General features: G+C 34.8%; 59 protein-coding genes, 5 pseudogenes and 1 riboswitch (2 of these 65 only partly in view). Of the genes and pseudogenes, 15 read left to right on the top strand and 49 right to left on the bottom strand.

Going from position 1 to position 57,671, the window contains the following annotated elements; all coding sequences use genetic code 11:
• The 5 genes from JFT89_RS04485 to JFT89_RS04465 form a co-directional block, all read right to left on the bottom strand.
• A protein-coding gene (locus tag JFT89_RS04485; protein ID WP_078184920.1) for a serine hydrolase domain-containing protein crosses the window boundary here: on the bottom strand, positions 1-548 show its beginning. 619 nt of this gene lie to the left of the window's left edge; only the first 548 of its 1,167 coding nucleotides appear in the window; it begins with the start codon at positions 546-548; its stop codon lies off the left edge, out of view.
• A gap of 451 nt (positions 549-999) precedes the next feature.
• Complete coding sequence (locus JFT89_RS04480) at positions 1,000-1,506, bottom strand: DUF3902 family protein (RefSeq protein ID WP_002066049.1); 507 nt, start codon at positions 1,504-1,506, stop codon at positions 1,000-1,002.
• A 305-nt stretch (positions 1,507-1,811) separates the two neighbouring features.
• A complete protein-coding gene (locus tag JFT89_RS04475; RefSeq protein ID WP_000583822.1) occupies positions 1,812-2,105 on the bottom strand; it encodes a putative quinol monooxygenase in 294 nt (97 codons plus the stop codon).
• A gap of 45 nt (positions 2,106-2,150) precedes the next feature.
• On the bottom strand, positions 2,151-2,789 hold the full coding sequence (locus JFT89_RS04470) for a nitroreductase family protein (protein ID WP_201039515.1): 639 nt from the start codon (positions 2,787-2,789) through the stop codon (positions 2,151-2,153).
• A gap of 18 nt (positions 2,790-2,807) precedes the next feature.
• Positions 2,808-3,236 (bottom strand): MarR family winged helix-turn-helix transcriptional regulator, encoded by a 429-nt coding sequence (locus tag JFT89_RS04465; RefSeq protein ID WP_201039514.1) that lies wholly within the window; start codon positions 3,234-3,236, stop codon positions 2,808-2,810.
• Between the two features lie 264 nt (positions 3,237-3,500).
• Between JFT89_RS04465 and JFT89_RS04460 the strand changes: the two genes are divergently transcribed.
• Complete coding sequence (locus JFT89_RS04460; protein ID WP_201039513.1) at positions 3,501-5,444, top strand: elongation factor G; 1,944 nt, start codon at positions 3,501-3,503, stop codon at positions 5,442-5,444.
• A 51-nt stretch (positions 5,445-5,495) separates the two neighbouring features.
• On the opposite strand, the gene JFT89_RS04455 is transcribed toward JFT89_RS04460, so the two are convergent.
• Both JFT89_RS04455 and JFT89_RS04450 read right to left on the bottom strand, forming a co-directional pair.
• Positions 5,496-6,140, bottom strand: coding sequence for a hypothetical protein (locus JFT89_RS04455; RefSeq protein WP_002066046.1), 645 nt, complete (start codon positions 6,138-6,140; stop codon positions 5,496-5,498).
• Between the two features lie 21 nt (positions 6,141-6,161).
• Positions 6,162-6,629 (bottom strand): NUDIX hydrolase, encoded by a 468-nt coding sequence (locus JFT89_RS04450; RefSeq protein WP_016095716.1) that lies wholly within the window; start codon positions 6,627-6,629, stop codon positions 6,162-6,164.
• Between the two features lie 206 nt (positions 6,630-6,835).
• On the opposite strand from JFT89_RS04450, the gene JFT89_RS04445 reads away from it, so the two are divergent.
• Positions 6,836-7,627, top strand: a complete 792-nt coding sequence (locus JFT89_RS04445; RefSeq protein ID WP_016095717.1) for a DUF4240 domain-containing protein — start codon at positions 6,836-6,838, stop codon at positions 7,625-7,627.
• Between the two features lie 243 nt (positions 7,628-7,870).
• On the opposite strand, the gene JFT89_RS04440 is transcribed toward JFT89_RS04445, so the two are convergent.
• The 5 genes and pseudogenes from JFT89_RS04440 to JFT89_RS04420 all read right to left on the bottom strand — a co-directional run.
• Complete coding sequence (locus JFT89_RS04440; RefSeq protein WP_016095718.1) at positions 7,871-8,542, bottom strand: ABC transporter ATP-binding protein; 672 nt, start codon at positions 8,540-8,542, stop codon at positions 7,871-7,873.
• Positions 8,542-9,807 (bottom strand): ABC transporter permease, encoded by a 1,266-nt coding sequence (locus JFT89_RS04435; RefSeq protein ID WP_201039512.1) that lies wholly within the window; start codon positions 9,805-9,807, stop codon positions 8,542-8,544. Before JFT89_RS04435 ends, JFT89_RS04440 begins: the two co-directional genes overlap by 1 nt.
• Positions 9,808-9,809: 2 nt before the next feature.
• Positions 9,810-10,894, bottom strand: a pseudogene (locus JFT89_RS04430) (FtsX-like permease family protein).
• Positions 10,895-10,959: 65 nt separating this feature from the next.
• A complete protein-coding gene (locus tag JFT89_RS04425) occupies positions 10,960-11,328 on the bottom strand; it encodes a hypothetical protein (protein ID WP_201039511.1) in 369 nt (122 codons plus the stop codon).
• A gap of 208 nt (positions 11,329-11,536) precedes the next feature.
• Positions 11,537-11,799 (bottom strand): annotated as a pseudogene (locus JFT89_RS04420) (serine hydrolase domain-containing protein); the annotation flags it as partial.
• On the opposite strand from JFT89_RS04420, the pseudogene JFT89_RS30875 reads away from it, so the two are divergent.
• Positions 11,781-11,870: pseudogene (locus JFT89_RS30875) on the top strand (DUF4240 domain-containing protein); the annotation flags it as partial. The pseudogenes JFT89_RS04420 and JFT89_RS30875 sit on opposite strands and share 19 nt — an antisense overlap.
• Before the next feature lie 154 nt (positions 11,871-12,024).
• Here JFT89_RS30875 and JFT89_RS04415 read toward each other — a convergent pair.
• From JFT89_RS04415 to JFT89_RS04390, 6 genes are all read right to left on the bottom strand, one after another.
• Positions 12,025-13,050 carry an SDR family oxidoreductase gene (locus JFT89_RS04415; protein WP_016095722.1) on the bottom strand — a complete coding sequence of 342 codons (1,026 nt, stop codon included), beginning with the start codon at positions 13,048-13,050 and terminating at the stop codon, positions 12,025-12,027.
• 293 nt (positions 13,051-13,343) lie between these two features.
• A complete protein-coding gene (locus JFT89_RS04410) occupies positions 13,344-13,643 on the bottom strand; it encodes a hypothetical protein (protein ID WP_000361375.1) in 300 nt (99 codons plus the stop codon).
• Positions 13,644-13,732: 89 nt separating this feature from the next.
• Positions 13,733-14,683 carry a serine hydrolase domain-containing protein gene (locus tag JFT89_RS04405; RefSeq protein WP_201039510.1) on the bottom strand — a complete coding sequence of 317 codons (951 nt, stop codon included), beginning with the start codon at positions 14,681-14,683 and terminating at the stop codon, positions 13,733-13,735.
• A gap of 23 nt (positions 14,684-14,706) precedes the next feature.
• Positions 14,707-15,597 carry an AraC family transcriptional regulator gene (locus tag JFT89_RS04400; protein ID WP_201039509.1) on the bottom strand — a complete coding sequence of 297 codons (891 nt, stop codon included), beginning with the start codon at positions 15,595-15,597 and terminating at the stop codon, positions 14,707-14,709.
• 47 nt (positions 15,598-15,644) lie between these two features.
• A complete protein-coding gene (locus tag JFT89_RS04395) occupies positions 15,645-16,115 on the bottom strand; it encodes a GNAT family N-acetyltransferase (RefSeq protein WP_201039508.1) in 471 nt (156 codons plus the stop codon).
• Between the two features lie 17 nt (positions 16,116-16,132).
• Positions 16,133-16,534, bottom strand: coding sequence for a DUF3980 domain-containing protein (locus JFT89_RS04390; RefSeq protein WP_201039507.1), 402 nt, complete (start codon positions 16,532-16,534; stop codon positions 16,133-16,135).
• Positions 16,535-16,630: 96 nt separating this feature from the next.
• Here JFT89_RS04390 and JFT89_RS04385 point away from each other — a divergent pair, with 96 nt between their 5' ends.
• Complete coding sequence (locus tag JFT89_RS04385) at positions 16,631-17,098, top strand: NUDIX hydrolase (protein WP_201039506.1); 468 nt, start codon at positions 16,631-16,633, stop codon at positions 17,096-17,098.
• Positions 17,099-17,116: 18 nt separating this feature from the next.
• Here JFT89_RS04385 and JFT89_RS04380 read toward each other — a convergent pair whose 3' ends face one another.
• On the bottom strand, positions 17,117-18,028 hold the full coding sequence (locus JFT89_RS04380) for a DMT family transporter (RefSeq protein ID WP_201039505.1): 912 nt from the start codon (positions 18,026-18,028) through the stop codon (positions 17,117-17,119).
• A gap of 124 nt (positions 18,029-18,152) precedes the next feature.
• Between JFT89_RS04380 and pdxR the strand changes: the two genes are divergently transcribed.
• Both pdxR and JFT89_RS04370 read left to right on the top strand, forming a co-directional pair.
• The gene (pdxR, locus tag JFT89_RS04375) at positions 18,153-19,595 is read left to right on the top strand and encodes a MocR-like pyridoxine biosynthesis transcription factor PdxR (protein WP_201039504.1); all 1,443 of its coding nucleotides are present in this window, start codon (positions 18,153-18,155) and stop codon (positions 19,593-19,595) included.
• Between the two features lie 80 nt (positions 19,596-19,675).
• Entirely contained in the window at positions 19,676-20,116 is a 441-nt protein-coding gene (locus JFT89_RS04370) for a YaiI/YqxD family protein (RefSeq protein WP_201039503.1), read from the top strand.
• An 86-nt stretch (positions 20,117-20,202) separates the two neighbouring features.
• Here JFT89_RS04370 and JFT89_RS04365 read toward each other — a convergent pair whose 3' ends face one another.
• Complete coding sequence (locus JFT89_RS04365) at positions 20,203-20,517, bottom strand: DUF3892 domain-containing protein (RefSeq protein ID WP_201039502.1); 315 nt, start codon at positions 20,515-20,517, stop codon at positions 20,203-20,205.
• Between the two features lie 244 nt (positions 20,518-20,761).
• Here JFT89_RS04365 and JFT89_RS04360 point away from each other — a divergent pair, with 244 nt between their 5' ends.
• Positions 20,762-21,634 carry a hypothetical protein gene (locus JFT89_RS04360; protein WP_201039501.1) on the top strand — a complete coding sequence of 291 codons (873 nt, stop codon included), beginning with the start codon at positions 20,762-20,764 and terminating at the stop codon, positions 21,632-21,634.
• Positions 21,635-21,792: 158 nt separating this feature from the next.
• Here JFT89_RS04360 and JFT89_RS04355 read toward each other — a convergent pair whose 3' ends face one another.
• The 6 genes from JFT89_RS04355 to JFT89_RS04330 all read right to left on the bottom strand — a co-directional run bounded on the left by JFT89_RS04355 (position 21,793) and on the right by JFT89_RS04330 (position 26,799).
• Positions 21,793-22,617, bottom strand: coding sequence for a DUF2785 domain-containing protein (locus JFT89_RS04355; RefSeq protein WP_201039500.1), 825 nt, complete (start codon positions 22,615-22,617; stop codon positions 21,793-21,795).
• Between the two features lie 275 nt (positions 22,618-22,892).
• On the bottom strand, positions 22,893-23,435 hold the full coding sequence (locus tag JFT89_RS04350; RefSeq protein ID WP_002066066.1) for a GrpB family protein: 543 nt from the start codon (positions 23,433-23,435) through the stop codon (positions 22,893-22,895).
• Between the two features lie 49 nt (positions 23,436-23,484).
• On the bottom strand, positions 23,485-24,147 hold the full coding sequence (locus tag JFT89_RS04345) for a nucleoside/nucleotide kinase family protein (protein WP_033706943.1): 663 nt from the start codon (positions 24,145-24,147) through the stop codon (positions 23,485-23,487).
• A gap of 144 nt (positions 24,148-24,291) precedes the next feature.
• Entirely contained in the window at positions 24,292-25,035 is a 744-nt protein-coding gene (locus JFT89_RS04340) for a metallophosphoesterase family protein (RefSeq protein ID WP_002013591.1), read from the bottom strand.
• Between the two features lie 13 nt (positions 25,036-25,048).
• Positions 25,049-25,987, bottom strand: a complete 939-nt coding sequence (locus JFT89_RS04335; protein ID WP_002066063.1) for an aminoglycoside phosphotransferase family protein — start codon at positions 25,985-25,987, stop codon at positions 25,049-25,051.
• A gap of 14 nt (positions 25,988-26,001) precedes the next feature.
• Positions 26,002-26,799, bottom strand: coding sequence for a VOC family protein (locus JFT89_RS04330; protein WP_033706941.1), 798 nt, complete (start codon positions 26,797-26,799; stop codon positions 26,002-26,004).
• Positions 26,800-26,898: 99 nt separating this feature from the next.
• On the opposite strand from JFT89_RS04330, the gene JFT89_RS04325 reads away from it, so the two are divergent.
• Complete coding sequence (locus JFT89_RS04325) at positions 26,899-27,909, top strand: sulfite exporter TauE/SafE family protein (RefSeq protein WP_016095730.1); 1,011 nt, start codon at positions 26,899-26,901, stop codon at positions 27,907-27,909.
• 40 nt (positions 27,910-27,949) lie between these two features.
• On the opposite strand, the gene JFT89_RS04320 is transcribed toward JFT89_RS04325, so the two are convergent.
• Positions 27,950-28,399, bottom strand: coding sequence for a GNAT family N-acetyltransferase (locus JFT89_RS04320; RefSeq protein ID WP_016095731.1), 450 nt, complete (start codon positions 28,397-28,399; stop codon positions 27,950-27,952).
• A 384-nt stretch (positions 28,400-28,783) separates the two neighbouring features.
• Positions 28,784-28,976: riboswitch (Lysine riboswitch) on the top strand.
• 112 nt (positions 28,977-29,088) lie between these two features.
• Here JFT89_RS04320 and JFT89_RS04315 point away from each other — a divergent pair.
• The 3 genes and pseudogenes from JFT89_RS04315 to JFT89_RS04305 all read left to right on the top strand — a co-directional run bounded on the left by JFT89_RS04315 (position 29,089) and on the right by JFT89_RS04305 (position 31,778).
• The gene (locus JFT89_RS04315) at positions 29,089-30,555 is read left to right on the top strand and encodes an amino acid permease (RefSeq protein ID WP_201039499.1); all 1,467 of its coding nucleotides are present in this window, start codon (positions 29,089-29,091) and stop codon (positions 30,553-30,555) included.
• A gap of 114 nt (positions 30,556-30,669) precedes the next feature.
• Positions 30,670-30,975 carry an iron-sulfur cluster biosynthesis family protein gene (locus JFT89_RS04310; RefSeq protein WP_002066055.1) on the top strand — a complete coding sequence of 102 codons (306 nt, stop codon included), beginning with the start codon at positions 30,670-30,672 and terminating at the stop codon, positions 30,973-30,975.
• 33 nt (positions 30,976-31,008) lie between these two features.
• Positions 31,009-31,778: pseudogene (locus JFT89_RS04305) on the top strand (DNA alkylation repair protein).
• Between the two features lie 110 nt (positions 31,779-31,888).
• On the opposite strand, the gene JFT89_RS04300 reads toward JFT89_RS04305, so the two are convergent.
• Entirely contained in the window at positions 31,889-32,884 is a 996-nt protein-coding gene (locus tag JFT89_RS04300) for a hypothetical protein (RefSeq protein ID WP_201039498.1), read from the bottom strand.
• Positions 32,885-33,370: 486 nt separating this feature from the next.
• Here JFT89_RS04300 and JFT89_RS04295 point away from each other — a divergent pair, with 486 nt between their 5' ends.
• Complete coding sequence (locus tag JFT89_RS04295; protein WP_201039497.1) at positions 33,371-34,135, top strand: class I SAM-dependent methyltransferase; 765 nt, start codon at positions 33,371-33,373, stop codon at positions 34,133-34,135.
• Positions 34,136-34,217: 82 nt separating this feature from the next.
• Here the strand turns inward: JFT89_RS04295 and JFT89_RS04290 are convergent, their stop codons facing one another.
• From JFT89_RS04290 to JFT89_RS04275, 4 genes are all read right to left on the bottom strand, one after another.
• A complete protein-coding gene (locus JFT89_RS04290) occupies positions 34,218-34,742 on the bottom strand; it encodes an NUDIX hydrolase (RefSeq protein WP_016095735.1) in 525 nt (174 codons plus the stop codon).
• Between the two features lie 131 nt (positions 34,743-34,873).
• The gene (gene lepB / locus JFT89_RS04285) at positions 34,874-35,395 is read right to left on the bottom strand and encodes a signal peptidase I (RefSeq protein ID WP_002137074.1); all 522 of its coding nucleotides are present in this window, start codon (positions 35,393-35,395) and stop codon (positions 34,874-34,876) included.
• Between the two features lie 111 nt (positions 35,396-35,506).
• Complete coding sequence (locus tag JFT89_RS04280; protein WP_201039496.1) at positions 35,507-37,663, bottom strand: peptidoglycan D,D-transpeptidase FtsI family protein; 2,157 nt, start codon at positions 37,661-37,663, stop codon at positions 35,507-35,509.
• 225 nt (positions 37,664-37,888) lie between these two features.
• Positions 37,889-38,617 (bottom strand): NAD-dependent protein deacylase, encoded by a 729-nt coding sequence (locus tag JFT89_RS04275; RefSeq protein WP_002066300.1) that lies wholly within the window; start codon positions 38,615-38,617, stop codon positions 37,889-37,891.
• 259 nt (positions 38,618-38,876) lie between these two features.
• Here JFT89_RS04275 and JFT89_RS04270 point away from each other — a divergent pair, with 259 nt between their 5' ends.
• Both JFT89_RS04270 and JFT89_RS04265 read left to right on the top strand, forming a co-directional pair.
• Positions 38,877-39,560: a DNA cytosine methyltransferase gene (locus JFT89_RS04270; protein WP_201039495.1), complete on the top strand. Its 684-nt coding sequence runs from the start codon at positions 38,877-38,879 to the stop codon at positions 39,558-39,560.
• Positions 39,561-39,678: 118 nt separating this feature from the next.
• A complete protein-coding gene (locus JFT89_RS04265; protein ID WP_201039494.1) occupies positions 39,679-41,178 on the top strand; it encodes a peptide MFS transporter in 1,500 nt (499 codons plus the stop codon).
• Positions 41,179-41,913: 735 nt separating this feature from the next.
• Here JFT89_RS04265 and pcp read toward each other — a convergent pair.
• From pcp to JFT89_RS04200, 13 genes and pseudogenes are all read right to left on the bottom strand, one after another.
• Entirely contained in the window at positions 41,914-42,561 is a 648-nt protein-coding gene (gene pcp, locus JFT89_RS04260) for a pyroglutamyl-peptidase I (protein WP_002066297.1), read from the bottom strand.
• A 16-nt stretch (positions 42,562-42,577) separates the two neighbouring features.
• Positions 42,578-43,540: a DUF979 domain-containing protein gene (locus JFT89_RS04255; protein WP_033707001.1), complete on the bottom strand. Its 963-nt coding sequence runs from the start codon at positions 43,538-43,540 to the stop codon at positions 42,578-42,580.
• Between the two features lies 1 nt (position 43,541).
• Positions 43,542-44,237, bottom strand: a complete 696-nt coding sequence (locus JFT89_RS04250; protein ID WP_033707000.1) for a DUF969 domain-containing protein — start codon at positions 44,235-44,237, stop codon at positions 43,542-43,544.
• Between the two features lie 34 nt (positions 44,238-44,271).
• On the bottom strand, positions 44,272-45,045 hold the full coding sequence (pxpA, locus tag JFT89_RS04245) for a 5-oxoprolinase subunit PxpA (protein WP_002066294.1): 774 nt from the start codon (positions 45,043-45,045) through the stop codon (positions 44,272-44,274).
• Between the two features lie 18 nt (positions 45,046-45,063).
• Positions 45,064-46,053, bottom strand: coding sequence for a 5-oxoprolinase subunit C family protein (locus JFT89_RS04240; protein ID WP_201039493.1), 990 nt, complete (start codon positions 46,051-46,053; stop codon positions 45,064-45,066).
• Complete coding sequence (pxpB, locus tag JFT89_RS04235; protein ID WP_201039492.1) at positions 46,044-46,757, bottom strand: 5-oxoprolinase subunit PxpB; 714 nt, start codon at positions 46,755-46,757, stop codon at positions 46,044-46,046. Before pxpB ends, JFT89_RS04240 begins: the two co-directional genes overlap by 10 nt.
• A gap of 14 nt (positions 46,758-46,771) precedes the next feature.
• The gene (locus tag JFT89_RS04230) at positions 46,772-47,524 is read right to left on the bottom strand and encodes an IclR family transcriptional regulator (RefSeq protein WP_016095742.1); all 753 of its coding nucleotides are present in this window, start codon (positions 47,522-47,524) and stop codon (positions 46,772-46,774) included.
• A 157-nt stretch (positions 47,525-47,681) separates the two neighbouring features.
• Complete coding sequence (gene lepB, locus JFT89_RS04225; RefSeq protein WP_002013664.1) at positions 47,682-48,233, bottom strand: signal peptidase I; 552 nt, start codon at positions 48,231-48,233, stop codon at positions 47,682-47,684.
• 23 nt (positions 48,234-48,256) lie between these two features.
• Complete coding sequence (locus JFT89_RS04220; RefSeq protein WP_201039491.1) at positions 48,257-48,934, bottom strand: copper homeostasis protein CutC; 678 nt, start codon at positions 48,932-48,934, stop codon at positions 48,257-48,259.
• Between the two features lie 878 nt (positions 48,935-49,812).
• The gene (locus tag JFT89_RS04215) at positions 49,813-50,961 is read right to left on the bottom strand and encodes an acyl-CoA dehydrogenase family protein (protein ID WP_002033014.1); all 1,149 of its coding nucleotides are present in this window, start codon (positions 50,959-50,961) and stop codon (positions 49,813-49,815) included.
• A gap of 305 nt (positions 50,962-51,266) precedes the next feature.
• Positions 51,267-51,899, bottom strand: a complete 633-nt coding sequence (locus tag JFT89_RS04210) for a YdcF family protein (protein WP_002033016.1) — start codon at positions 51,897-51,899, stop codon at positions 51,267-51,269.
• A gap of 322 nt (positions 51,900-52,221) precedes the next feature.
• The gene (locus JFT89_RS04205) at positions 52,222-52,809 is read right to left on the bottom strand and encodes a GNAT family N-acetyltransferase (protein ID WP_016095746.1); all 588 of its coding nucleotides are present in this window, start codon (positions 52,807-52,809) and stop codon (positions 52,222-52,224) included.
• Between the two features lie 160 nt (positions 52,810-52,969).
• Positions 52,970-53,191, bottom strand: a pseudogene (locus JFT89_RS04200) (VOC family protein); the annotation flags it as partial.
• A gap of 238 nt (positions 53,192-53,429) precedes the next feature.
• Between JFT89_RS04200 and JFT89_RS04195 the strand changes: the two are divergent.
• Positions 53,430-55,238, top strand: a complete 1,809-nt coding sequence (locus tag JFT89_RS04195) for an S-layer homology domain-containing protein (protein ID WP_201039490.1) — start codon at positions 53,430-53,432, stop codon at positions 55,236-55,238.
• Between the two features lie 46 nt (positions 55,239-55,284).
• Here the strand turns inward: JFT89_RS04195 and JFT89_RS04190 are convergent, their stop codons facing one another.
• The 4 genes from JFT89_RS04190 to JFT89_RS04175 all read right to left on the bottom strand — a co-directional run.
• A complete protein-coding gene (locus tag JFT89_RS04190; RefSeq protein ID WP_201039489.1) occupies positions 55,285-56,163 on the bottom strand; it encodes an aminoglycoside phosphotransferase family protein in 879 nt (292 codons plus the stop codon).
• Positions 56,164-56,679: a GNAT family N-acetyltransferase gene (locus JFT89_RS04185; protein ID WP_201039488.1), complete on the bottom strand. Its 516-nt coding sequence runs from the start codon at positions 56,677-56,679 to the stop codon at positions 56,164-56,166.
• A 24-nt stretch (positions 56,680-56,703) separates the two neighbouring features.
• Positions 56,704-57,168 (bottom strand): DUF2691 family protein, encoded by a 465-nt coding sequence (locus JFT89_RS04180; RefSeq protein WP_078181185.1) that lies wholly within the window; start codon positions 57,166-57,168, stop codon positions 56,704-56,706.
• Positions 57,169-57,394: 226 nt separating this feature from the next.
• A protein-coding gene (locus JFT89_RS04175; protein WP_016095753.1) for a ferritin-like domain-containing protein crosses the window boundary here: on the bottom strand, positions 57,395-57,671 show its 3' portion. The gene runs 158 nt beyond the window's last position; 277 of the gene's 435 nt are visible here — the last part of the coding sequence; its start codon lies beyond the right edge, outside the window; the stop codon is at positions 57,395-57,397.

Raw genomic sequence — 57,671 nt, 5'->3', positions numbered from 1 at the left:
ATTTTCACTATTTCTTCTGCTGTATACGTTTTTTTCGAATTCATAATATCAGCGTCTTTTGACTTTAAGTATTCAGCTATACCACTCGTATGATTCAAAAGTTGACGTATCGTAATTTGATTGCCATCATACCCATTACCTTGAATGAGGCCCGGTAGCCACTTTTCAATTGGATCGTCAAGTTGTATGCGATTTTCTCCTACTAATTGAAGAACAGTCGTGGCAGTAAAAGTCTTCGTCACACTACCAATCCGAAAGCGATATTCCGATTTTATCGATTTCTTTGTACTTAAATCCGCCACGCCAGCTGTATAACTACTAGTTTTTCCGTTGTTAGACGTCTTCGCTAATATTCCTGGGGTTCCAAGCTGAACTGTTTCCTGCATTACTTGTTTCCAACCATTTCGGTTCTTTTGATCATGTGCTTCTGACGGACTAGAAATATTTTGAGCTGACTCTGCTTTCACAGTAAAACCTGGTGTGAATAGAGTAGTACCCGCTAATAAAACTGCTAAACTTGCTAACTTAATTGAATTACATTTTTTCATAAGGCTCCCTCTTCTCTATTAATATCGGATTAATTCAAGTTATACTTTAATCCTATATGATAAAACTCTCTTTTTTCTTATCCATTCCTTACGAAATACTTACGTTCAAATTTTGATACGATAAACTGAGAAAGAGCTATGCATGAAAATAAAAAGGGCATATAAAATAAGGACAGCCACTTAACTGCCCTTATTTTCATTTCACCTCGTCTTTATTATTTTTAAGATGATTCATTAATTGTGTTCGTTTCAAAGGTACATATATGTTTGTTCCAGTAACATATCTTTTTCCCAATCGAATTATCTTATAAATTTAAGGAGTTCATATTAAGATTAACAATAAAAAAGAACGTGTTTTCAATTTATCAAAACACGTTCTCTTACATACTTAAAACCCTATATCAACTTTTTATTTCATTCACTTCTTTAAACTACTAATCTTTATTCACTTTTACCATCCTGCACTAGCATTCATACCATTTCCAAGAATAGTAAGAAATAGTGGCCACAATACTGGTCCTAACGTAAGAAGTAAATTTAGAAGTATAAGTAATCTATATACCCCGGGGAAATTTTGATCTTTACGATTTACAAATACTAAAATAACTAATAATATTATGGTCGTTAAAAATAAAAGTAGAATTAGCAGCCAATACCAAACCATTAAACTGAGACTCCATGGTGTTAATAGCTCGTGTATTATACCAAATATGATTCCTAATACTCCAAAACTAAAGGTAGTAACTGTTGATTTTATAAGCACTATATTTAATGTTTTTTCATATGTATTTTTACAATATAAATCTATTAAAGTGTATAAAGAGAAATATGCCATTAATACACCTATCCAAGACAATAACCAGTCTCCGCCTCCTCTAAATAACATGAACAGCAACCAACACATCCCTACTGCAGAAAAAGCAAAGGAAATAAGTATGCTTTTCAATACCGGTTTCATTATATTTTCACACCCTTAAAAATAAATTATAAGTTTTTACTAAACTCATGTAATTTTTTATTAACATGCTACCCATTAATCGTTTAGCTCTAACGCATCCTTTTTTCATTCTATATTAATAAAACAAAGATACACTCATGAACAATTAAAGAAGCAATACTCTACAAAGAGTTCCATATAGCTTGTATATTCTTTTTCCATTGGTAGAGATATTAAAAAATTAAGTATACATTAACATGCAATTAAATATAAGTAAATAAAAAAGATGACCTCAGCATACGCCAAAGTCATCTTCTATAACCATATTATTTTACTAGTTCACCGCTATAAACCTTTATATCAAGCGGAGCAGTTAAAAACTGTGATGCTTTACTAACGAAAGATGTGAAGTGTTCACTCGTATTATGACTCGCAACTGCTGCTTCATCTTTCCATACTTCTACCATCGTATAAACACTTTCTTTTTCAGTATCTTTATATAAATCGTAAGATACATTTCCACTTTCTTCTCTTGAACCATGAAGTAATGGCTGAATTTCTTCTAAAAATGATTGTTGTTTTGCTGGATCTACTTGAAATATTGCGTGAATAATAATCATGGTGTGTCCCCTCTCATATCTCACTTATTTCTGTTTTTTATAAAATTACTTCCACTCAGCAACTTTTTCAATTGGAAGACGTACTGATGGATAACCACTGTCAGCAGCTTTTCCGATTGAAATTAACATAACTGGTACGTGACGCTCTTTGTCTAATCCGAAAGCTTCTGCGATTTGGTCTTTTTCAAATCCACCAATTGGGCAAGTATCATAGCCGTGAGCACGAGCTGCTAACATAAATTGCATCGCTACAAGACCACCGTCAATTAGTACTGTATCTTTCATTACTTCTGGCGTAACCATTGAGAAGTAGCCTGAAAGTTTTTGCATTTGATCTTCTTTTACTTCAGCTGGCATTAAACCGCGCTCAACTGCTGTACCGTAAATTTCTTCTGCGTTATCAAAGTTGTTTAAGTCACCAAATACAGCAATCATCGCTGAAGATGTTTCTACTTGAGATTGATTGAATTTTGCAAGTGGAGCCAGTGTTGCTTTTGCTTCGTCACTTTCAATAACAAGGAATCTCCATGGTTGCATGTTTACTGAAGATGGTGCAAGTGTTGCTTCTGTAAGAATTTCAGTCATTTCTTCTTTGCTAATTTTCACTGAAGGATCGTACTTACGGATTGAACGGCGTCCTGCTAAAATTTCATTAAAGTCATTTGTTTTTAGTAAGTTTGTCATAGTTGTATTCTCCCTTTTTTATAATTCTTTTATGTTTTCTTGAATGCGGTCTAACATCGTTAAAAGATTGTCGCGTTCTTCTTCACTTAATCCTTTAAATGCTGAAGTAGCGAAACGCTCTTTTTCCTCTTGATACACTTGAATTTTATTTCGCCCCTCTTCTGTAAGAGAAACTAACGTAATTCTGTTATCATTTGGATTTTTACGTCTTGTAATCATTCCGTTTGCTTCCAGCTGTTTTAAATGCCTTGTAATCGCGGCATTATCAATATTCACTTCTTGCTGAAGTGCTTTTTGACTAATTTCATCTACTTCATATAACTGAAGTATGAGCTCTAATCTAGACTGACTCATACCCGTACACCCTTCAAACTTCGAACTTACTTCTTTATTGAGGAAGTGTAATTTATATAAAATTATTGCTTCTTTTGAGCATGAACTTGTCAAATTATCCCTCCTTTACATCCAAAGCAAAAACGTTTGATGCATCAATAGTTGATATGTCAATTAATATAATCTATATCGATTTAGAATGCAAGCATTTTGTTTTCATTTTATTTTTTCCAAATTAAGGCGCTTTGTAGCGTTACAAAAAATGTAAATTACATTATAATAGTAATAATTTAAATGACTGGAGAGTGATTGTAATGCGGCAATACACAAATAGAAATGAGGAAATGAAAATGGAAAATGAAATGAGGATATTTATATATGACAACAATAAATATAGGGATTGTCGCGCACGTAGACGCTGGCAAGACGAGTTTGACTGAGCGTATTCTTTATGAAACGAATGTGATTAAAGAAGTTGGCCGAGTAGATAGTGGTAATACGCAAACTGACTCAATGGAATTAGAAAGACAACGCGGAATTACAATTAAAACATCTGTCGTTTCTTTCTTTATTGATGATTTAAAAGTAAATGTTATTGATACACCCGGACACGCTGATTTTATCGCTGAAGTGGAGCGATCATTTCGCGTACTAGACGGTGCAATTTTAGTTATTTCTGCCGTTGAAGGCGTGCAGGCACAGACAAAGATTTTAATGCGGACATTACAGAAACTACACATACCGACTGTTTTATTTGTAAATAAAATAGACCGCAGTGGCGCAAATACTGAAAAAGTTGTAAAGCAAATAAAAGAGATTCTTTCAAATGAAGTATTTCCCTTCTACTCTGCCCAAAACGAAGGTACAAAGGACGCTCGTATTATTGAATATAAATCATATGACGATTGTATTGAACTGTTAGCACCATATAACGAGTCCTTGCTTGCATCATATGTAAATAACAAAATAATTTCAGATGAGCTATTAAGAAAAGAACTAGAAAAACAAATACAGCAAGCAAATGTGTATCCAATCTTTTTCGGCTCAGCAATGACAGGTATGGGCGTAACTGAGCTACTTGAAAATATTTCAGCCCTAATTCCAGCTAATAAATCGGCACAAAATGAAACATTGTCTGGTGTTGTGTTTAAAATAGAACGTGAATATTCTGGGGAAAAGATTGCTTATGTAAGAGTTTTTTCTGGTAGTTTACACGTTAGAAAATATGTTGACATTCAGCGCGATGAGTCTCCGTCACGTAAAGAAAAGATTAAAAAAATGTGCATGTTTCATAATGGAAATGCGGTTCAAGCTTCTACTGTTCATAGTGGAGAGTTTTGCAAAGTGTGGGGACTTACGAATGTTAAAATTGGTGATATTATCGGTGAACGGACAGATTATATAAAGGATATTCACTTTGCCGAACCGCAAATGGAGGCTGCAATTGATGCCTTACCTAAAGAGCGAATTCATGATTTATACGCTGCTCTTATGGAACTATGTGAAGAAGATCCTCTCATTAAAGTGTGGAAAGACGATGTGCATAATGAACTATATATTCGCCTTTTCGGTGAAGTGCAAAAAGAAGTGATTGAAACGACACTTCATGAGAAATATAATTTACAGGTTACTTTTTCAAATACACGAGTTGTATGTGTTGAAAAGCCAGTTGGTATAGGAGATAGCGTTGAAGTAATGGGTGAAAAAGAGAATCCTTTTTACGCAACAATTGGTTTCAAAGTTGAACGTGGTGAACTTAACTCTGGCATAACGTATAACTTAGGTGTCGAACTTGGATCACTACCTTTAGCATTTCATAAAGCGATTGAAGATACTGTATTTCAAACGTTAAAACAAGGTTTATACGGCTGGGAAGTTACTGACATTATCGTCACTTTAACGCATACCGGTTATGCAAGCCCTGTTACAACAGCGAGTGACTTTAGAAATTTAACACCGATCGTTTTAATGGATGCTTTGAAACGGGCTGAAACATGTGTATATGAGCCATTAAACGAATTTGAATTAACTGTACCAGAGCACGCAATTAGTACCACAATGTATAAGCTCGCAGCCATTCCAGCAACTTTCGTAGAGCCTATATTGCATAATGATTCTTATCACTTAACTGGATCGTTACCTATTGCGAAAACAGAGAATTTTAAACGAATGCTACATTCATTTACTGAAGGAGAAGGTATCTTTACAGCAAAGCCAGCTGATTTTACAAAACTTACGGCTCCCTTCCCTACTCGAAAACGCATTGACTTTAATCCGCTGAATCGAAAGGATTATTTGCTTCATGTGCTGAAGGCTTATTAAATGAAAAAGAGGTGCAAATTGCACCTCTTTTTGCATGTATTGAAACTTAAATTAGTTTATCCTTACAACTTCTTTAAGTTGTTCTATTACTTTCGCTATAGCTTCAATTGAATTTTCCGTTTCAAATCCCCCAATATTTACAGAATGATTTGCGTTCTTCACAACCTCGATTTTTAAATTCGATTGTTCTAATTGCTCAATTTGACCTGCATTGTATTGATGATCTTTATCCCCAATTACTAAAAGCCCTTCGTGATGACTATGTAAGATTGAGTCAAAAATCGAATCAAACGTCAGTAAAGGTGTAAGTAAAATCATTTTTGACTGTGAAAATTCTTCTCTCTTCATTAAGTCATTTGCAAGCGGAATTGTTCCAAGTGATTTTCCTAAAAACATCGAATCTTTGTATTGTCCACTTCTTAGCACTTCATTAATGATAGGATTAATATCACCCATCATTACTTTCGTTACTACTTCCATTGGTTTTTCCATTAATTGTCCATCGTAGGAATAATGAATATGTACTACATCTATTTTATGTTCAAGCATTAACATCGTTGCATAATAAAATAACGGTTTATCATAATTGTAGCCTGAACCTGAAAACATAAAACAAATCGCACTGGAACCTTTTTCGATATGTGTGTAACGAATGACTTTATCATCTATATGTATCTCTTTTTTAGTCCCCTTCACGGTTTTCCCCTCCGGATACGTTTACTTTTGTAAAACGATATGTTCTGTATGAATTGATACACCCTTTACTTTCTTTTTTATAAATGCTGGCTGTAAGTTATATGCATCTAACTCTTCTACCGGCACCCACTTAAACAAATATGTTCTACCCTCTTCTTCCAAAATATATTGATCCGCTCCATTCGCGGGTAATTCATGTAGCTCTACTTCATAATAAAAACTAATCTCATGAAACTTTCGCTCAGAAAGTGTAAAGAAATTTTCTACTGACCATATTAATCTCTTTACTTCAATTGGAACAGCTAGCTCTTCTGCAAGCTCTCGTTTTAACGCATCTTCACTATTTTCTAGCATTTTCACTCGTCCGCCCGGTACGTACCAATAATCTTCCCCTTCGTCTTGAAGGATAAGTATTTTATTATCATGTTTACAAATTGCTCCGACTCTGTAATTAAAACATGTTTGCTCTACTTTAAATGTAAGATCCACATCGATTTCCCCCTATATTTTATTTAAATATCAAATCATTACAAAACTAGTATGTATGTGCTGTACAAATAAGATTACTAAATATTTCTATTTCATTCAATGATTTTTGAACTTTCAAAAAAACAAACGCAAATTTCTGTCATTACAGGTATATATACATATGTTACAATCACAATACACACTAGAAAAACACTATGGGGGTACGAATGGAAACGTTATTAATCCAGCAAACTGAGAAATCTAATAAGTTTTGGAAAATCGTTGTGAAAGATAAAGATTATGTTGTGTTTTATGGAAAAATCGGCACAGCTGGTAGTGTAAAAGCGAAAGAGTTTGAAACAGAAGAAGAATGTATAAAAGAAGCTAACAAACTAGTTGCTTCCAAACGTAAAAAAGGATATATAGACCCATTCCCTGGGGAAGATTACATAAAAGAAAAGACGATAACAGAAGAAGAATTTTGGGAACTACTTAAACGTACAAAAACGAAAGGCGAAGACCAAGAAGAACAAATAGAATGGCTTACTTCTCACCTCGCTAAACGTACAGTACATGAAATTGTAGCTTTTGATACGCATATGCATCATATATTAAAAGCTTCCTATACATCTCGCCTATGGGCAGCAGCCTATATTATTTTAGGCGGTTGTTCGGATGATTGTTTTGATTATTTCCGTGGATGGTTATTATATCAAGGAAAAGAAACTTACGAAGCGTGTATTGAAGATCCAGAACGGTTAATTCCTGCGTTAGAAAATCTGAGCGAGTATGACGTTCCAAACATTGAAGAACTTTCTTTATATTTCGGTTTCACTGTATATGCAAAAAAAACAGGAGATGAAGATGATACTTACTTTACGCTTTACCATGTACTAACTGATGAAAGAGCTCATAATGACGACATTGAATTCGACTGGGACCAAGATGACGAAGACGGTTTGAAAAAGATGTTTCCTAAGCTGTGGGAACTGTACGGAGAAGAACCGATTGAGTGGTAGATTTACATATAAAAAACGCCTTGTTTCTTTAGTAACAAGGCGTTTTTTATTGATACTATGGTTAAATTATTATCCTTCCACCATTTCATAAACATTTCTAAAGAAGGAGCAACCCACGTTCTACCATCATTATTAATCCTACTTTGTTACGATAAGAATCGAATTTATATACTATTCTTATAAAAAATACATCGCCAGATTGCGATGTATTTTAGTTAATATATATTCCCTTATTAATATCATTTAACTCCGCACAACTTCCCCATCAACTAACTCAATAATTTTATTACACTTATTCGCCACTTCAATATCATGCGTTACAATAATAATTGTTCGTCCTTCTTCATTCAGTTGTAATAGTAGATTCATAATTTCTTCTCCTGTTTTTCTATCTAAATTTCCGGTCGGTTCATCTGCCAATATTAATTCTGGTTCACCTACTAACGCTCTAGCAATTGCGACTCGCTGCTGTTGTCCACCTGATAGCTCGTCCGGTGTTTTATGCATATGTTCTTTTAAACCTACTTTTTCTAAATAGAACTTCGCCTTATTTTCTCTTTCACGTTGCTTCAGCTTTCTATACGTTAGTGGTAGTGCTACATTATCCAGTACACTATGTTCTTTTAACAACGCAAAATATTGAAAAATAAATCCAATCATTTCATTTCTTGTTTTATGAACTTTATTTGCTCTAATTTCAGTTAATGTTTTTTCATTTAACGTATATTCACCCTCATTTGGCATATCAATTAATCCTATAACATTTAATAGTGTACTTTTTCCTGAGCCTGATCGCCCCATTATCGCTATAATTTCACCCTTATTTATCGTTAAGTTTATACCGTTTAACGCGAACGTATTGTGATTCTTGTTACTATACACCTTCTTAATGTCTTTCAATACAATTAAACTCATTATTCCATCCCACCTATTAATGTTTTCGGTTCAAGTTTTCTAATAAACAAGAAGACAATGAGATTTGAAACAATGATAATCAATAATAAGAACAGAAATACTAAAAATAATATAGGCATATTCAATTTAAAGTCTAATACCGTTGTTTCCTTTAAATCCTTTGACATTTGCAATAGAACCCCATACCTCCATGAAAAGTAAGCTAGTGACATTCCCAAGCCAGCTATTGCTACAATAATGTTTTCTAAAACAATTTGAATAAGCATTCCAAATTTACTTTCGCCAAAAACTATTTTTATACCAAATTCCCTCTTTCTCATCAAGATAGAAACAATAGTCGTTACTACAATTCCGACTATCGAGAATAGAATGAATAAGATTCCGACTATAAGTTGAGGTATTTCAGAATAGCTGTTAAGAGTAACATCTTCATTTATTTCATCACCTAAATTTTTTAAATAAAACGTACCGCCGTTTCCTTTAAGTTGAATTGATTCTTCTAGTTTCTTTATATCTGCATCTTTTCGTAAATGTAAAACTGTACTTTGATGCAGTCTTAAAAACATTGCTTCATATTTTTCATATCTATTAGATGACATAGGCAGTATCATTGCGTAATCCAACTTCAAATATGTGTTCGTTGTATTATTATTTACGATAAATTTATTCTCTGGCAAAAAGCCTGTAATTGTATATTGACTATTGATTGTATCCCCAACTTGAAAATATTTCTTAAAGTAAGAACCCATTAAAACCTTTGTTTTCTCTTCACTATTTTTTTGAAAATCTTCATGCAAGAAGCCTTCTTCAGGTTTTAAAGGTAAATGTAACAATTTATAGTAATTTTCATCTACAAAAATTGTTTTAATAGTAGGTCTTTCATCGTGAAACGTTTTATGTTTCAAATCAGCAATCATACTGTTTTGAAGTGGTCTATTACTTGATTGTATTTCAATTACTCTCTCCTCGTATGTACCATACGAAATCACATCTTTATTTTGTTGAATTGTTTTATAAACCGCTTGAATTTGCTCTTTATTAAATTGATTGCTTTGCAACCTATCTATCGTCTTTTCAAAAGTAATTAAATATGTTTTATCCACATTTAATACTGAGCTGGACTTATCGTTTAGATGGTGTAAATTATAAAATACATTAATGGAACTCGTTATAGTTGATAATCCAAATGTAAATTGTATTAGAAGAAGTACTGAAAATAGAAATCTCTTTTTTAATGCTATGAACGCACTTTTTATTCTCATCATTTTTACTCCTTTAATGCTTTAGCAGGTTCACTTTTAAGCACATATACAAATGGTATTACAGAGAGGATAAAAGCTATAGTAAGTGAAAGAAATACACACATTACAATATGAGAAGACTGTATACTAATGCTATAGCTTGTAGACTCTATTATATTTTTACTCAAAGTGCTAAAAATCCATTGTATGCATATTGCACAGGCTGATGCAGTGATTGCACATAAGAATAATTGACTAAATATAAAAATAAAAAGATTTATATTACTTGCTCCCAAAGCTTTCCTTAGCGACAGACTTTTTTCTTCGTATAAATCCAATAATAACTTACTATTATACTGGTAATTAAAGCTATACAAAAAAGCCTAAATGGAAAACTGAGTAACTCTTCTACGGCTTCACTTGAGTTTTTTTCTTTCTCAAAATTCTCTTTTTCACTTATCACTTTGGCATTTATATCTTTATTGTCCTGCTTTATATGCTGTATGAAAGTGTCTATCTCCTTTTTAGGGTTATCGTTAGAACGAACAATCATTTGGAATGTATTTTCATTTTGTATCATTTGTTTCATTTCATCTGGCATGTCCTTTAGAGAGACGTAAATTTTAATATTATACTCATATCCAGTATTTGCTCCAGCTACGCCTTTAACTGTATATTCCTTATTAAATAATTTTATTGTTTCCATATCCTTATAAATTTTCTTCCCCACTATTACACTATTTTCTTCATCTTGTTCCATCTGAGAACCTTTTAGCAAAGGTGGAGACCAATTTTTATTAAGGAGACCATTCATTGTTACTCGGCCGATACCTGGAATAGTAATACGAATATCATTTGTAATAACGCTAGCATTTTTAAAATCAGATTCTACTAACGTCTGAAATTGTTTGAAATTTAATTCCCTCATATTAGTAAGTTGAACGGAATAGTAATAATTAAAATAACCATTTTTACTATCATAAAATTTCTCATCATAATAATCTCGCGTCGACATTGCGATAAGTACCGGCCATATCGTCAATACAAACCCAATAAATAACATAATGAATACCGCTTTGTTCACCGCTATTTCTTTTAATACTAGATTCATATATCCTCCTCATTTTAAAAACCGCGAAAAAGGTATTTATCCTTTTTCACGGTTTTTGTTGATTTTTATTTAATTACCATTTCCTTAGAGGTGTACGCACTATCCCCTTCCATTATCCATTCATGACCCGAATAACCATTTTTCACTTTCCCTGTGGATGAAACACTAACGTTTATACGATCTGAAATTTGAGCATCATCCAATTCTGCCCCTCTAGAAGAGCCATCACTAAAGGTAGCTCTTACAGTCATCTTGTAATAATGAGGTTCATTTGATTTCGCAGTGTAGGCAGTTCCCCTAGCTTTTGCTCCGCTTCCTGTCCACGCTGCACTATTATCCCAACTAATTGAAGCAAATGAAACGGAAGAAGCCATACCTAATAAACAAACAGTTAGCCCTGTTGTAGCTAAAGTTTTTTGAAGTAAGTTTTTCATATAAACTCAATCTCCCTTGTTTAATATATTCACTTAAATATTTAAGTACTTTCAGGCCTTGTCCTCATTATACATAAAAAAAATAATCTCATATCAAAAAATCCTAATATTTACATTTCTTTGCATAACCCTTACATTCCCCTGAACTTTCCGTCATAAAACAAAAAGATGGTATGAAACTCCAGTTCACACCATCTTTGTACTAATATTATTTATTTGACTGTATACAAGTATTAATATATTTCTCAATCAATTCCCATCTATCTCTGCATTCGCTATAACTTCAAACTCAATTACTACAAGCAAATCCTTCTCCGGAATACAACAAATCATATTTCCACCATCGCCCATTGCACAGTATGAAAAGATTCCATCTTCTTCTCGTAACCATCATAAGTAACCATATTGATTTTAGTTCATTTCCGTTGATTCTTTTATCCAAAATTTTGAAAGAATTTGTTTTCGATTATGATGACGAAGAAGGCTTGAAAAAAATGTTTCCTAAGTTGTGGGAAATGTATGGGGAAGAACCGATTGAGTAGTAGATTTACATACGAAAAACGCCTTGTTTCTTTAGTAGCAAGGCATTTTTTCTTAATACTATGTTTAAATTGTTATTCTCCCACTCCCCCACCACTTCATAAACATTTCTCCTCCTTATATGCAATCAAGTATATTCAAATGGCTCATCTAAATTTATTGATACCACTTTTCTAACAAACCCTTCTCTCTCTCACCTGAAATACCTGCTTTTAATTCCCATTCGTCCATACTCTTTATCCAGTCATGCACGTCTGTAACAGTATCTTCTAACCTTCTAAAAGTAAGCCCTGCTTTAACAGCATTCTCGACACAAATAGAAAACCCACCTTTCCACGGCTTCGTTTCACCTTCTAACAAAAAAGTTTCGGGAAGCCATAAAGGCATCTCTGTCCAAGGCTGCACTTTATTTTCATTCATAAATGACTCATCTACCCAAACGAATTCAGCATCGCTATTCGTAACCTTTTTACACACATTTAATAGTTCTTCCATCGTCAATTCATAATTCGGACCCGTTACATTAAATGTACCCGCTTTATTATTTTCTGCCATGTTTAGCCCAAAGCTTGCGACATCTTTTATATCAACGAACTGTACTGGATGGTCTTTTCTTCCAGGTACTAACACTTCTCCTCCCTTTGCTACACGCTGAACCCAGTATGGAAGGCGATCTGTATAATCAAACATTCCTGAAAGAAGTCCTGCTCTTACATGTAAAACACGCCCCGGCCAATACTTCTCTGCTTCTTTTTCACATAATACTTTAAGCGCACCGTAATACTCATAAGGAGATATTTCACCATTCTCTACAGCTTTTACCTTATCACTTGGTGGTTCAGGTAGTAATTTATAGTCTTCTTTTATGTGATGCGGGATCCAATCTTTATATACGGAAAGACTTGAGATGAATATATAGTGCTTAACATTATCCTTTAATACTTCTCCAACATTCCTAATGTGATGCGGAGAAAACCCACACGTGTCGACTACCGCGTCCCATTTTCGATTTTCTAATCTTGAAACATCATCATTTCTGTCACCGATTAACTGCTCCACTTCAGGAAAAATTTCTTTATTTGTTCCACGATTGAATAATGTAACTTCATGCCCTCTATTCAAAGCCTCTTCTACGAAAGCCCTTCCTAAAAAACGTGTACCGCCCAGTATTAGAATCTTCATTCTTTTTCCCCCATTCAATCAAGCGCATGATTAAAAACCTTTTCTTTTGTTTAACGATTTTCCCTTGTAAAAAGTTACGGGTATTTTTCATTTTTTTCTATAGTTAATATAACGTCATCCAAATTTGCAACTTGTGACATAACTTTTTATCGAATTCGACAGTAATGAAGACGATAAAGAGGGGTTGAAAAATATTTCAACTAAGTCATAGTGATAAGTACACATCTACGAAAATACTTATTTATACGAGCAATGCTCCTGTCAATTTGGCAGGAGCATTGTTTTTTCAACCTCTATTTACTTTTATATACTTGAATTGAAATGATCGAAATTAAACTGAGCAACCCCATAAATAAACAAGTCGCGCCTAGAATTGTATAAGAATTTCCGTATCCTTGTAATAAAGCTAAATACGTACTTGTATCCATATGACCGCCCTGCTCTGCAACAGATTCACTTGTTGCCTTACTCCCCATTTCTGGTGCATTTATTAGTACATACACACCGATAATAGCTACTAAAGCTGAAATGATTTCTACAACATTAGACTTTGTCATCATACCCTCACCTTTCAAACAACGTCTTTTATCCATCTAGTGAAATCTCTTTCTATCTCTTACTTATATATAATAGCAAAAAATATGGTATAAAATTCCAATTCATACCATATTTTAAACTAAATTTAATTATTTGACTGTACACTAGAAAGAATATATTTTGAAATTAGCTCCCCCCATATATCCTTCGCTTCCGGTACAATCTCAGATGCAATCGCCACCACCAAATCCTTCTCTGGTACACAGCAAATCATATTCCCACCATCACCCATGGCACAGTATGAAAAGACCCCATCTTCTTCTCGTAACCACCATAAGTAACCGTATTGATTTGAATTCATCGCTATTGATTCTTGTACCCACGATTTTGAAAGAATTTCCTTTCCATTATGAATACCTTCATTCAAATACATCTGTCCAAACTTAGCCATATCTCTAGCTGCTAACGTAAGTCCCCATCCGCCAGTTGAAATACCATTTGGATCGTGAACCCATCCCTTTACATCTTTTCCGAATAAGTCATCGAATCCAAATGCTTTCATATTGCAGTTTGGAATTTCTCTCATACCGATTTGCTGGAATAGGTATTCATTCGCAAATTCACGAGCACTTTTCCCTGTTACACTCGTAATAATTGCTGATAGTAAATGAGCACCTGCAGATGAATATTTAAAAGATCCGATTTCTCCGCCTTGTCCGATTCTATTTAGCGTATACTGCACCCAATCCTGTTGTGTACATAGTTCTTCTAACGGTTCCTGCCAATCTACAAAAGGATATGGAGCTGTCATTGTAAGTAGATGCCGAACTGTTACTTCAGATTCTTTAAGATTATATTCAGGAAAAAACTCTATTACTTTTTGATTAACACTTTTGATATATCCTTTATCTATACATATTCCAATTAACGCAGAGATTATCGTTTTGGTGACCGATGCCACATGAAATGTATCATCTGGACCGTAACCATTATAATAATTTTCAAAAGTAACATTACCTTTTTGCATTACTAACATACCATTAATATTTTTATATTCTTCTTTTACAACACAATCTAACTGTTCAGCCGTTTTCATTGCTCTTCCCCCTTAATCTATGATTAAAAAGGTTCGATAGGTACATATATATCGACTATATGTTTATTTTCCGGATGCTGCCTTGGATCATTTCTATATACTTCAAAAGGGTACGAATCTCTCGGTTTATATCCGCTATTCGGGAGCCATTCACCGTATAAAAAGTTCCATGCCCCTTTGTATTCATCTTGGAATATTTCAAAGTGACCTATCGCATATGTCCCTGAAGGTATTGCCATTATTCCAATGTCACTCGTTCCTACTGAGGCTTCATCTGGAATTGTTATACATAGACTTGTTCTTAAATGATAGTCTTCTGTAAACTCATGATGATCATGGTAAATTGTTAATACCTTCGTATCCTCGAATGCATGATAGTTTTGCTCCGATGCGTAATGAAATAGTTTTTCTATCATTTTCGGAAAATCTATAGCTAACTCTTTATATGTACCTACATGTCTTATGTATGCGACGTTTACTTTGTCCGCTATTACAATTTCGACCTCTCCTCGAACCTTCTTACACTCATTGTATTGAGAATCTTCGCTAACGTCTTTGCAATTCTTGCTATTGTGATTTCTATAGTGAGACGGACTTACACCGTAATGACTTTTAAATGTCCGAGAGAAAACTGCTGAATCTGTGAAACCATAATGGTAAGCGATGTCTGTAATTGTCATATCCAGGCGATAAGTAAGTAGATGTGTTGCCCTCTCTAATTTCAAACGATTCACATACCGAGATAACCGCTCATCCATCATCCCTTTAAAAATTCTATGAAAATGAAATTTTGAGAAGCCTGCCACATTAGCTAAATCTTCAATTGAAAGTGAATCATTTATATGTGATTCTATATAGTCTTGCACTTTATAAATACGTCGTAAATACTCGTTTCTACTTTGAGAACTCTCCATATTTATCCCTCCTCACAACAAAAAGGCTAACTTTACGTCAGCCTACTTTACACATTTTTTAAAAATAAAACTCTACTCCCGCCATTACCATCATAATTTGTATGTACGGATACACCTTCTATTTCACCATCTCCAGCTTCAATTTGAAAACCGATTTCTTGATGAAATTGTATCGATTTTTTATTAACTGGTGACGTGATTGCTTTTACAACTTTACGGTTGCTTGCACGAGCGACATCAAAGAAATAAGAATACAATGTCGTTGCGATTCCTTTTCTTCTATACTTTGGATTTACGCCGATAAAATGAACGTATGCTTCATCTTTATGCGTTTGTGAAAAGAATCCACATAAGAAACCTAACGTTTTTCCATCTTCTTCAATGATAAAACTCGTTTCTTGGAAGTGAACGAAGAACAATTTTGGCAACATACTAGCCATATCTCTCCCGCCCCACCAATCATTTAATACAGAATGAATCTTTTCATAATCTTCCCCTTGAATGTTTCTTACTCGCATGTATTTCTCCCTCTCACTCACTTCATTTTTTCATATATTTTAATAACCGTTTCGACTAAAAGAATGAATACCCAAATACCTGAAAATACAAGAACAGACTGGAATATCGATCCAATTACCATAACACCAACTGCACCTGTTATTGAAAATGATATTCCACCAAGCCCTGGATCCTGTATAAGTGCTCCAGCAGACAAAGCAGTTATAATAGATACTATTAAATAAATAACACTCATTATTTTTAATATTTTTATAGAAAGATACGAAGTTTGTTTTTCTTCCACTTGTGATAATTCGATTTCCCCACTCGCAATTCCTTTTTGAAGACAATTTTCACACAGAAATTCTTCATTTATTTTTTTACCACCATGTATTGTACCCGTTATTTCTTTACACCTTGAACATTTTCGATTTATCATTTTGTTATCACTCCAATCTCAAAAGATTATACTTATATAATTCCGCATTTACCTTAATATCCCTTTTATGTATTTTATATAAAGTTGAGGTGTTTTATGATGACTAAACTTACTTTTGGTTATAAAAAGCCTACTGAACAATATGTATTACGACCTAGTTGCTATGCGGTTATTTTCAATCCAGTTACTTCAAACATAGCTGTCATTCAAAATAGAGAACATTACTTTTTACCTGGTGGCGGTATGGTAGGTATGGAAACGAAAGAAGCATGTTTACAGCGGGAATTACTAGAGGAATTAGGTTGGGCGATTGAAATCGAACAGTATATCGGTAATGCAGCGCGATATTTTTATGCGGAAAAGGAAGATACATATTATTTAAACGATGGGTTCTTTTACATTGCGAACATGGTACATAAGCAAAACGAAAATTGTGAGGAGGATCATATTTTAAGGTGGATGTCTCCATCGCTTGCTATAGAATATTTACTTCACGATCATCAAAAATGGGCTGTTGAACAAGCGCTTTTATCGCATAAACAAAAAGGATCTCCTTCTATTTGAAAGAGATCCTTTTCACTATTAACTTGCTTTTTTTAAATTGAAAGCTGGCTTCTTCACTCCGCCTTTTTTTACAACATATAAGCCGATGAAGATTATAAGACCGCCAACTAATTGCATCATATTGATTTGCTCTCCAATTGTTACAGCTGCAAAGATAACTGCGAACAATGGTACGAGATACATATAAACCATTACTTTCGTTGAACCTATTTTACTAATACCGACATACCACATTGCAAGTCCGAAGATTGTCGCAAAGACGATTGAATATGCTAGTGATCCCCAGCTTGGCCTATCTACTGGCCACGTTAATGTATTTACGTTGAATAAACAGTATATAACGAGAGGTACAATTCCAATTAAAGTAGACCATGATGTGACTCTCATTGCGGAGTATTTTGTGATAAGTGGTTGCGCTAAAATGGGATACCATCCCCACGCAATTGCTGCGACTAATCCAATTATATTTCCGAGCCACGCATACTCGTATGTAGCTCCTCCTGTATGTCCTGTTAATAAAACGAATGCTGCACCAATAAATGCTACTATTGAACCCATTTGTACTTTCATAGAAAAACGTTCTTGTTTGTGCAATACTGCTAATATTCCTGTAAAAATAGGTGACATCGCAATTAATAATGAGGCGTTCGTTGCTGAAGTATATTTCACAGATAGCATAAACATCGTTTGATACATTGTCGTTCCAACGATACCGACTGCTACTAATCGTAACCAATCTTTTCTTTCAATGCGAAGTGAGCGTTCCATTAAAAATGTAATAAGTAATAATACCGGAGATGCTACTAAAAATCGTAAACTATTAAATTGAATGGATGACATATATGCCACGCCATACTTTCCAATTGTATAATTTGCTCCCCATACTAATGCTACTGATACTAGGAGCCATTCCATTTGCCATCGTTTCATCCGAATCTCCCCTTCCCTATTTAGCATAGTAAAATTGGCTGGATATAACACCGTCCAATTGGCTGTTTTTTTACCCAGCCAATTTGTTATACTTAATGTATATAAGATTTGCGGAGGCGTTTGTATGGAATGGAAGCTAGATAACGACAGTAAAATCCCAATTTATCAGCAAGTTGTTGACTTTATTGAAAAACGTATTACATACGGAGAACTTCCCCCAGGTAGCTTCCTCCCTTCAGAACGGAAATTAGCTACGCAGTTAAATGTAAACCGAAGTACGGTAACAACTGCTTATAATGAACTACGTGCTATGGGAATTGTAGAAAGTACGACTGGTAAAGGTACACGTGTGAGTACACATATGTGGGGCGTTTCTCCAACATTAACGCCGAACTGGAGAGGTTTCGTAGAAGGTGGTACTTTTTTACCAAACTTACCGTTACTTCGCCATATTCGGGCAGAAGTACAACAAAATGAGAACATTATAGATTTCGCAAACGGAGAGCTCGGTTGTAATCTCTATCCTCACGATCAACTACAAACAATTTTGCGAGAACAACCGTTAACGCAGTCATTAAGTTACGATCATCCCCAGGGGTATCTCCCGCTAAGACAAGCGGTAGTAAAATATATGAAGGAATATTTAAAAGTTGAAGCGACCGAACAATCGATTATGATTACATCCGGCGCCCAACAAGCACTTCACCTTATCGTACAATGTTTATTAAATCCAGGTGATGCAGTCGCTTTCGAAAGTCCTTCCCACTGTTATTCATTACCGTTATTCCAATCAGCAGGTATTCGTATTTTCCCATTACCTGTCGATGAGCACGGTATTAATCCGGATGATGTGCAAGAGTTATATAGAAAGCATCGTATTAAAATGATCTTTTTAAATCCAAATTTCCAAAACCCTACTGGAACAATGCTTCATCCAAACCGTAGAAAAAAACTGTTATCACTTTGCGCAGACTTACGAATTGCGATTGTTGAAGATGATCCGTCCAGTTTACTTACTTTAGAAAATAAACAACCTTGCCCTACTTTGAAATCAATTGATGAAAACGGAACTGTCATTTATGTACATTCCTTATCAAAAATGATTGCACCAGGTTTACGAGTCGGCTGGCTTGTCGCCCCGCAGTCAGTAGTAGAGCGATTATCCGACGCACGGCACCAAATGGAATTAGGAATGAGTATATTCCCGCAGTGGCTTATGCAGCAATTTTTCGAAACTGTACCATTTCAGTCTCATATCGTACCGTTACGACAGCGGCTAGCAGAAAAAAGAGACATTATCGTCCGTGCCCTAAACGAACAACTTCACGATAAAATCTCTTTTTCAAAGCCTACTGGTGGTATTTACATATGGGGAAAATTAAACGAACCTATAAACGAAAAACAACTCATTATGCAAAGTTTAAAACAAGAAATCGCCTTTATGCCGGGTAGTATTTTCGGCGCGAAAGATGGTTATATTCGTTTATCTTACGGGAAGGTGAATATTGATCAAATTGAAGAAGGTATTTCTCGTTTGCGGGAGGCTATTTTAGTTTGTGAAAAGTAACTTATGATAAAGGGATCTCGTTTGACAAAACCTAAATCTACCATTATTATCAACACGAACCTATTCATAGGAGTGATAAAATGAAGATTTACGTTGATGCAGATGCTTGTCCTGTAAAAGATGTGATTATTTTTGAAGCTACGAATGCCGAAATCCCTGTTACGCTCGTTACTAGCTTTTCTCATTTTTCTAATGCTAAGCAGCCAGCAGGGGTGGAAACAATTTATGTTGATTCCGGAGCAGATGCTGCGGATTACCGGATTATGCAGTTAGCAAAAAAAGAAGATTTAATCGTAACGCAAGATTACGGTCTTGCTTCGCTAGCTTTAGCAAAAGGCTGTATCGTTCTACACCATAAAGGCTATAAGTATACGAATGAAAACATTGAACAACTATTACAAACACGGTATTTAAGTGCAATGGTTCGAAAAAGCGGCAAGCGTACAAAAGGGCCAAAACCATTTACAGCAGAAGATAAAGAGAAATTTAGAGAACTCTTTAAAAGTGTGATTGCACTTTAGAAATGAACCTTCTATTTGTAGGGAAAGCTTAACAAAGAAAAGAAGAGAATATCCAAATGAACATTCTCTTCTTGAGGCTTACCCGTTTAAAAAGACGGTAAATTATCTAAGTTATTTTCCTTTATACCATCCGGTTCACTACGTATAATATCCCTACCATACTTATGAAATACGTCCACATGAGCTAACTTCCCTGATTTCGCTTCATCAAGAGCAGTAATATAATCTAACTCTCTTCCACTACATGTTTTAAAAGCAATTAAATCACCTTCATCATTTTTACGAACGGCAACAATTTGTTCTGCTCCAGAATTGACTTCATGGTCTACTTCCAATTGAGCTTGCTCTTCTCCTTGATGTAAGTAATCATTATAAACTTTTTGAAAGTCTTTTTTGTCCATAAATTTCACCTCCAACACATTTTATTAGTATGGTTGTGAGGTGTTGGTTTTATGTACCTTTTTATTACCTTAACAAGTCTTTACTACTCCAAATAAAAAATACAGGTCATTTTTTGTAGCCTAATACAAATCTATTTATAGTTCCTTACCTTCTTAATTTAAGCTAAATTTAAGTGTTAATATTTTCCTGACAACTTTATAATTGATTATATCGAAACGAAACTTGAAATGGAGAATGGTTAAGATGAATATAGATATTAATCGTTTAACTGATATTTGTTTAGAGTATCAGCAATCTAGATTTTATGTTACTAGAATCCCTAAAGATTTCTTATCAATTGCCCAAAAACGTTTTTCTATACCAACGGATGACCAAGTTATTGCTTTTTTAAGTTGTAATTTATTTGGATCAGGAAAGTATGGTGTTTACTTTACAAGTTCAGGTCTATACTGGAAAAATTGGCTGTTAGGTAAAGGAAATATAAAATGGGATCAATTAAATAAAGTGCAACAAATTGAAATTGATAAAGATAGCTTTTTATCTTTTAATGCACAAAAAAACTTTAATATTAACGGAAGTGATTATCCTCCACTGTTATTTAAAGAATTACTTATAACTCTTACAAATTCATTCCAAAATTCAAAGCAAAATGATATACATCCAGTTATAAAAGTTGATGAGATAAAATCAATCTGTTCTTTGTTTGAGACGTACGATGAATTATTAGAACCTGATAATGGATTATTTGTAGATACTCATATTTCACACAAAAAGTTAAAGGAAATTGGAGCAAAATATATTATTCCAAAAGAAGAAAAAATCATTGCTTTTTTAGATACATCCATCCTTGGTAATTTGAGTAAGGGGTCGGACGGAGTATTAATTTGTGAATCTGGTATATATTTTAGAGAAACTTTTATACACTTGTATTTCCCATGGCATGTCTTTAGAAATACCCCTATTACTTTGACTTCAAGTGAATTAGAAATCGGAAAAGGAAACATATTTCATCTTCAACATGCTAGAATGCCTAGTCAAGAGATTCTATTATTCATCAAGAATTTAAAACAATATGTTAATACTTTATATGAAGAAAATCCGCAACTACATATTTAATACATTCGTTATTACATATAAGCTCGTGTATAGTTAAGTCTAAAATTTCAATTCAACTAAAAAAACCGATTATTTTTGTAGGGAACCTACAGGTATAATCGGTTTTTTAATCTTATTCTTTGCTTACATGCTCATTTATAATGGCATCTAGTGATTTTTTAATACCTACGCAAATCCTTCAAAGTCTCCAATATATCATCTGTAAAGGCTGTACTTCCCTCTGCCTCTAAAACTCTGAAATATAGACTTCTTAAGAAAGCTCTAATATTTTGTACTAAAATAGCATGCTGAGGATGTCGGATGTCTTCAACAATTGCTATACTATGTAGCCAGTTGCTCCACTCTTCTTCAGTTAAAAGATTTTGATTGCGTAACGACATAATTGGCGTTACTAATCTTTCATCCTCAAAGTGTATGTATACGTATTCACTCATACGAACTTTTTGACGAACAGCAGCTAGTATTGCATATGAAAACTCACGATTTTGTATTGTACGTGCTAAAGCATCTAGTGCATCTGCCGCATGTGCAGTTGAGTGTGCCCAACCTTTTCCTTCTACGTAACCTCTTACATCTTCTTCTAAATAGACATATTCCAGAACTTGTTCTGCTACACTGTACAGTTGTTCTTCAGATAACAATGGTTCTCTTTCATGAACAGATAAAATAAGTGGTGGAATTAAAACAGAGAACGCACGTTTAAAAACAGAATCTGTGCCCTTTTCACCAATTTTATAAAATAAATAATCAGGACTAATTGCTTGTAACATTAATCCTCGTAATTCTTTTTGTCTAAATACATCATTTGTAATCCATGTGTGAAGCGTACTGTATATCAAATCATCACGTAATTCAGCATCAGGTGATCCGATATAATCTAGCATCCACTGTGCATATGGATATGCGTCTACGTCTTCTGGCACAGCATAATTATTATTTTGAATTTGTTGTAATTCTTCTTTTAGTTCTAGTACTTCTGTCATTATATTCCCTGTCCCCTTTTTACGTTTTTTAACTTATTTTCGCCTTATCCCCTGTAATTTCCCTTATAAAATTAAGTCGACTTTTAATATAGTTTTAGTCCCTATCTTTCTATGAACTTGATTCAATTATATAAATTTCTCCCGAGAAATAAAAGGAAATACATTGGAACACAAAAGCTTCTCACTTTGTTTACATGCATTTCATGTAAGTTTAGGCTATAAAATAAAGTATTTTTTTCATTTGTATTCAAACGTAGTTACAATCAAAATTCAAATCATTTTAGAACTTGTTTAATAAATTCTGTTTTAGCTTTTGTGTATGCTTCTCTATCTTGATTACACTTTTTTGCTAACTCTTGCTTTAGATTTGAATAATCATAAACTAATTGTGGATTTTCTCGTAAGCGGTTACGAAATAAAAGTTGTTGCTCCCATCGTTCAGTTCCTTTAACCATCAAATGCAGATGAGCTACACGCCTATTATTCTTCACTTTCACAAAGAACCTTCTCCAAGGTCTTTCATCTAATTCCGGGCCTACATAATGCCAATCATATATAGCCAATTTTGCTGAAATATCGAGCACTCTATCAAATGAGTTTGTTTCAACCATTAGATCAATGATAGGTTTTGCAGGTAAACCAGGTATGGATGTACTTCCTATATGTATTACTTTGCTAATACCGAGAGGAGTAAGCAGTTCATAAAGTTGCTGTTCTTCATATCGGCCTTTATCTTGCCAATCAGGATTTGCATTAACTATCTCTACTGACTCATTCGCCCATACAGGCCAATCGTTCGGATTATCTTTTTTATCCACCCGACGCATCCCCTTTCACGAACTTTTTGCTATATAAACGATTTTAAATTCATTTAAATACAACTACCGGATCATCAAAATTACTATTCTGAAATATAACATTCGCACATTCTTTCGGATTATGCTCATCTATATACATCTTACAAGCCGCATGATATCTGTTTATAAACATTTTCTCTGCTTCTTCATAACTTCCAAAAGCCTCAGTCTCGCGCTCTGCACCACGTTTTCTCGCAATCCCAAAATCTGTATCTACGAAAATTTTATAGTCAAATAGATACTCAATTTCTTTTTTCAATAAAAATGTTCCATCTACTATTAGCACCATATTTGGCGAGGCCACTAGCGGCGTATTATATACAGGGATGTCCGTTATTAAGTTATGAGAAATCGTTTCATACTGTAAATTCCCGTTAGGTCCTAAAGGCTTTAATAGCCTTTCTTTAAAAGAGGTATAATCGTGTGCATCTTCATAATACCCTCTTGCAGACTCTTTTCCTTGTGCATAACGAATCACTCTCGGGTTATGAAAATCGTCAATGCTGGCGCGTGTTACTTGTACTCCCCGATTTTTCATTTCCTCTGCCAGTTCGTTTGCAAATGTTGTCTTTCCTGAAGCTGTAATACCACTCACTCCAACTCTTGTTGGATGGGTTAATTTTAACGTTAAAATATGATCAGCAATTTCTTTCATGTATTGTTTTCGGAGCATGACATTCCCTCCTATATATTGTTTACATAATATAATTGCAGTAAATTATATTTATCGCTATTTGTTGGTAAATCGATATATTTAAAAAAATCGTTGATATATTTTAAGTTATGATAGATATATTTTTATCGGTTTATATTTTCCTTATTTCCCCTTAAACCCTCGATATAAAGCCGTCCGTAACTCTTGTTTGTATTCTTCAATTTCTGGCATATCGAGTTCTTCTGCTAGCCTGATGGCTAGTTCAATATCATATGGTACACGTACGAGTTGAATCGAAAAGCTTGCTGCTTCTTTTTCATTGTATGTTCCTTCAAAAATTAAATAGGAAGCTTGTGTAATTTCAAGTGGATTACCTACACTACCAGCATTACATAACGTTTTCCCTCTAAAATTTTGCACATACGCCTGATGAACGTCACCGTAGCAAACGACATCTGGTTTTCTTTCCCCTTCTATATTCTCTGTGAGCTCACTATTTTCGAACATACTAATACGCTCTTCTCTTGTTGCATGTGGTTGAATTCTTTCATACAAACTTCTCGGTGAAGCGTGGAACATACGAATCAGTTTCCCACTCATATAAAACTCGATTGAAAATGGTAAGCTTCTTAAATACTCATTTTGTTCTTCTGACAATTGTTTTTGATGCCATTTTAACGCTTCAAATTCAGTCGGTTTTGTAATGAAATCATCCCAGTTTCCCATTACGGTTCCTTCACATTCTTTACGAACGATTTCAATTACTTCGCTAGAATGCGGACCTTTTCCTACTAAATCTCCAAGACAAATAATACGTTCAATTCCTCTTAATTTAATATCTTTCAGTACTGATTCTAATGCCGGAATATTACCATGTATATCTGAAATTACCGCAATTTTATCCAAATGAATCCCTCCGTTATTTATTGTTTATTATATCCTCATGTTGTGATTGATACCATTTTGGAATATAAGATGAAAAATGATTATGATCTTCTATAATTCGGTTCAATCTTTCTTTCATATCCTCTACTAAATGCGGTGTAGTTCGGTTTGTCCATACGATATCCGCTGGGAATGTCATCGCTGCATATAATGAATACAGTTTCCAAAAGTGGAGTGACGGATCGCCTCCGCAATAACCGTGAACTTGTCCAACCGCAAATGGTTTGCTTATTCTTGTAGTAAAAATCGCTACGTTATAAAAATCGTGTATTGGATCGCCAAAATCATATCCACCAAAATCGATAACGATAAACTCCTTATTGTGAATCATACTATTTGCTGGGTGGTAATCATCGTGTAAAAATGTGATAGGCCGATTTTTCAATAAGTCTTTATGATTTTCTACAAAGGTTAATACTGGCTTCAAATCCAGAAAATTCACCTCATAATCTGCTAATGCCTCTATGTACCTTTCATACTTATTCCACCTAGATATTTCCCATTTATTACTTGCACTTTCTCTTTCTATCGAGTGAATTCTCTTTAATATTTCTCCTGCTTTTCTTCCTGCATTATACTGTTCTTCCACCGATAGCTTGCTTAAGCTCTCTTCACCATTTACACCTTGGGTCCATTCAAATACTTGAACACATTTATTTAATCCCTCAAGTTTTATGAAATGAATTAACTTCGGCGTTGGAATATGTAATAACTCCAATTGTTTCATATACATATATTCTTCTTGTTTTCGTTCATAATTAGAAGAATCACACACTTTTACAAAATAAGTTTCTCGATTCTCTAGGTCAATTTTATACTTCTCTTCGTGTGAAAAACCTTTTGTAATTGCTGTACATTTTACAATACGTGACCACTCTAGTTTTCTTTCTATCTCTCTTAACATTTCTTCCACAAAACTCACCTCTATCAATATACGAACAAACTACCTAACACTTCATGCTCTCGTTTCTTTTCTCCTTTAAACTCCACTGCAAATGGATATTCGCCCTGGTTCTTCAGGCGATCTTGAACCAACCCTTCCCCAATCGGTTCACAAAACTGCACATGAACATCACCAAACGATACACTTTGACACTCAGCATTCCATTCTTCATTTTGTATGATTGAATTTGCAGTTAGCTCCATTACTTCTTTCCATTTCCGCACTGTTTCTCGAACATTTTTCACCGTATAATGAATCGTTTCAATTTCTTGTACTTTATTTTTATGTTCTGTGATCGTCCCTATTTTACGTAAATCGTTTCTTCTTTCTTCATCCGTTTCATTCCACTGTATAAAGAATGGTAATTTCGGTCCATTCTCTTCTTGCTTTACAAATAACATTTTCCATTCTAAAAGCCGACCATCTTTTCTCATCCGTTTCCCTTCAAATGGTCCTATCGTATGTAAGCCGTGCTTATTAAACTTATTTGCTAGTTCTTCAATTGCATCTGTTCGAATTGCGATTTGTAGCATCCCTTCTCCATTTTTTAATTTCACCACTGTTTCTTGTACTAATGGATTTTCCGCTTCTTTCGCTTTTTCTTCATGCTGAACTGCTAAAAATTCTATATATGATAAATCAAAATAACATAAACTATTCCAAGTACCCCAAGTCGTATGCTCACCGCCTAACGCTGTATGAAAACCTAGTGCCTGCATTTGTTTTGCCGCTTCCTCCGGTGTACCATGAACTGCGTGAACGAGATGATCAAATGCTAACATATTCTTTCTCCCCTTTCTCTCCATCCTTTTATTGTATATTTTATTTTTCTTTCATTCAATTCAAAAAGCCTTAAAACCCAGTTGATTTATATGATTAATATGTATTATAATGAAACAAATTTAATTATTGCTGATTGGAAAAACCAAAGGCACTTTTCTCATACGGGAAAAGTGTCTTTTTCATTTATTATTACAGGGGGATTATTTATGCAGAAATTAATTGTCTTTGCTATTATTGGATTTTTCGCTCAATTGATTGATGGCGCACTTGGTATGGCGTACGGGGTAACGTCTACCTCACTATTATTAATGTTTGGTATCGCACCAGCTGTAGCTTCCGCATCAGTTCATTTAGCTGAAGTCGTTACAACCGCCGCTTCTGGTGCATCTCATATCAAATTTGGAAACGTTGATAAATATACAGTTTCCAGACTTACATTACCAGGAGCAATTGGCGCATTTATTGGGGCATGTTTTTTAAGCAATTTACCTGGTGATGTAATTAAACCGTACATTTCCATATTTTTATTTACTTTAGGGGTTTATATTTTATTACGATTCATCATTCAAAAACAAATTGTTTCTTCAAATAAGCGTATGTCTGCTAAACAACTTGTACCACTCGGTCTGTTCGCAGGATTCGTTGATTCAACTGGCGGTGGTGGCTGGGGACCTATTACGACACCTGTTCTACTTGCAAGAGGAAATGAAGCTAGAAAAGTTATTGGATCTGTAGATACGAGTGAATTTCCTGTTTCACTCGCTGCAACGATTGGCTTTTTCATTTCACTTGGCTGGGAACAAGTAAGCTGGGTTTGGGTATTTTCTCTCATGCTCGGTGGTATTGTCGCTGCACCAATCGCCGCATGGCTAGTACGCATCGTTCCTTCTCATTTACTTGGCGTACTAGTTGGTGGCCTTATAATCTTTACGAATATTCGTACACTGCTTACTACATTTAAAGTAGATCCAACTATTATTTCACTTTCTTACGTTGCAGTTGGTCTTGTCGTTATTATATCTATTTTTATTGCTGTTCGTAATCATTCCAATCGTTCTAACGTATCGACAGCCGGCTATCCGAAAGATCAAAAACAAATGTTACCATAATTAATAATAATACCGCCCGATTTACTTCGAGCGGTATTTTTTATTTTTCTATTTTCCAATTGACCATCGTTTCAGTACTATTTACTCTTTTCATTTGTAATTTCTCTAATACACGAATAGAGCTATAATTATCAAGGAGTGTCTCCGCTATAATCGTTTCCACTTCCCTTGTTTGAAAAGCCCATTTCATTAATTCACTAACTGCTTCTGTTGCATACCCTTTATTCCAATATTTCTCAATAAATCCGTAACCAATTTCTACTGTATGTTGCTCATTCGGTTTCCCTTTAAATCCTATATCACCTAGAACCACATCATCCTCTTTCCGAATAACATACCACGGTCCCCACGGTAATGAAGCCACATCTCGTTTCACATTTTCTATATGCCCTACAATATGTGGGCCACTATTGTATCCTTGATTATCCGCAATTTGAATCCATTCTTCTGTACACGGTACTATATGTAATCTTTCCGTTTCTAATTTCATAATGATATCCCCTTTTCAATTAAACAATACCTCAATTTTACCAGAAATAAAAAGAATATTCATTCTATTTGTCGGATTTATACTTATTCTTTGAAACGAATTTAAGGAATAATCCCCTTCTGATAGTTATGTCGAATTATATTTTCTGAATTTTCTTTTAATTTTAAAGGGTTTTTCAATATTTTTTGCGAAACATTTGTATAACAATTTTTTCTTTGCTTATTGCTACATAATAGTAGGTTCGGGTGGAGTTATGCAAGCGTTTCCTATACAATAACCGATATTTTTTGACTTTTCCTAACAAAATTCCTTGCAATATATTCAGAAAGTCATTACAATTGCCATATATTAAATATCTTAGCAATATATAAATCCTCATCAATCCGATGAGGTAGAGGTTGCGACTTTTAAAAGTAAAATGGACGAGACACAGCGAATGTCACTGACTCCGTTTGAAAGGAAAAGTTGCCGAAGTTTATATTTCTTCTCTGGAAATATGAGCTGGGGCTGTCTCCGAAAGGAACAGAACTGTCACGTTTACAAAATTACCGTGTAAACGTGGTGTGCTATCTTAACGGAAGGGTATGATGGGGTGGTTATTTGTGAAACGTTCCGCCTAATTCCTTTGGCGGTTTTTTGTATTTTTCTCCCCCGCTCCTTCCTAACCTACAAGAAAAGGAGTGTTGAACATGAATAGCGCAACAAATCAATCTACCTCTAAAACGCAAACTACACAAGGACAAGGTGAATTAAAACGCGGATTAAAATCTCGTCACCTTACGATGATTTCTCTCGGTGGTACAATCGGTACCGGATTATTTCTTGCCAGTGGTGGTGTTATCCATTCAGCTGGTCCTGGCGGTGCATTAGTCGCATATGCCGCAATTGGAATTATGGTTTATTTTTTAATGACAAGCTTAGCAGAACTCGCAGCTTACATGCCTGTTACTGGATCTTTTAGCACTTATGCAACAAAATTTGTTGATCCATCACTTGGCTTTGCACTTGGATGGAACTATTGGTATAACTGGGCTATTACGATCGCTGCTGAACTAGCAGCCGTAACATTAATTATGAAATTTTGGTTCCCAGATACCCCTTCTCTTATTTGGAGTGGACTTTGTTTAGCTATTATTTTTCTCTTAAACTATTTATCTGTTAAAGGTTTTGGTGAATCTGAATATTGGTTCGCACTTATTAAAGTAGTTACTATTATTATCTTTTTAATTGTCGGTTTTATGATGATTTTTGGAATTATGGGCGGCGAATCTGTCGGCTTTAAAAACTTCACTGTTGCAGATGCACCATTTAATGGCGGCATCATGGCAATTATCGGTGTATTTATGGCTGCTGGTTTCTCATTCCAAGGAACTGAATTATTAGGAGTAGCTGCTGGTGAAACTGCTGATCCAGAACGCAATATTCCAAAAGCAATTCGTTCTATCTTTTGGCGCATTATATTATTCTATATTTTAGCAATTCTTGTTATCGGTTTATTAATTCCTTATACGACTGATAGCCTTGCAGCGAGTGATGTTACAGTAAGTCCATTTACACTAGTATTTGAAAAAGCGGGCGTTGCCTTCGCTGCTTCTGTTATGAACGCTGTTATTTTAACTGCAGTACTTTCTGCTGGTAACTCTGGAATGTATGCATCAACTCGTATGCTTTGGGATTTAGCTCGCCAAGGAAAAGCACCAAAGTTCTTAGGGAAATTAGATAGCCGCGGTGTACCTGTTAACGCATTAATCGCAACATCAGTAGTTGGTAGCGTCGCTTTCATCGCTTCTTTATTCGGTGACGGTGTTGTATACATTTGGTTATTAAATGCTTCTGGGATGTCAGGATTTATTGCTTGGGTAGGGATTGCTATTAGTCATTACCGTTTCCGTAAAGCTTATATTGCACAAGGGAAAGATTTGAAAAATTTACCATATCAAGCGAAATGGTTCCCGTTCGGTCCAATCTTTGCATTTACACTTTGTGTTATCGTTATTTTAGGTCAAAACTACGGAGCATTTACGGGTGCATCTATCGACTGGAACGGTGTACTCGTTTCTTACATTGGTTTACCACTCTTCTTAGTACTATGGTTAGGTTATAAATTTACTAAGAAAACGAAAGTCATTCCACTTGATAAATGTGAACTGAAATAAAGTAAAACGAGCAAACAAAATTGTTTGCTCGTTTTTTTAATGCAATGCTTCTCCCTTCCCTATTTCTCCTGTTTTTGCAATAATAGAGGAAATATAAATAAAGGTTGGGATTACATGAACATTCGTATTACTGATGAAGCAAAAGCAGCTATACATAGACTAGAACGTGAAGACAAAAAGATCATTCGTATTAGAGGCACTATGACAAACTCTTGCAGCATTTTTGTTGATGTTGATTTAATTTTTGATACATATAATGCGGATGATGTTGTATATGAAGATGAACAGCTTATTGTACAAATGGACTCATTCACGAAAGACTACACTGGTGATACGGTGAAACTTGATTATAAGACGACTGGCTTTAGTATAACGACGCCTAGTGAGACTTTGGTGTATGGATTGTCGATTAAAAAATAAACATTGTTTTCAACTGACCACTGAGGTGAAAAAATGGGTAAATATGTTCCGTTAAAATTTTTATTTAACAAAGAATTAGCAGAAAAAATGGCTGATTCTATTTCTAAACACGTTCCTAATTTCTCTAAAAAAAATTTGTAGATTCCGTAACATATAAAGTTGAAAATTTAGAGTTAAAGCAACGTATAGAAGTAATAGCAGATGAATTACACAATGCATTACAAAAAGATTTTAATGAAGCAATACATATATTACTGAAAACATTAGGACCAGAAAATACAACAGAAGTCGGCACATTTACAAAGGGTTATATGTATATGCCTATCGCAAAATACGTTGAAAAATATGGGCTTAACGATTTTGACTCCTCATTCAACGCAATGTATGAAATAACAAAAAGAAATACTGCTGAATATGCTATTCGTCCTTATCTTGAAAAATACCATGAAGAAACCTTGGACATATTGCAGCAATGGCTACGTGATGAAAACAGCCACATCAGGAGATTAGTTTCAGAAGGTACTAGACCAAGACTTCCTTGGGCAAAAAAAATAGGAGCTCTGAAAGGTGACTTCAGAAATAATTTAAAGCTTCTTGAGCCATTAATGAATGACCCTTCTAAGTATGTTCAAAAATCTGTAGCCAATCACATTAATGATATTACGAAAGAGGATAACGAACTCGTTTTTCAATGGTTGCAACAATTACTCGATAAAAACCATCCTGTTAATCCTTGGATTATGAAACATGGATTAAGAACGATGATAAAAAATGGCACTTTACCAAAAGATTTTTGTTTTTAAGTATTTTAAACAAAAACGCTTATACTTCAAAAATGAAGTATAAGCGTTTTTTCCTTTTGAATAAAGCAATTATAAACGTAAAAAGTGCTTTAAAATTCTTCTTTATACCTTTATTTTACTAGCTCTTCTATGTTATTATTTTTCTTGATTTTTTCTGATGATAGCCAGAGTGAATAACTTGTTCCATCCTTGTTCCTTAAAAATATGTTAAATTCCTTATTGTATAGTTCTTCTTTAAGAATAGTGACTACCTTTCTCAAATCCTCTATTACATATGAATCATTTCTATATTTTATCTCACTGTCATTGAAAACTAAAGTCAATTCATACTCTAGACAATTGCCGTCTTTCGGGTGTGAACAAGTAATATCTTCAATTCCAAAACGATCATTTTGAATTTCATTTTGAATTTCATTTAACCTTTCGCCTACTTTTGTTTCAGTTTGAATCAAATATGTCCAATAACCGCTTACGGTGTTTTTCATTGTCAAAAGCAGTTCTTCTTTCGTTATAGCTTTTTGCACATTATAAAAAGGTAAGCCTATAGATTCACCATTATAATCCTCAATTTCAAGTTTTGTTATCTTTCTATTACTCTTCTGAATGAATTGGATTAGAGCATATAAACGATCTAATTCTTTTGATTCAAATTGACTGTAATCAATCTTGTCACTCGTTTTTAAAGTTAATAATAACTTATCAGTTGGTTTTTCCTCTATATAATCATCATCCACTATATATTGAAAAACATTTTTATTTTCAGGTTCCACGTAACCTAATTTTTCAATTTCTTCTAGCATTGGTTTAAATTCCTTATATTCCTCATATGTTTTTTTCCCGTATTGATATTCATCACCTTTTATTGTTGAATATAAGATGCCATCTACCTCTACTCTAAATTGAATATTTTTGTTATTTTTCGCTTGAACAGTATGGTATGTATGTCCCATATTCCCTTCATGTATAGCACCCCAATCTGTTACAACCACATCAATTCCGTGCTTTTTTTTCACATATTTTTTCACCTGATCTTCATCTTCATAATTACAACCACTTAAACATAAGAAACACAACACTAGCAACATTACATTTTTCATTCTTTTCATCTAGCCCCTTACCCTTTTTTCCTAAAAACAAAATATTCCATATATAAACAATACTAAATTATCGAATGTTTTCAAACAATTAAAACGTTTTTATATTCAGTTTATATATCTATTTCTTGTATTAATAAAAATATCCCCATAGATAAGTACATCCAAAGGGATAAAACGGTTCCACTTTTTTATAAACAGTACGACTTTATTGTTATGTAACAGAAATGTGAAATATCATATTTCACAAAATATCTTGGCAAAATGCAGTTTCACTGTATAACCCCATCCAAAATTTGATCGTACTTTCACCTTCCCTAATAACTTCAAAGGATTTTCACTCGATACTCCCGAATATATAAATAACCATTCTCGCAAGGAGCTAATTTATATGAATCTATTCGAACACGAAACATAAAACCGTTCCACTTTAATAAGAGGTCCTCCCTTTTTCTTTTCTTACTATATCATTTATTAACGAAATAGGAGGATAACAATATGAAACGTGATCCATTATTTTCAGCACTATTAGAAAGTGCAAAGACTAACTTTAGCGGCTGGGATTTTTCTTTCATTTCAGAAACTGGCCGTATGAATAGCGAGCCCCTATCATGGTCATACGGTAGCACTGCTTTCCAGCTTATGCAACGTGCAAAATCAATGCTAGATATGGGGACTGGTGGCGGAGAGTTTTTATCTATGTTACAACCGTTCCCGTCAACTATTTATGCGACTGAGGGCTATGCTCCGAATGTCCCAATTGCACGAAAGAAATTAGAACCTTTAGGAGTTATAGTCGTAGAAGTAACTGATGATACTGCTTTACCATTTCAAGATGGTCAGTTTGATTTAATTGTGAATCAACATGAATCCTATTCTGCTTCTGAAGTGAAAAGAAGTCTTTCCATCAATGGAACATTTCTTACACAACAAGTCGGTGGTCTTGATTGTGCGGAACTTAATGAGCAGTTTGGCACACCGCTGAATAGCGAATTTTCAAGTTGGTCACTCAAAACGGCATGTAGTGAATTAGAACAAAATGGATTTACTATTTTAGAAGCGAAAGAAGAATTCCCTCTTCAGCGTTTTTATGATGTCGGTGCTGTTGTCTACTACTTACAAGCAATTCCGTGGCAAATTCCTGATTTTACAGTAGAAAGCTATAATGAGGAATTGTATCGCATACATGAAATCATCTTGCAAAAAGGATATTTTGATGTGAAGCAACATCGTTTTATGATTAAAGCGATTCATGTAGAGTAAACTTTGAATTAGAATTCCTTGCAAAAAAGCCAAATTCTTTATTGGAATTTGGCTTTTTCTTATTATTTTAACGCATCTTATCCTATTGAGAAATGAGATGTTTTTCATATCGTTTTTTCGTATCATCTTCTGCCAAAACAGCAGTTGTGTACTCAATAATATTCCGATTATCATACGTAAATATATGATCTAAATTGTTGTCCTCTTTTAATAATATCGGTAAATATCTTTGCAAATTGCTAACTACACCTCTATTATCACCATCTAATATCCAATCAATTGACTTCCATTCTAATATACCTTCATCAGTGCTTACTGGCGTATCAATATGTACTTCATCACGTAAATCAGCAAGGAATACATACATTCCCTCTCTATCCTGAGGCTCGTCTTTAACTTTAAAAATAACATTCCCTTTATACGTTGCACTATGAAGCTCTATACCCGTTTCCTCAAACGTTTCTCTAATTATTCCTTCATATGGCGTTTCATTATCCTCGATTTTCCCTCCAACGCCATTCCACATTCCCATTGTTGGCTTTTTGTTTCTATTTAAAAGGAGTATGTTATCCCCTTTTCTAATGAAGCATATTGTGTACTTATACATATCGTCAGATCCTTTCTATTTCCTAACCGTTAACTTGAAAATATCATCCTCTTTATAGGAGCACCTGCGGATTAAAAGTTACTTCTAATTCATTGATTGTTTTTTGATGAAAATAAAATAAAAATACTAAACTAGTCTAGTATTTTCATTTTTGAAAAAGGATAATATATAAATTCCACCTTGCCAATAACGTTATCTTCTTCAATATAACCTAAACCATTTCGACTATCCTTACTATGTTCACGATTGTCTCCCATTACAAATAACTTATTTGGCGGAATCTTTGTCTTTTGAAAGTTGTAAAACACTTGTGTATTATTATATAAATCTTTATTTATATAAGGTTCATCTTGCTTTTTGTCATTTACGTATACTGTTCCATTCGTTATGTTAATTACGTCACCAGGAAGTCCTATTACGCGTTTCACATAATATTTCGACTCATCCTCTTCCTTAATAATGACGATTTCTCCGTGCTGTAAGCTAGAAAAATGTACAGCGGCTTTATTTACAAATACGTAGTCTTCTTCATGTAAAGTTGGCTGCATTGATTTTCCTTCCACTTTACATAGAGTGAAAGACTGGTACGTTACTACTAGGACAAATATAAATAGTATGTACTTTCCCCAACCTCTCTTAATCTTCTCTTTCATATCCATTCCCACCTTATCAAAACACTTTTCAACTCAAAAATATATCACTGCACCTGTTCATTTGCGCAGTGATATACTACAATTTGAAGTTTTTTACTGTTCCTTACTCGGCTATTGTGCTACTGGGACTGGACTTGCACCCGATCTCTGCGTTTTTAAGTCAAAATATGCATCCAAAACCTCTTTACCAATTGCAGAATTAATACCTGATTTATCATTATTTACCCATGGCACAACAACAGAAAAAGCAACTTCCGGATCAGCATCATATGGCGCATACCCGGCGAGAGTTAAATTATAACATTTTTTTCGATAGTTGTTTTCATCTCTTCCAATATCACTTTCTCCACCGTACACTGTTTCTGCTGTTCCTGTTTTCCCAGCCGGTTTATAAGGTAATTCTTTAAAAGTTCCAGTACCTGTCCCATCAGCCTCTTGGAAAACCCTTCTAAATCCTTCTTTCACATGATTTATATATGACAGATCCATATCCACTCGATTTAACACAACTGGTTCCATCGATTGCATAACTTTCCCGACTTCCTCTGGTCTATTCGGTTGCTCTCTAATTTCTTGTACAATTTGTGGTTTCATTCGGTAACCACCATTTGCAATCGTTGACATATATTGCGCAAGCTGAAGCGGCGTATATGTATCATATTGTCCAATGGCATAGTCAAGTAAAAAACCAGGTATATCATCTGTTCTACCCATTTGACCAATCGATTCATTTGGAAGGTCAATACCGGTTGGTACACCTAAACCAAATTGTCTAAAGTAATAGCGCATTTTATTGAATGTTTCTTGCTTAATATCTAACGGATTGTTTGGTACATAATCAATACCTGCCATTTTTAAAGCTGTATTAAACATATATACGTTCGATGACACTTGCAAAGCTCTTAAATCATCAATATCTCCAAATTCTTTCCAAGATTTCTTCGGCTTCGAACTTCCTTTAAAGTACATTGGTGCATCAAAGAAATGCGTATATGGCTTAATCACCCCTGCTTGATATCCAGCTAATAACGTAGCTCCTTTCACCGTTGATCCTAACTCGTAAGAACTTATCATCGTTCCTAAAGCGTAGTCTTCTATTTGCATCCCGCCATCTTTATTTACAATTTTCTTTCCTGCTAATGATAGAATTTGACCATTTTTCGGATTCATCATAACGACGAATGCACGATCCATCATCGGTTCAGAAGAATGAAATGCCCTTAAATTCCTTTCAAGACTTTCCTCCACCTTTTTCTGTAAATCCATATCAACTGTTAACATTAAATTATTTCCACTTTTTCCTTTTGTCACTTTTTCAGTCCGAATAATATTTCCAGCTTTATCCGTAATATTTTTAGACTGTTCTTTCGTTCCATGTAACACATCTTCGTATTGTTTTTCGATGTAACTCTTACCAATACGATCATTTCGGTTATAATCTCGCACTAAATAATAGTCTAATTGCTCCCTTGGTAATCCCTCATTCTCAGTAGAAACACTACCAAGTACAGAACGTAGTATTTTATCATTAGGATATTCTCGCTCCCAATCCACAGTCGTATCTACGCCTGGCAAGATCGATAATCTTTCACTCACTACTGCATATTCATTTTGACTTACATCTTTTTTGACGATTTGTGGCGTCATTTTATATCCCGCATTCATTTTGCTTTTAATTGCTAGTACTTCTATATCCTCTTTCGAAAGCTCGTTTAATTCTTCTTGTGTAATTCTTTCTCGTCTCAACTCTTCTACTTTCTTATCTAAGTCTTTCCCTTCTATTTCCTGTTTCCTAAATTTACTCTCATCTTCTTTCGTTACTTTTGTTGCTGCACGTTTTTCATTTAACTGCATCCAAAAGTCTTTTTTATCTGTCTCTGTTAACTTGTCCATATCTTCTTGCGGCATTTCAATTAGCTGTGCTAAATTTCTTGCCACTATTAAAACCTCTTTTGAGTCCACTCCTTTCATCTTCGTATATGTAACGGTTCGTAACGGTTTATTATTTACAATAACTTTCCCTTCCCGGTCAAACATCTTCCCTCTCGGAACTGGAGTACTCACCGTTACATCTTCCTTTTTATTCACTTCATTTCGATACGTTTCTCCGTCAATGATTTGTACTTTACCTAATTGAATAATAATAGCTGAAAATAAAAGAAAAACGATAAAAAATAGTACATTTAACCGAAACGGAATATGAGTCTTTTTCTTTTTCGACTGTTTCTGTTTCTCCTTTTTCTGTCTCATTTTGCTCCCTCGCTTCATTCTATTAACATTTCTACGCATGAATCATTATGTATTAAATTTATTTATATGCTATATATAGAATTTTATATTAATTACAAAAGAAATAAAAGATTTAATTTTCAGTTTTTGATTTTCTCATCCTATTTATTACCATTCCCCTTATACGCAATAACATGAATATAATTCATACAAAAAAACTGAGGTGGACATCATTCACCTCAGTTTCTTTACGAAAACAAAAACTTATTTAATCGAAGATAACCCTTTGGCAAATTCACCAATCTTATTTTGAAAAACAAAATCAAAATTGTATTCTTGCCCTGTTAACTCTTCATTTACTAAAATTGTTGTTGCGCCTACTTCTCTCTTTGCGATTTCTGGGAATGAAGCGACAGGTTGCACTTTTAATGACGTTCCCATTACGAGAAGTACATCTGTTTCATATAAACGTTTTATTGCATTTTGATATTGTGGTAACGTATCTCCGTATAAAACAACATCTGGGTTTAGAATGAAATTACACTTCCCGCAACGCGGTACTTCATGATCAATCATATATTGTAAATCATATCCCGTTTTACACTTCGGACAATGTGCAGTTTGAAGTGTTCCATGTAAATCAATTACATGTTTACTACCACCTACTTGATGCAAACCATCAATATTTTGCGTTAAAATCGTTATGTCTTTCCCTTGTTGTTCTTCTAGCTCCGCTAAAAAGCGATGCCCTCGATTTGGTTTATATTGATGAAACGTATTAATTTGAAAGATTTCTTTATAATGCTTCCAAAACTCTTTCGGATTTCTATTATAATAGCCTCTCGACAAATACATCTCTACATTCGCATCAGCATATAATCCATTTGCTGAACGAAAATCAGGGATTCCACTTTCTGTGCTTGCACCAGCACCTGTTAACACTGTAATTTTCTTTGCTTTTTCTAATATCGAACGTACTTCCTCATATTGCACAAAAATCACCTCTATGTATATTCCTATACTTATTATACCAGTTGTTTACAGTAGGTGTTGTACAATTCATTTTACTTACTTCATTGCATGAATTAACCCCCAACTTTTTTGGGTGTAATTAAAGTTTCAAAGATAACTACTGTTCAATTAAAATAAAGTTATTTAATTTTAATTCCGCAAACTGGCATAAAACCTTTCGAAAATTCAAACCAGCTTTAAGAATAATTGTTTATCTTATAAATTCACAACTGATTATGTTATGGAGAATGTAGTCGGCCTTGCTAGGAAACACAAAGATACACTTAGCAAGTTGGTTCAATCCTATACAAAGATTGGTTATAAGGTTCATATTAAGGAGAACTTAGATGCTGTTATGTTTGAGGTAGCCCAACATAGAAAGCGTGTATTTATCGTTGGTGTTAGAAATGATATGAATGTATCGTTTAACTTCCCTACTGGTATATCTGCCGTTGTTACTCCTAGAGATGCAATTGGCGACTTACCTAGCCCGGATACTATTAAATCGCGTGAGAAAGTGTTAGGTACTTTTCCAAAGCATACTGCTACATGGACTAGTCCTACTCCTGAAAGGATACTTGATTTAATTACAAATCCAAAACCAAACCAATTTAATGGTGTAAGAAAGTTATCTTGGGATCAACCATCCTACACTATCACTTCTCATATTGCAAAGGATGGTAGAGAGTTTATTCATCCGCAAGAAAATAGAAGGTTAACCGTTCGAGAATGCTTAAGATTAATGAGTGTTCCAGATACATACATTATTCCGCCTCATATACCATTAAGTCAACAATATACACTTGTTGGTAATGGCCGTAGCTTAGTAGCTAAAGCACTCTCACAATCAATTCTGGACTGTTTAGAGGTAGATTCAGTGAAAGGTGTGTCTAATGAGCAAATGACGATTTTTCAATTCATTTAGAAAGCAGCCAGAAGGCTGCTTTTCTTCATCGATGGGCTTAGATAGTTATGGACTACTGGGAGCCTATTAAGTTATACTTGTATAATATCAAAAATTAATAAGGGGTAATATTAACATTATGAAAGAAAAAAACGAACTTGTTCAAAGTATTCCTCAAACAGGATTTTTTGGGCATCCAAAAGGATTATTCACTTTATTCTTCACTGAGTTTTGGGAGAGGTTTTCTCATTACGGAATGAGAGCTATTTTACTTTATTATATGTACTATTCGGTCGCAAAAGGTGGATTAGGAATTGATCAATCTACCGCAACCTCGATAATGGCAATTTACGGTTCCTTACTGTTCATGTCTAGTATTATCGGTGGATGGATATCGGATCGTTTATTTGGTCCAAGTAAAACCGTATTCTTTGGTGGCGTTTTAATTATGATTGGCCATCTTATTTTAGCTTTACCGGGTAGTAAAAGTGCGTTATTTATCTCTATGGTCTTCTTAGTTCTAGGAACAGGGTTGTTAAAGCCTAACATATCGAACATCGTAGGAAGTTTATACAGTGAAACAGATGCGCGTCGTGACTCAGGGTTCAGTATATTCTACATGGGTATTAACTTAGGGGCCTTACTTGCACCTTTAGTTGTCGGAACATTAGGTCAGCAATATAATTTCCACCTTGGTTTTGGAGTTGCGGCAATTGGTATGGCAATTGGTATGGCAATTGGGTTAGGGGTATTTGTTGGAACAAAACAGAAAAACCTTGGTCTAGTCGGTACGCAAGTACCTAATCCATTATCAGATTCGGAAAGAAAAAAGACTATTAAGTATTTCAGTGTTGGTCTAGTTGTATTAACATTGCTAGGTGTGGTTACAATTCCAACTGGGTTGTTAACTATAAATCGTTTTACATTCCTGATTAGTATCTTAGGGATTGTTATTCCAGCCTATTATTTCATTTATATGTATCGTAGTCCTAAAATAACAAAAGTAGAGCAATCTCGTCTTCTTGCGTATATACCACTCTTTATTGCAGCTACAATATTTTGGTCTATACAAGAACAAGGTGCTATTATCTTAGCGACATACGCGGATCAACGAACTCAATTACAGTTCAATGGAATTACATTGCATTCCGCTTGGTTCCAATCATTAAGTCCAATCTTTATCGTAACGCTTGCCCCGATTTTTGCATGGGTTTGGATAAAGTTAGGCAAGAAGCAGCCTTCAACGGCAAAAAAATTCGCTATTGGATTGCTATTTGCAGGTTTATCATTCTTAGTTATGATTATTCCGGCTTTAATCAACGGTACTCACTCTTTAGTGAATCCTATGTGGTTAGTCCTTAGCTTCTTTTTAATTGTAATTGGAGAAGTTTGTTTATCTCCTTCAGGGTTATCAATAACGACGAAGCTGGCTCCAGCTGCTTTCTCTTCGCAAACCATAAGCTTATGGTTCTTATCAACTGCGTCTGCGCAAGCAATAAATGCCCAAGTTGTTAAACTGTATAATCCTGCAACAGAAGCAATTTACTTTGGTGTTATTGGTGCTATCTCCATTTTAGTTAGCATCCTGCTGTTTACATTATCATCAAAAATCCAAAATTTCATGAAGGGACTTCAATAACGGTCTCTTATTGAAATGAACAAATACAAGTTTCTATGTGAAGAGTAGCCAAACAGGTTACTCTTTTTTTGTATAAATAGCAATCTCCACACAAACGCAATATAATGTATGCTGGAGCAATGATATTTCTAGGAAAACAAAATATCCCTAATAGGCTAACTTGGTAAGAGAGCTGACTATTTATCTAAAGAGGAGCTTCTTAAACATAAAGACTGCGTCATCGATTTACTCGATGAACGGGAAATTTGCGAATAAAAGACCAAAACTCCAACTCATTCATGGTTTAAAATACTGATGAGCTGGAGTTTTCTCATTGCTATATATACAAATAAAATAAAGATTACTAAAGGGATATATGTGAAAAAACTATTTCTTTTGGAGGATTTCAATAAAAGAAATAGTTTTTTGGTTGTTGCAGTAAATGAAATCATGTAGAGGGCTACTAAAATACTATATATCCAAATTATTCTAATAATTTCATCTAAGTTGGAATCCCTTTACTTTGTATGTCTTTGAGTTTATCAGAACTTAACTTTTTATCCATTCATATAGACGAAAATTCTGCATCATTAAGAAACTATTTAAAAAGTTTCCTTTTATTTGGAACAATTCCATATTTGTTAGAATACTCCCATTGCAACCTTTCCCTTTATATTCTATACTGCATCTTCAATTACAAAATACAAACACACAAAGAGGGCTGCATCAGCCCTCTTTAATTAACATGCTTTTTACTTAATGCGTCGCACCGCCGCACGCTACAATATCTACTTCCACTTCCGTCGTTACCTCGATTGCTAATTCTATCCCTCTACTAATAGTAGAAAGTGACATACTCGGTTGACCTGGATAGTTAGTAGCTTGTTCTGGTAAGAACGGAATATGAACAAATCCACCTTTTATTTTCTTATCATGTTTTTCTAGTTCGTGCATGAGACCATAGAATAAATGATTACAAACGAATGTACCTGCAGTTTGTGAAACTGATGACGGTATACCTTCTTCGCGAAGTTTTTTCACGATTGCTTTCATCGGAAGTGTAGACCAATACGCATTAGGTCCTTCTTCTACAACCGGCATATCCACCGGCTGATTTCCTTCATTATCAGCAATTCTTGCATCATCAATATTAATTGCTACACGCTCTATCGTAATATCTGGTCTGCCCCCAGCTTGTCCAATACATATAATCATTTCAGGCGACAACTCTTCTATATACTCTTTTAATACTCTTATTGATTTATGAAATACGGTTGGAACTTGTTTACTAATAATCTTGTACTCTCCGATTGTTTTTTCATGCAAACTTTTTGCTACTTCCCAAGCTGGGTTGATACTTTCTCCCCCGAACGGATCAAATCCTGTTACTAATACTGTTTTCATAGTTTCACTCTCCTAATTAGAAACGATATACAAGGCCGTACATAATAAACATATTGATAATAAAAATGGAAAGAGCAATTGGTACTTGTGCTTTAATGACTGCATTTTTATCTTTCAATTCTAAAAGCATCGCAGGTACGATATTAAAGTTTGCTGCCATTGGAGTAAGCAGCGTTCCGCAATATCCAGCAAACATACCGAGTGCTGCCATAATAGCTGGATTCCCGCCGTGCATTTGTACAATTAGAGGTAAGCCGATTCCGCCAGTGATTACTGCAAACGCCGCGAATGCATTCCCCATTACGACTGTAAATAGCATCATTCCTAAACAATACGCCATAACAGCAACGAATGGATACTCTGTCGGTAACACTTGTCCGACTAAATCAGAAACAACTTGGCCAACGCCAGATTTCGCGAAAATACCACCAAGTGCAGCTAACATTTGTGGTAAAATAACTGCCCAGCCGACAGCCTGTAGTAATCTGCTTCCTTCTTGAACAGGCGTTGTTATTTTCGCTTTTGTAATACGCATCGCTGCAACGAATGCGAGTAATGCACCTAACGCTAATGCAACTAATGTTACTTTATCCGGATCAACAAGTGCAACATTTCCCCATTTAATTTTTCCTAGCGTTAACGTACCGATAATTGTAAAAATAGGGATTAATAGTGCAGGCATAAAAATTTTATTCTTTAATTTCTCAGCATGTTTCACACGTTCTTGCACTGGTACTTCTTTCTCCTCGGATTTTGTTACTTTATTCAATGAAGCTAAAACGACCATAGCGAGCACAATACAACCAACGTAAAACGAAGGGATTACATTTCCGAATATAAACGTAACTGCAAACAATGCCCAAAATAAGCTAGAACCGAATCGGTTTGGATGTTCACGATCAAATGCAATACGAACAGCGATAAATGCAACGATGATACCTAATACATAATAAATTGTATCCATTGTTATGATGTTCATCTTATATAGCCTCCTTCTCTTGGTTTTCTTCTGCCTTCATTGTTTTCTCTATATACTTATCAAACCTTCTAAACCTAATCCAGCTCACAATAAGTGCCGATATCGCAGTTGGAATGCCCCAAAGCGCCATATCCCATACACCGACATGCATACCTACTGAATCGAAGAACCCTTTCATTAATAAAATGGCTCCAGTTGCGATGAAAATATCTTCTCCGAAAAACCAAGCTGTGTTTTCCGCAGCTGCTGCGTTTGCTTTAATCTTTTCTCTCAATTTTTCAGGGAGTTTACCGTATCTTCCTTGTGCAGCTCCTTCTGCCATCGGTGCAACAAGCGGTCTTACTGTTTGCGCATGCCCACCAATATTTAGTCCAAGTGCTGCTGATGATTCTCTTATCGTAAAATATGACATTAATACTCTTCCAGTTGTTGCTCCTTTTGATTTCGTTATAAGTGCTTCTGCTCTTTCTTTTAAACCGTAACGCTCTAAAATTCCAATTACCGGTAAAGTTAATATGATTGGCATAGACATATATCTGTTTTCTATGAAAAATTTACCGAACATGCTAATCACATCATAAAAGCTTAATCCTGAAACCATGCCAGTAACAATACCCGCAACCATTACTACTAACAGTGTATTTAACCTAAATAAAAACCCAACCGCAACAAGTAAAATCCCAATTAATTTCACCAATTTTAACACTTCCTCTCATTTTTAATCCCGCTAATTAAAGTTTCACTTTATTTGGTGCGCATATAGAAATATCATTAAGTTCGAATGTTCTGTATATTTTTTTCGCAAATTGGACTGCTTTCTCTCCGTCCCCGTGTAAACATATCGTTTGCGCTTGAACTGCTACTTTCTCCCCATTAACCGATTCTACATACCCTTCTTTCACCATTTGAAGTACTTGTTTTATTGCTTCATCTTCATTTTTTATAAGAGCATTTTCTTCTGTACGGCTCGTTAAAGTTCCATCCTGCTTATACGTGCGATCAGCAAAAGCTTCTTGTACGAGAGTTATATTATATTTTTCTGTTGCCTTTATAAATGCCTCACTATTCGCTAATCCGTAAAGTAATAATCCAGGGTTAATATGATAAATTGCCTTTGCGATTGCATCCGCAATTTCCGAATCCGTTGCTGCCATATTATATAAGGCACCGTGCGGTTTTACATGTTGCATTTTCCCTCCAGCAGCTTTAACAAATCCGTCTAATGCGCCAATTTGATACAAAACATAATCGTATACTTCACTTGCTGAAACGTGCATGTTCCTTCTCCCAAATCCAATTAAATCTGGAAATCCAGGATGTGCCCCTATTGCTACGTTATGCTGCAGAGCTTTTTCAACCGTTTGCCTCATAACGACCGGATCACCCGCATGAAAACCACAAGCAACATTTATAGAGGAAACAAACGGAAGAATTTCATCATCATTCCCCATTTTATAAGCTCCAAAACTTTCTCCTAAATCACAGTTTAAATCGATTGTAGTCACGATGTCTTCCTCCTAATCTCAGCTTCGTAAAGCGATGAATTTCTTTAATAGACTCATACTTGTTTCCTGCTTTATATATAATTGTGCAGCTTCTTCCATAGTTATTTTTTCAAAAGTTACATAGTCTCCTGGTTTCAGCTGCGCTAGAAGAGGTAAATCTACTGAAATTATATTTCCAATTCTCGGATAACCACCTGTCGTTTGTCTATCCGCCATTAATATAATAGGCTGTCCACCATTCGGTACTTGAATTGTCCCGAATGTAACTGGGCTCGATAAAATTTCTATCTCTTCAGCTCTATTTAAAACATCTCCGTCAAGCCTATATCCCATGCGATCAGCATAATTGGACACTTTATACTCGTTCGAAAAAAATGACTTTATACTTTCTTCTGTAAATTGATCATATTCAAAGTCTGTTATGACGCGAAGAATAGGCTGCTTCTTATATTTTGGTAAAGCATTGTTACAAATTGCCCACTTCGTTTTTATACGCTCTTCTTCTTGTAAGTTTTGAATGAAGCGACTCGCAACTTCTGCCCCTGTACCAATTTGAAAATAATCTCCTTTTTTCAGCATTCTCCCTTCAATACCGCCAAGAGCAGCACGTATGTAAGTACTTTTACTTCCCATCGTATGATCAATATTTATACCACCCGTAAAAGTCACATACGCCCTGCAACCGCTTTTCGCTTTTCCGAGACAAAGCATGCTTCCTTCTTCAGCTAATATGGGACGCCATAATGGAATGCGTTCTCCATTTAATAACGGTTCCATATCTGCTCCACCAATCGCGAGCAATGTCGTTTTCTTTATTAACAATTTAGGTCCCATTATTGTAATTTCGAGTCCAGCCTCATTCTCCTCATTGCCTACTAACATATTAATCATCCTGAGTGCATTTTTATCCATAGCCCCGCCAACAGGTACACCGTATTGTTGATAATGAAATCTTCCTAAATCTTGGACTGTTGTAAACATTCCTGCGTGCAAAATCTCTACATCCATTCTTTAGCCCCCTCAAGCGATACGTACTCTTCCTTTGTTATTGGTATAAATCGTAAATACATACCACTTTGAATATATGTTGGTATTTCTTCTTTTGGATTAAATAGAGAAATAGGTGTTCGGCCGATAATATTCCAGCCTCCTGGTGTTTCGAGCGGATAAATACCTGTTTGATTTCCGCCAATACCTACTGAACCAGGAGCAATTTGTAACCGCGGCGTTTCTTTTCTAGGTGTTTCTAGTTCTTGCGGTAATCCGCCTAAATATGGGAATCCAGGTGTAAAACCTAACATATACACGAAATATGTTGTTTCACTATGTATTCGAATAACATCCTCTACTTGTAAGCCTTGATAATGCGCAACCTCTTCTAAATCAGGTCCATATTCTCCCCCGTAACACACTGGTATAGAAATATGTTTCACATCTCGGTTCACTTCTTCTTTATATGAATCACACAGCTCCCTTATATACTGGCAAACGTAATCATATGGTCTTATATTTCTATCATTTTCCTTCCATACTTCGTACAAATTGTAGTAAACCGCTAATGAAGTAAACGACGGAACGCATTCAACCATTCCTGCAAACGGATGCCGCCTCAGCGCTTGAAATAATCGTTGTACTTTTTCGTATATATCCATCCCAATTTCTTCACCAAATGTAACAATAATTGCTTGATCCCCTAACGCAGAAAATTTCATCCCACTCCCTCTTTCTATGCCCAAAAGCCGAGTTCTTTCGAAATGCGATTCGCTGTTTCTTTCACTTTCGCAGTAAAATATGAAATGTTACTTTCGCTATACTCAATTGCTAATCCCGAAATACTAATGCCAGCTACAACCGTTCCATCATTTGCAAAAATTGGCGCTGCTATAGCCGCTGTATGATTTTCTAATTCAGAATAACTAATTGTATATCCAGCTTGTTTTGCCATATGTAACACTTCTAGTAAATGCTCCTTATTCACAATCGTTCCATCCGCAAACTGCTGTAAATCTGTTTCCTCTACGTACTTTCTTTTCTCTTCCTCAGAAAAATACGATAGTAAAATTCTCGGACATGCTCCCGCATAAAGCGGTGCTCTTCTTCCAACCGCCGTATAAACACGTACTGGCTGAACTCCCTCCATCTTCTCAACATAAATTGCATCATTACCATCTTGAATAATTAAATTTACTGCTTGCCCTAAACTATCTCTAAGCTCTTTCATATAAGGAATCGCAATATTTCTTACTGATAACCTTTGTGAAACAAGTTGACCAAATCGTAAAAAAACGACTCCGAGACGATACTTGCCCTTTTCTGTTTTTTGTAAAAAGTCCATTTCTTCTAACGAACCAATTAAACGATAAACAGATGTTTTCGGCATATTCGTAAGCTGAACCATCTCTGTTAAACTTAGCTCCTCATGCTCATAAAACAACTCTAAAATATCCATTGTCTTAACTGCCGTTTTATTTATACTCATCCTATCTCCTTCATGTTCCGAATTTCGGAACTTCAATTCCGTTTTTCGAAACAAACATATAATTTAAAATTATAAAATATTCTTTCAATTCTATCAATATATTTTTCATAAACAAAAAAAGTATGGAAGAATATTTCTCCCATACTTTCGCTTTACTTTATAACGCTCTCACTTGTTTCAATGGCCAGAATACAGCTTGTCCTTTTCCGACAATTTCATCTTCTGAAATAAATCCAAACATACGACCGTCTTTAGATACTTCACGATTATCTCCTAAAACAAACACTTGGCCTTCTGGCACTTTCGTTTTCCCTGTGATTTGTTCTAACGTAAAATCAGGAGTTAATACACGACCAGACGCCTTTTCTTTAAATTCTTTTAAATACGGTTCTTCCATCGCTTTTCCATTTACATATAAAACATCATCTTTATACTCAACTGTATCACCTGGTAAACCAATTACTCGTTTTACTAAATCGTACCCTTCTTTTCCGTGGAAGACGATAACGTCAAAACGGTCTAATCCACTTATACTATAACCAATCTTATTCACGAGAACTCGTTCGTTATTTTCTAAAGTGGGCATCATCGATTCACCTTGTACTAATGAAGGTGTAAATAAAACACCGCGAATAATAGCGATTAATACAAGGGTAAATCCTATCGTTTTAGCCCATGAGAATAATTCTTTCTTCGTATTTTCCTTCATCGTTTCTCCTCTTTCTTAAGTGTTTATTTTATTATTTCAACTAATTCTTGTACTAGCTTTAGGTCAATCTCAGAAAAACATGACTTACCTTCTCTAACCGCTGTACCTACATGCGCCTGCGTAATTCCAGTTTCATCTAGCAATTGTTTTACATTCTCTTTCGTTACTCCGCTTCCGACAACAAGCTGTATATTCCCTTCACTTTCCTTTTGCATCTCTCGAAGCACCGGAATATTATCTACTACATTTCCTTGTCCGCCTGAAGTTAACACGTGAGTAACTTTATTGAATTTTTTCAAAGTTTTCATCGCTTCTACTGGATTTTCTGTATCATCTATCGCACGGTGATACGTGACATTTATTCCATCTACAACAGATAATAAATCTGCTAATTCCTCTTCATCAACTTCATCTTGTTCATTTAATACACCTAATACAACACCAGCAGCTCCAAGATTTTGAGCAACTACAATATCTTCTTTCATCATTTCAATTTCTTCTTCCGTATATGTAAAAGACTTCGCATGCGGACGAATCATAACATGAACTGGTATTTGCACTGCATCTACTGCTTTTTTTATAAAAGCATAGCTCGGTGTTAAACCACCTTCTGTATATGATGAAATGAGTTCAATTCGATTTCCACCAGCCTTTTCAATTCGCTTCACATCTTCTAAACAAGTTGCAATAACCTCTAGCATGAGATAACCTCTTTTCGTACTTTTTTCTTATTATACAGTAGGTGAAATAAGAAACATAGCATTCCACTATAAAACTATAAAAAGAAGAATGAAAAGAAAGATTTATTGAATTGATAATAAATATCATATATGTTATGTTTTTCTTAAAATTATACATTCTTATATCCCTATAAAAGGAGATTAATATATGATTCTTACAAAAAAAACGGTTCGTTATCTCTAGTTCATTTATTGTAATTGCATCACTTTGCGCGATTACTTTATTAACAAAGCAAAATACAAAACTAGCTTCCTCACCTTCAAGTATAGAAAAAGAAACTATTACCCTTTCATCAGGTAATAAAGAAGAAATCCAAACATTTCATTCGTCTTCATTTAATAATTCAACTGTATTCAGAGGTGACACAGGTACTGGCTTTGACTTTAGTGGCCAAGGTGACTTAAATATTACGATTAAAAATACTGGTACAAACAGTTTCACTTATTCAATTAAATTCAAAGAAGATCGTCTAGTAACACACACGTTACAGCCAAATGAAAGTAAATCCTTTACTTTACGTTCACTTATCGCTAACCCTTTACCAGGTGATTATTCGTTATTTGCACATAATCAAGACGGTTCTGAAAGTAGTATGAATCTTGAAGTGCAGCCACAATAGAACAAATTAAAAAGGCTATCCTCTTACCAAAAGGATAGCCTTTTTAATTTGTAAAACGAGAATTCCCTATTCTTTGAACATTGACATAATACATGGAATTATATCATTGTTCAAATATATCTATCACAACTCTAAATATATCAACGATTCAACATAGAATACTGATTCACCGACAACGAAAAATCTGTTCTAGAACGGAACAGATTTTATATTTCTTCATTACGACCGAAACGCCGCATCCGCCAGCATAGATAGTGTTGCATCATCCATCGGCGGATTGTGTAGCCCTGCTCTTACGTTTAAATAGTAACGATGAAGCGGATTTTTTTCTGATAAACTTTTCGCCCCGACAATACGCATTGCTTTATCTACAATAGATATTGCCGCGTTCGTTACAACATATTTTGCAGCTGCTAGTTCAGCTTGCAATGATAATTTATCTTCTGCCTCATCGTATTTTTTCGCAATTTGATATAAAAAGACACGAGCTTGCATAAGCTCAAGTTCTAATTCTCCAACTAACCTTCTAACATTCGGTAATAAACTTATAGAATGATTTAAACTGTTTGGCTTGTATGATACCGCAAACTGAACTGCATAATTTCTTGCTGATTGTGCAATTCCTAAATAACATGCTGGTATATGTAGCAACCAGCCAATACCCTTAGCTTTAACTTTTGAACCCTTTATATCAGTGAAAAAGCGATCTGGTATCTCTACATTTTGTAAAACGAGATCATGGCTCGCAGTTCCTCGCATTGCGATGCTATCCCACGTTTCTTCAATTGTCACGCCTTGCGTATTCTTTGGAATGACAAACTCTCCGATATCTTCCTGGCCTTCAATACTTGCTGAAATGATAAAATAATCAAGTACTGGTGCCATTGTCGTAAACGTTTTTCTTCCATTTATAATCCACTTCTCACCTTTTTTTACAGCTAATGTCTCTGGTTTCCCGCCGCGCGTAGGACTACCTGTATTCGGCTCTGTTGCAGCTCTATTAAAAAGCGTACCATTACGTACTTCTTCACAAAACCAAGTGAACATTTCCTCATTCCAAGAGCGATTTTCAGCTAATTCCTTTACAATGCCAAGGTGCCATCCAATTGATAATGCGGTAGCACCGCAGCCTTCTGCTATTTTCTCTTGAAATAAAACGAAGTCATATAAAGAAATCGCATTGCCTCCCAATTCTTTTGGCAACGTTAATTTCGTATATCCGATATCTTTCAAATTATTAATATTTTCATACGGAAATGATCCTAATTCACTTAGTTGATGCTCCCTTTCCATGAACTTCGGAATCAATTTATTTATTTTCTCAATAACTAAAGATTGTTCTTCTGTTTCAACAAATGAGAGTGCCATACATAATCTCCTTTATCCCGCTATTTGCGGGCAGTAAAACTCCCACCTCAAAATTCAGGTGGAGAAAAGAAGTTAGGTGGGAGTCGGGCTGCCCGTAAACGCCCGATTGGTGAAGGCTAATAATCAGTGTGGGATGAACCCCCCACTGATTAAAGTTTCACTTTATGTCCGATTCATAAACCGTTCATTTTGTCATTATGATTATATGAAGTTACTTCTCTATTGTTTCACTATTCCGATAAAAATACAATGCTTTTGAACAATAAGAAAAGTTCCTATATGAAAGGATAGGTTCTTTTCTTATATTAATCCCCTTTCAATGCCTTTAATGGCAAAGAGGTTACATATCCAATATACGAGCATAATTCTTTAAAAAAGAAAGGGATTTCTGTATCTAACGTTTTATACGCTGACGTTGGAGTTGGTGATGCATACGCTTCAATTTTAATATGTTTTGCAATTTTCATTGCACGTTTCATATGAAGTGGATCACTCACAATCGTATATGTGCGTATTCCGTTCTCTATTCCAACTTGCTTTGCATTCTTTAAATTGTCCTCTGTGAAAAGGGATTTTGTTTCAATTAGAATATCCTCTTCTTTCACACCATGTTTCAGTGCATACACTCTAGCAGTACGCGCTTCCTCAAGCTCTGCCTCAAACTTTGTACCACCTGTGAAAATAATCTTTTTAATATTACCGTTCTTATATAAGGAAATTGCATGATTAATTCTTTCTTTAAATACAGGAGATGGTTTTCCGTTCCATGAAGCTGCTCCCAGCACGATACCAGCATCTGTCTTCACACCATCATCTGTTTTAAAGCGATAACTCCAAATATCGTAAGCTGCATAACTTACATATAAAATAATAGAACAAATCATAAGCAAGAATACTTGCAAGATTCTTCTTTTCTTACTTTTCTTATTTTCTTTCATTTATAACTGCCTCCGTACATCATCCATACTTCTATATAAAAACGTATATATCAAATCATTTTGTTTGAATTTGTTTAAAAGAAGGAATTTTTCTTATCATATATATGCATTAAAGGGTTTTCATTTAAAATTGAGGATTATCAATTCATTTTTCGTTTGCGGTTTTCATTACATTTGTGTAATTTATAAGTTTATTACCATACAACTACATTGTAACGAATTTTTTATCATAATGGAATGATGAAACAAAAGAAGTAACTGTTTTGTAAGAAAAAAGGTATATTTTTCATCTTGACGATCAATACACCTTTCTTAATATGAATTATCGTTTTTCTTTATATGACTCTAATTTTTCTAATAACCTTTCCTTTACAGCTGGCCATTCATTTGCAATTACACTGTATACAACTGCATCTCTAACATGTCCACTCGGTAATTTTCTTTCGTTTCTAAGTACACCTTCTTTTACTGCGCCCAGTCTTTCAATTGCTCTTTGTGCTTTTTCATTTCGTGCATCCGTCTTTATTTGTACTCTCCGCATATACAATTTTTCAAAAGCATATTGTAATAACATATACTTACATTCTGTATTCATACTCGTACGTTGCACACTCGGGTCATACCACGTTTGCCCTAATTCCACTGTCTTATCTTCAACTGAAATGTTATATAAGCGTGTACTTCCTACTATTTCATTCGTCTTTTCATCAACAACAACAAATGGCAAATCCTTCCCTGCCCCATAAGCTTTTATCGCCTTTTGAACATATTGCTGCATATCTTGAACAGTATCCATTTTAGAGATTAAATACGCCCAAATATCTCGATTTCCTTCCACGATTGAAAACATTTTTTCGACATCATTGCTATCCATTAACCGTAACTTTGCTCTTTCGTGAATAATTTCCATTTGTAAGCCCCCTTTGTTGTAACTATATCACACTCTATTACCGTTATATTGTTATATAAGAACGTAAAATTATTTTTATATCAAGGAATAAAATATATCTTTAAAATAAAAAGTGCGATGCCTTTTATTCAAGCATCGCACTCATAAATTGAATTGAAATTTACTTCTTTTCCATTACTGCAAAATAATTATTTTCGCTATCTGCAAAATTAAATATTCTACCTGAAGGCATATTTACAATTTCTCCGACTGTAACGTTTTTGTTTACTAAATCACTATATAAACGATCGAATTCTTTTGAGAAGAACATTAAAGAAGGTGTGCCAAGATTTAACTCCGGCTGCATTTTAGCAATTAACTCCTTATTATGGAGAATAATATTAAACAAGTAATGATCTTACTTTTTCATTGTCAGTCTCCAAAAATTATCATATAATGTTCTTCATGAATGTTACATATACACAATTAAATCGTATGATTTGTAACCATTTTATTTCCTTTTTTCAATTTATTCATTAAATTAACATACATAAAGTGAAACTTTAATCAGTAGGGGCTATTCATCTCCCACTGATTATTAGCCCGCAAATAGCGGGATAAAATAAAAGGAGAATGTAAAATTGAAAACAATAAAAATAACTATAACAAGCGCACTGCTACTTGGCGCTCTCATCGCTCCATCTAGTTCTTTAGCTGTGAGTGAAACTGTAACACAAAAAAATAATGCGCAGTTGGAGATTTACGAAGACGATTACTACTATCAGTTTCCTGATGTTATTGGCTGGGCAAAGCCGTCCGTTGATTATTTAGTAAAGAAAAAAGTCTTATCTGGCTTACCAGACCGTACATTTGGACCTAACCTTGAAATCGATAGAGCTTCTGCCGCAATTATCATGGCAAAAATATTAAACTTACAAATAGACGCTTCAGCTAAGCCGTCATTTAAAGACTCTCAAGACCACTGGGCTACTCCTTATATTGCTGGAGTTGAAAAAGCTGGGATTATTAAAGGCGTAGGTAATGGGAATTTCAATCCTTCTGGAAAACTAACGAGAGCTGCTATGGCTTCTATGCTTGCTCATTCATATAACTTAGACAAAAAATCTACTGAACTATTACCTACTGTATTTCAAGATTTAAAAGGACACTGGAGTGAAAAATCGGCCAATCTTCTTGTTGCTCTTGGTATTTCAGCGGGTTACGGTGGTAGTCATTGGTATCCAGATAACACTATTACCCGTGCAGAAGCTGCAAGTTTAGTTGCTCGCACTGATCAATCAAAAGATAAAGAAATTAAATTAAAGCAAGTTACTATGAAACAAAGTTATTTTATATACCATGGATCCTCTCTTCATTCAGGTATAATTGCTGAATATGCACCTCAAACCGTTACTGTATTTGATGAACTTGAAAACGGATGGATTAAAATTGCTACAGATCATGGATTAAAGTGGACACCATTACAAGAGAAACAAGTTTATATCGATAAAAATTTTGTTACCTTTGATATACCGTCAAGAAAAGGATATGTGGTTGGTAAATATCTCCCTCAAACTGTAACAGTCGTTGAAGAAAATAGCATCTGGTTAAAGATTCGCACTAGCGACGGTCTTCAATGGATGAATCCATACTTAGAAGAGGGTGAAGGAAGAGAACTAACATACATACCAAAGGAATTTTTCGCTTACGATAGCCCTAATTTTTCTTCTAAAGTATCTGGAAAGTACGCTCCACAAGGTGGCGTAGAAGAATTAGCTAAGGGAGATGACGGATGGGTACAAATTCGTACAGATAAAGGACCAAAATGGGTAAATATGTCTTATCTCTTACGTCCAAAGCTTCTCTTAAATGTTCCTGCCATTAATCAATTACCGGAACTACAAAAAGGAAGTACAGTTGTTTCACTGCAAATGCTTATAGAATACTACACAGGACGTTCATTAAATAAAGTAGAATTTGCGAATCAAATGCCATTTGATACAACGCGACGCAAGACTGATGGAAACGGAAAAGTTACAGTTTGGGGTGATCCAGACATCGGATTCGTTGGTGACGTAAGTGGAAAGAGCTATGGTTACTCTATTAACCCAGCACCATTGAAACAATTACTTGATAAACATGCAAGAGGTACAGATTTAACAGGACAGGATTTCTCTGTATTAGAAAGCTATGTACGTAATGGTAAACCAGTTGTAGCCTGGGTAGGGAACAAAATAACTGCTCCGCAACTAGAACATACTTGGCAAACACCTCAAGGAAAGACCGTAAATGGATACAGAAATGCACATACTATTATCATAACTGGTGTAGATGATCGTAACATTTACTATAATGACCCATTAGAAGGTAAAAAAGACCAACCAATGGTAAAATCCCGATTTGAGCACAGTTATAATCAAATGGGTAAAAAAGCTTTAAGTATCGATTAATAAAAAAGCCTATTTTGATCGCATGATTCAAAATAGGCTTTTTCTATTACATCCCATAATCATCCACAATTACTTGAATTACACGATAAGATTCTTCTGCTACTTTCTCATTACTATCCCTATTCGCATCATATGTAATTAACGCCTTCCAAAGCGCCCATCCTCTCGCTCTATTCCACGTTTCTTCATCCATGCGTAATACTTCTTTAAATACGTTTCTACTATTCTTATCAAAAAATGTCCAGGCCATCGCTGCATCACAAGCCGGATCTCCTACTCCTAAAATACCAAAATCAATTACGGCACAAAGTTTTCCATCCTTAACGAGTAAGTTTCCTGGTGCAACATCTCCATGAATCCAAACTGGTTTGTGGTCCCATGTTGAACGAAGTGCTACATTCCAAAGATGCTTTAATAATGTCTCATCAAAAACATCCTTATTATTTTCAATAGCCACTCTCGCTTCTTCATCGTATACAGATATAAGCCCGCCTCGGTAAAAATTATGTTCTCCAGCTATTGGCCCGTTACTCGCATCAATTGATTGTAACTCTATTAAAAATGCTCCTAAGTCCGCCGCAAATTCATCTAAGTCACGAATATTTTCTTTCGTCACCGTCTCCCCATCTATCCACTTATTAATAGACCAAGGCCACAGATATTCTTTAGTCGGATTCCCTTTCGCAATTGGTGCAGAAATTTGTAAAGAAAGTCCCTTACTTAATATAGGTAACCAAATGTTTTCTTTCTCTACTTGCGGTGCATATGCTACATCACTTGGTAATCTGACACTCATCTCGTCCCCTAAATGAAACGTTCTATTATCGTGCCCGCTAAGCTTTACAGGTTTCACTTCTAAATGTGCCCATTCTGGAAATTGTTCTTGTATTAACTTCTTAACTAAACTTACGTTAATTAGATTCATTCACTTTCTCCTTTTCTTTTGAAACTTACTAAGTCCATCCGTACTACCGATATATTCAAAACCGCATCGCTTATAAAAACCATTCAACGTTTGGTTATGCCCAACACAATCTAACTTCAAATACTCTTTATCACTTTGCACATTCTCTTCTATCCAATGCAAAATCCATTCTCCTATTCCATTCCCCTTATACTTCCGTTTCACCGCAAATCTATGAATATATAATGAATCAGAAGCTTCCTCTTTACCAAAAATATATTCATCCCATTCATTTTGTTTAGGAGATACTGTAACCGTACCGACAATTTCATCTTCTTTCATAACAACATACGTATATTTCTCTCTTATACCTTCTAATATTTCAGCGGTAGCTTCTCCTCCTAAAAGATACTGCCACTGATCCACTTCTTTATGCTGTAACCATTGTGCTATTTCTTTTAATAAAGTTATAATGCTATTACTTTCTTCTTCTGCAGCAATTCGAATTATATATTCTTTAGCAGTATTTCTCTCCATATCTTCGTTCCCCCCTTCATATTACTACCATACTGATAGACGAGTTCTACCGTCATTCTCGTCTGTAACGTATTCAACATAATAACCTTGATTCTGTGCATTTTCATACAACGATTTGATTTCTTTTTGGTCTTTAGCGTAAACTGTGACGTATGTAGAATCCGCAACTAGTAAAACTAATTCACACTTACTCTCTTTAAATTCTTCATATGTTTCAATATCTACTACTTCCTCTCCTTTTGGATACGCTTTTAAATCTGCAAAAATAACATAATATATGTTGTCTTTAAATAATCTTTTCAAATCTGATCCTTCCACTATACTTGGTTCTTCTGGAAATAATGCCTCATCCAATCCACCACGCGCTACTAAGTATGACTCCTCACTCCCCACCCACCAATCAAATGAAGAAATATCAATCGGCTTTAACACTTTCCAAAGTAAATTATCATTTTCATTTGGAATATCTACTGTAATTCCTCTTTTCATTTGTTCGCTCCTAGCTTATTTATTTTCGTTCCATACATTATATACCAAATTCAACTACTATATTTTGTCGATACCTATGTAACTTGTATTTCACCGCGAAAAAACCGTCCCACTACTTATGAAACGGTTTCTTTCTATTTATATTCAAGTTTTCCATTCAATTATTGCACTGCGTTTTAAAATAATTTCTAATATGTTCAGCACATCAGCCATTCATTTTTAACACTCACTTCGACTTCACAAAATAATATAAAAACCACACTGCATGATTTTGTTCATCTGCTGCTATTCTGCGCAATAACTCTTTCATAGATGCATTTGCTGCTTCATCTGAAATTTCCAAGTAAAAATCTACGGTCTTTTGCTCATCTTGTATAGCGAACTCTAATCCCTGTAAGTACGTATTAGGGCAATTTTCCGTAATTTGTGGTTTCGGCTGTCTGCCAGTTAAATTCGTATAGATTTGTACAAAATGATGAAAATGCCTTATTTCATCATTACGA

Origin of the sequence: Bacillus sp. TH25 (genome assembly GCF_016650935.1) — a bacterium.
Taxonomy (GTDB): domain Bacteria; phylum Bacillota; class Bacilli; order Bacillales; family Bacillaceae_G; genus Bacillus_A; species Bacillus_A mycoides.
The sequence above is the reverse complement of the archived record's forward strand: the minus strand, read 5'-3'. Positions and strand labels throughout refer to the sequence as shown.

Coding starts and splice junctions, on each gene's coding strand:
- JFT89_RS04215 (WP_002033014.1), bottom strand. CDS start 50,961: ATGGCACTCTCATTTGTTGAAACAGAAGAACAATCTTTAGTTATTGAG.
- JFT89_RS04295 (WP_201039497.1), top strand. CDS start 33,371: ATGAAACGTGATCCATTATTTTCAGCACTATTAGAAAGTGCAAAGACT.
- JFT89_RS04265 (WP_201039494.1), top strand. CDS start 39,679: ATGAAAGAAAAAAACGAACTTGTTCAAAGTATTCCTCAAACAGGATTT.
- JFT89_RS04325 (WP_016095730.1), top strand. CDS start 26,899: ATGTATTATAATGAAACAAATTTAATTATTGCTGATTGGAAAAACCAA.
- JFT89_RS04355 (WP_201039500.1), bottom strand. CDS start 22,617: ATGACAGAAGTACTAGAACTAAAAGAAGAATTACAACAAATTCAAAAT.
- JFT89_RS04360 (WP_201039501.1), top strand. CDS start 20,762: ATGAATATAGATATTAATCGTTTAACTGATATTTGTTTAGAGTATCAG.
- lepB (WP_002013664.1), bottom strand. CDS start 48,233: ATGAAGGAAAATACGAAGAAAGAATTATTCTCATGGGCTAAAACGATA.
- JFT89_RS04425 (WP_201039511.1), bottom strand. CDS start 11,328: ATGAAAAACTTACTTCAAAAAACTTTAGCTACAACAGGGCTAACTGTT.
- JFT89_RS04255 (WP_033707001.1), bottom strand. CDS start 43,540: ATGAACATCATAACAATGGATACAATTTATTATGTATTAGGTATCATC.
- JFT89_RS04410 (WP_000361375.1), bottom strand. CDS start 13,643: ATGGATAAAAGACGTTGTTTGAAAGGTGAGGGTATGATGACAAAGTCT.
- JFT89_RS04405 (WP_201039510.1), bottom strand. CDS start 14,683: ATGAAAACGGCTGAACAGTTAGATTGTGTTGTAAAAGAAGAATATAAA.
- JFT89_RS04180 (WP_078181185.1), bottom strand. CDS start 57,168: ATGAAAAGAGGAATTACAGTAGATATTCCAAATGAAAATGATAATTTA.
- JFT89_RS04380 (WP_201039505.1), bottom strand. CDS start 18,028: ATGAAACGATGGCAAATGGAATGGCTCCTAGTATCAGTAGCATTAGTA.
- JFT89_RS04370 (WP_201039503.1), top strand. CDS start 19,676: ATGAAGATTTACGTTGATGCAGATGCTTGTCCTGTAAAAGATGTGATT.
- JFT89_RS04480 (WP_002066049.1), bottom strand. CDS start 1,506: ATGAAACCGGTATTGAAAAGCATACTTATTTCCTTTGCTTTTTCTGCA.
- JFT89_RS04315 (WP_201039499.1), top strand. CDS start 29,089: ATGAATAGCGCAACAAATCAATCTACCTCTAAAACGCAAACTACACAA.
- JFT89_RS04440 (WP_016095718.1), bottom strand. CDS start 8,542: ATGAGTTTAATTGTATTGAAAGACATTAAGAAGGTGTATAGTAACAAG.
- JFT89_RS04220 (WP_201039491.1), bottom strand. CDS start 48,934: ATGCTAGAGGTTATTGCAACTTGTTTAGAAGATGTGAAGCGAATTGAA.
- JFT89_RS04365 (WP_201039502.1), bottom strand. CDS start 20,517: ATGGACAAAAAAGACTTTCAAAAAGTTTATAATGATTACTTACATCAA.
- JFT89_RS04185 (WP_201039488.1), bottom strand. CDS start 56,679: ATGGAGAGAAATACTGCTAAAGAATATATAATTCGAATTGCTGCAGAA.
- pxpB (WP_201039492.1), bottom strand. CDS start 46,757: ATGAAATTTTCTGCGTTAGGGGATCAAGCAATTATTGTTACATTTGGT.
- lepB (WP_002137074.1), bottom strand. CDS start 35,395: ATGAAAGAGAAGATTAAGAGAGGTTGGGGAAAGTACATACTATTTATA.
- JFT89_RS04205 (WP_016095746.1), bottom strand. CDS start 52,809: ATGGAAATTATTCACGAAAGAGCAAAGTTACGGTTAATGGATAGCAAT.
- JFT89_RS04400 (WP_201039509.1), bottom strand. CDS start 15,597: ATGGAGAGTTCTCAAAGTAGAAACGAGTATTTACGACGTATTTATAAA.
- JFT89_RS04310 (WP_002066055.1), top strand. CDS start 30,670: ATGAACATTCGTATTACTGATGAAGCAAAAGCAGCTATACATAGACTA.
- JFT89_RS04300 (WP_201039498.1), bottom strand. CDS start 32,884: ATGAAAAGAATGAAAAATGTAATGTTGCTAGTGTTGTGTTTCTTATGT.
- JFT89_RS04390 (WP_201039507.1), bottom strand. CDS start 16,534: ATGATAAATCGAAAATGTTCAAGGTGTAAAGAAATAACGGGTACAATA.
- JFT89_RS04415 (WP_016095722.1), bottom strand. CDS start 13,050: ATGAAGATTCTAATACTGGGCGGTACACGTTTTTTAGGAAGGGCTTTC.
- JFT89_RS04280 (WP_201039496.1), bottom strand. CDS start 37,663: ATGAAGCGAGGGAGCAAAATGAGACAGAAAAAGGAGAAACAGAAACAG.
- JFT89_RS04210 (WP_002033016.1), bottom strand. CDS start 51,899: ATGAAAGAAAATAAGAAAAGTAAGAAAAGAAGAATCTTGCAAGTATTC.
- JFT89_RS04460 (WP_201039513.1), top strand. CDS start 3,501: ATGACAACAATAAATATAGGGATTGTCGCGCACGTAGACGCTGGCAAG.
- JFT89_RS04470 (WP_201039515.1), bottom strand. CDS start 2,789: ATGACAAACTTACTAAAAACAAATGACTTTAATGAAATTTTAGCAGGA.
- JFT89_RS04385 (WP_201039506.1), top strand. CDS start 16,631: ATGATGACTAAACTTACTTTTGGTTATAAAAAGCCTACTGAACAATAT.
- JFT89_RS04240 (WP_201039493.1), bottom strand. CDS start 46,053: ATGGATGTAGAGATTTTGCACGCAGGAATGTTTACAACAGTCCAAGAT.
- JFT89_RS04475 (WP_000583822.1), bottom strand. CDS start 2,105: ATGATTATTATTCACGCAATATTTCAAGTAGATCCAGCAAAACAACAA.
- JFT89_RS04395 (WP_201039508.1), bottom strand. CDS start 16,115: ATGCGAGTAAGAAACATTCAAGGGGAAGATTATGAAAAGATTCATTCT.
- JFT89_RS04445 (WP_016095717.1), top strand. CDS start 6,836: ATGGAAACGTTATTAATCCAGCAAACTGAGAAATCTAATAAGTTTTGG.
- JFT89_RS04270 (WP_201039495.1), top strand. CDS start 38,877: ATGGAGAATGTAGTCGGCCTTGCTAGGAAACACAAAGATACACTTAGC.
- pcp (WP_002066297.1), bottom strand. CDS start 42,561: ATGAAAACAGTATTAGTAACAGGATTTGATCCGTTCGGGGGAGAAAGT.
- JFT89_RS04435 (WP_201039512.1), bottom strand. CDS start 9,807: ATGATGAGAATAAAAAGTGCGTTCATAGCATTAAAAAAGAGATTTCTA.
- JFT89_RS04320 (WP_016095731.1), bottom strand. CDS start 28,399: ATGAAATTAGAAACGGAAAGATTACATATAGTACCGTGTACAGAAGAA.
- JFT89_RS04330 (WP_033706941.1), bottom strand. CDS start 26,799: ATGTTAGCATTTGATCATCTCGTTCACGCAGTTCATGGTACACCGGAG.
- JFT89_RS04290 (WP_016095735.1), bottom strand. CDS start 34,742: ATGTATAAGTACACAATATGCTTCATTAGAAAAGGGGATAACATACTC.
- JFT89_RS04190 (WP_201039489.1), bottom strand. CDS start 56,163: ATGAATCTAATTAACGTAAGTTTAGTTAAGAAGTTAATACAAGAACAA.
- JFT89_RS04230 (WP_016095742.1), bottom strand. CDS start 47,524: ATGAGTATAAATAAAACGGCAGTTAAGACAATGGATATTTTAGAGTTG.
- pdxR (WP_201039504.1), top strand. CDS start 18,153: ATGGAATGGAAGCTAGATAACGACAGTAAAATCCCAATTTATCAGCAA.
- JFT89_RS04345 (WP_033706943.1), bottom strand. CDS start 24,147: ATGCTCCGAAAACAATACATGAAAGAAATTGCTGATCATATTTTAACG.